Source organism: Pseudomonas sp. B21-056, from assembly GCF_026016325.1.
GTDB lineage: Bacteria > Pseudomonadota > Gammaproteobacteria > Pseudomonadales > Pseudomonadaceae > Aquipseudomonas.
Genome location: NZ_CP087203.1, coordinates 978,181 through 1,033,977, shown reverse-complemented (window position 1 = coordinate 1,033,977; position 55,797 = coordinate 978,181). Strand labels below are relative to the sequence as shown.

Genomic DNA, 55,797 nt, shown 5'->3' with positions numbered 1-55,797 from the left:
CTTGATGCTGAGTGTCGATTGGATGGGCGCTACGCTCACGGCTCTGACCTCGGGCTTATAGTTATAGGTATATGCACAAGAGAATCAGTCTAGTCAGCTCTTAGTGGGACAGTAGTTGCCTTGGCAGCCAGCTTAATGGCCGAGCGGGTCATCCAGCGCGGGACCCGCCGTACCATCAACCACGCAACGCGTCGATCAACTCGCCTAGCCAGGGTTCGGCATCGGTTTCCGGGGTGACGCTTTCGCTGGCATCCAGGCGCAACATGGGCAACACCTCGCGCACGCCCAGCTCGGCAAACAACTCGCGCATCTGCTCGCCACCGCCGCAGAAGGTATCGCCATAACTGGCATCCCCCAGGCCGATCACCGCACCGGGCAGGCCGCGAAAGGACGCCGGCAGTTGATCGCGGATGGTCGAATACAGCGGCATCAGGTTGTCCGGCAGTTCCCCCATGCCTGTGGTGGATGTCACGGTCAACAAGGCCTGCGGGCCGAATGCCTGGATATCGGCCAGGGTTGCTCGCGGATTGTGCAAGGTTTCAAAGCCCGCATCACCGAGCAGCTTGGCGGCGTGCCGGGCGACTTCTTCAGCGGTGCCGTACACCGAGCCGGAAAGGATGGCGACTTTCATCGATCTGGTCCTGAATCTGAATAAAAGAGTGCGTGATAGTAACAGGCTGGCCGCAAGGCTACGCCTGACTCTCAATCAGCACTAATGGCCAGTGGACAGCTCGTCAGGTTCTTCTAAAATGCTGTATTTAATGGGGTTTCAAAAGGACGTGATCCGTGATCAACGCGCAACTGATGCAACTGGTGATAAATGCCTCCAATGACGGAATCGTCATCGCTGAAAAGGAAGGCGACGAAGACAATATCCTGATCTACGTGAACCCCGCATTCGAGCGGCTGACCGGTTATAACCGCGACGAAATCCTTTACCAGGATTGCCGCTTCCTGCAATCGGGCGATCGCGACCAGCCTTCCCTGGAGCAGATTCGCAAGACGCTGAAGCAGGGCGGTGCCTGCCGGGAAGTGCTTCGCAACTACCGCAAGGACGGCACACCGTTCTGGAATGAGCTGTCACTGTCCACGGTAAAAAACCAGGCGGATGGCCATACCTATTTCGTGGGCGTGCAGAAGGATGTGACCGCCCAGGTCAAGGCGCAACAGCGCGTCATCCAGCTGGAAAAGGAATTGGCCGAAGCCCGTGCCACGATTGCCCGCCTCGATGCGACGAACGGCGCAAACAAACCAGCGAATTAGTGGTCAGTCACTACAATCACCAGTGAAAACGCACAATCATTTCGAGCACACCATGCAGCGTGACGCCCTCCTGACCCAGGATGAGCTGGACTTCATCCGGACCATGCAACACATCCCGCAACTGAATGAGCGGGACGTGACCTCCAGCCTGCTGGTCAATGGTGGCTCGCAGATCCGTGATCTGCTGACGCGCCTGGCGGCAAATGAGCAGGTTACGCTGCAAGCCAACTTCGAAAACCAGCAGATGACCTTCCCGCTGCACCTTGTGGAAGATGAATTCCATGCGATGCACCTGCGCCTGGGTGTGCCGAGTATCTACGAGGACGGCCCCAAGGTACGCCCATGGCGCCTGAGCCTCGAAGAGCCGGTGGCACTGGAAAATGCCAAGGGCCAGCCAGGGCCTTTATGGGTCCATGAAGTGTCTTGCAAGGGTGTGCTGCTGGAAAACCGCAACCGTACCAAACCACCGAAGCAATTTATCCTGTGGTTCAGCCCGTCAGGCTACGAGAGGATTTCGTTGCGCGGCACCTTCGAACGGGAAACCGACCAAGGCTTGTATGCCTACCATTTGAACCAGAACGACCAGGACGAGACCGAGCGCTTGCGTCAGTACATCCTCCAGCAGCATCGCCTGTCCCACCCGGCCATGCATCTCTAGTGGCCTGTACGGTTAATTTGAGTGCACGAATTGGCCACATAGGCCACTACTAGTCATCAGCCTAGGTGTCCAGGTTACCTGCCAGCATCTGACGCAAGCGCTGACGCATCACTGTTCCGTCATTTCCCAGGCAGCCGATCGACGATCCCGCCAGGCTTTCCTGCATCAGGTCGGACACATCACCGGCCAGCATCAACGGGCAATCCAGGCTCATCGCCAATCTGTTCAGGCGCTTGGGCAACTCGGCGACCGGCGCATGGTTGGACACCAGCACCAATGCCAGAGGTTGAGTCTTCTGGCACACCAGGGTCAGCTCGTCGAATGGCTGGCCGACGGTCATCAACCTGATACCCACTTCCGCCTTCGATACATACAGCGCCGTCACCAGCAATTCCAACTCACGGCACTGGCCGGCAATGGCGCTGACCAGGACACGCCGCGACCGGTCCTCGCGTTTGAGCAAGAGTCGTTGTGAGACACGCGAGCGCAGGAATCCGTCGAAAAACAGCCATTCGCTGGTCTGTCCGAATTCCTGTTGACGTTGCAGCAGTTGGCGCCAGAGCGGCATCAGGATGCGCTGAAACACGATCGGCACCGCATAGCTGGAAAAAATCTGCCCATAGACGCGATCCAGCTCTACATCGTCAAAGTTGGCGACCGCGACCGCGACCTGGCGCTGCCATTGCGCATAATCGACTCTCACCAGATCCGATGAAATGAACATGGAAACCGGTTTCAATGACTCGGTCTTGCTCAGGATCTTGCTGATTTTACTGACAGCGACACCGCGTTCGATCCAGGCAAGGATGCTGCGGACCTTTTCGATATCGCCCAGGGAATACAGGCGATGACCGCTTTCGGTACGGGTAGGCTGGATCAGCCCGTAGCGACGCTCCCATGCGCGCAGGGTCACGGGATTCACCCCGGTAAGTCGCGAAACTTCGCGGATGGGAAACAGGTCTTCGCGTTCCAGGCCCCTTGATGCCTGGAAAACGAACTTATCGTCGGTGATCACGTTCATATTTTTTCAGACAGGTCAGACTGGCAAATTGGATCCCAGTTTACTCCCTCTTAGTCGTCTGATGACAAGAGCAAACTGATCCGATGTGCGAATTTGTTGTTTTTTGTAACAAGAAATATTCACAGACATGCCTGTCAGAGGGGCAACGGCCCAGCCCATTGGTTCAACCACTACAAATAGGTACATCCCCACGGTCACTGATATAGTTTCGCCTCTGCCGTGAACCGAGCCACTCCATGCCCAGTATCGACGCTCCTATCCTGCTCACCGGCGCAGCCCAGCGTGTCGGCCTGCATTGTGCCCGGCGATTGCTGGAAGAGGGTCATCCGGTGATCGTCACTTATCGCACCGAGCGTCCAGGTGTACAGACGCTCCGGGATCTGGGGGCGACCGCGCTGTTTGCCGATTTTTCCAACGAAGCCGGGATCCTGGCCTTTATCGAACAGCTCAAGCAGCACACCGACCGGTTGCGGGCCATCGTGCACAACGCCTCGGCGTGGCTGGTCGAAACACCGGGCGATGAATCGGCGGCCTTCAATGCCATGTTCGGCGTGCACATGCTGGCACCGTATCTGATCAACCTGCATTGCGCCGAACTGCTGCAGCGCTCAGCCCCTGCGGATATCGTGCATATCAGCGACGATGTAACCCGCAAGGGCAGCAGCAAGCACATCGCCTATTGCGCCACCAAGGCCGGACTGGACAGCCTGACCCTGTCGTTCGCGGCGAAGTTCGCACCGACCATCAAGGTCAACGGCATCGCGCCGGCCCTGCTACTGTTCAAAGCCGAAGACGACGCGACTTATCGCGCCAAGACCCTGGCCAAGTCGGCGTTAGGCATCGAACCCGGTAGCGAAGTCATCTACCAGAGCCTGCGGTATCTGCTGGACAACCCCTATGTCACCGGCACGACCCTGACCGTCAACGGCGGACGGCACGTCAAATAGCCTTGTTTCGAGGATCCACCATGGCGCTATCCCTGCCTCAGAATTACCGCGAGATCCTCATCGGCCTGGGTGAGGATCCGGAGCGCGAAGGTCTGCTGGACACCCCGGCCCGCGCTGCCAAGGCCATGCAGTACCTTTGCCACGGCTATGAGCAGAGCGTCGAGCAGATCGTCAACGGCGCCCTGTTCGACTCGGACAGCGACGAGATGGTGATCGTCGCCGACATCGAGCTCTACTCCCTGTGCGAACATCACTTGCTGCCCTTCATCGGCAAGGCCCATGTGGCTTATATTCCTACCGGCAAGGTCCTGGGACTGTCGAAGATCGCCCGGCTGGTGGACATGTTCGCCCGCCGCCTGCAGATCCAGGAAAGCCTCACCCGGCAGGTCGCCGAAGCGGTGCAACAGGTCACCCAGGCCGCCGGTGTCGCGGTGGTCATCGAGGCCCAGCACATGTGCATGATGATGCGCGGTGTCGAAAAACAGAACTCGACCATGAACACCTCGGTGATGCTCGGCGCTTTTCGCGAATCCAGCACCACCCGCCAGGAGTTCCTGCAATTGATTCGACGGAGCAAGTAAATGCCACAACTTCAGCCAGCCATGGCGCGTATCCGGGTCAAGGACCTGCGCCTGCGCACTTTCATCGGGATCAACGAGGATGAAATCCTCAACAAGCAGGATGTCCTGATCAACCTGACCATCCTCTACCCGGCACAGGAAGCGGTACGTGACAACGACATCGATCACGCGCTGAACTACCGCACCATCACCAAGGCGATCATCGCTCACGTGGAAGGCAATCGCTTCGCTCTGCTCGAACGCTTGACCCAGGAGTTGCTGGACCTGGTCATGACCAACGAGTCGGTGCAGTACGCCGAAGTCGAAGTCGACAAACCCCACGCCTTGCGGTTTGCCGAGTCGGTGTCGATTACTTTGGCGGCAAGCCGGGCGACTTCGTAGCCGCTACAAGCCTCACGCTGTAAGCTTCAAGCCTGACCCGCAATCCAACTTGCAGCTTGAAGCTCGCCCCTTGAAGCTGCTCGCAGAGACCACCATGAACGACCAACAACGCCTAGAACTCGAAGCCGCCGCTTTCCGGCGGCTGGTTGCCCACCTGGACAGCCGCAAGGATGTGCAGAACATCGACCTGATGAACCTCGCCGGCTTCTGCCGCAACTGCCTGTCCAAGTGGTACAAGGCGGCTGCCGATGAACGCCAGATCGACGTCAGCCTCGATGACGCCCGTGAAACGGTCTACGGCATGCCGTACGCCGAATGGAAAGCCCAATACCAGCAAGAAGCCAGCGCCGAACAACAAGCGGCGTTCGCCAAAGGAAAACCCGATGCCTGATCTGAACACCCTGCGCGACCGCCTCCAGAGCGGCGAACACGCTTTCGCCGATACCCTGGCCTTCATTGCCGATGGCTACGACTATCAGCCCCAGCCTTTCACCAACGGCAACGTGGAAAACGCTGCCGGGCAAAACGAAGGCTCCTGTAAGACCCTCGGCCTGGCGTTGCTCGAAGGCTTGAGCGACGAAGAAGCGCTGCTGGCGTTCGGCGAGCATTACCGCTCGGTGCTGAATACCCCCGACGGCAACGACCACGGCAATATCCGCGCTTTGATGGCTCATGGGCTGGCGGGTGTGAAGTTCGCGGTGCAGCCACTCAAACGCCGCTGATTCAAATTTCTTCGCACACAGCTTTTGTGGCGAGGGGATTTATCCCCGCTGGACTGCGAAGCAGGCCCAGAACTGCCGACTCAGGTGTGTCAGATTGATTGCGGTTGGCGCCAGGGGCTGCTTCGCAGCCCAACGGGGATAAATCCCCTCGCCACAGGTGCTTCGTTTCCCTTGGCATTGGTGCACATCCCGACTTTTAAGATTGACCCGGCAACTTTATTTCGTTTGCCGCACCCCTTCGCTCGCAGCTTGAATAGCGCACGCCTTCTTCCCTTGCGAGCCGTCCTTCATGAGCGAAACCATCAGCCAGTCGATTTCCATCGTGCACCCCGTCAGCCTCAGCCATGGCAGGAACGCCGAGGTCTGGGACACCGAGGGCAAGCGCTACATCGATTTCGTCGGCGGCATCGGCGTGTTGAACCTCGGCCACTGCCATCCGCGTGTCGTCGAGGCCATTCGCGAACAGGCCACCCGGCTGACCCATTACGCCTTCAACGCAGCCCCCCATGCACCTTACATCGAATTGATGGAGCGTCTGACAGCGTTTGTCCCGGTGGACTACCCCATCAGCGGCATGCTCACCAACAGCGGCGCGGAGGCGGCGGAAAACGCCTTGAAGATCGTGCGCGGGGCCACGGGCCGCACCGCCGTCATCGCCTTCGACGGCGGCTTCCACGGCCGAACCCTGGCCACGCTCAATCTCAACGGCAAGGTCGCCCCCTACAAACAGAAAATCGGCGTGCTGCCCGGGCCGGTCTATCACCTGCCCTACCCCAGCCAGGACAACGGCGTCACCTGCGCCGAAGCGCTCAAGGCCATGGAGCGGCTGTTCAGCGTCGAGATCGACGTGAACGACGTGGCCTGCTTCATCGTCGAACCGGTGCAGGGCGAAGCCGGTTTCCTGGCCTTGGACGTTGCCTTCGCCCAGGCCCTGCGGCAGTTCTGCAATGACAAGGGCATCGTGCTGATCGTCGATGAAATCCAGTCAGGCTTCGGGCGTACCGGCCAACGCTTTGCGTTCTCGCGACTGGGTATCGAGCCCGACCTGATCCTGCTGGGCAAGAGCATCGCCGGCGGCGTTCCGCTGGGGGCGGTGGTGGGGCGCAAGTCGTTGCTGGACAACCTGCCCAAGGGTGGATTGGGCGGCACCTATTCCGGCAATCCCATCGCCTGCGCCGCCGCACTGGCAACCCTGGAGGAAATGACCGACGCGCACCTGCAAGCCTGGGGCACGCAACAGGAAGAGGCGATTGTCAGCCGCTACGCATCATGGCGCCGCCGTGGACTGACACCGTTCCTGGGCCGCCTGACGGGCGTCGGTGCAATGCGCGGCATCGAACTGGCCCACGCCGACGGTACTCCGGCCTCGGCGCAGTTGACCCAGTTGCTGGCCCTGGCACGGGAAGCGGGTCTGCTGTTGATGCCCAGCGGCAAGTCGCGCCACATCATCCGCTTGCTGGCACCGTTGACGACCGAACCGGCGGTGTTGGAGGAAGGCCTGGATATTCTCGAGGCGTGCCTGGCGAAGCTGGGCTGAAGACAAATCGCAGATTTTCAGGACCACACAAAACACTGTGGGAGCGAGCCTGCTCGCGATAGCGGTGGGTCAGTCAGCATGATATTGACTGATCCACCGCTATCGCGAGCAAGCTCGCTCCCACAGGAGTTTCGCTTGCCCTCAGGCTGAAATCAGAACGAAGCGTTCTGCAAACCGTCCAGGTAACGCTCGGTGTCCAGGGCCGCCATGCAACCGGCGCCGGCCGAGGTGATGGCCTGGCGGTAGACGTGGTCGGCCACGTCACCGGCGGCGAAGATGCCTTCGACGCTGGTGGCGGTGGCGTTGCCGTCACGGCCGCCCTTGACTACCAGGTAGCCATCCTTCAATTCCAGCTGGCCTTCGAACAACGAGGTGTTCGGAGTGTGACCGATGGCGATGAACACGCCGTCGACCTTGATCTCGTCAAAGCTGCCGTCGTTGTTCTTCAGACGGGCACCGGTCACGCCCATGTTGTCGCCCAGCACTTCGTCCAGGGTCGCGTTGAGCTTGAGGATGATCTTGCCTTCGGCCACGCGGGCGTTGAGCTTGTCGATCAGGATTTTCTCGGCGCGGAAGGTTTCGCGACGGTGGATCAGGGTGACCGTGCTGGCGATGTTGGCCAGGTACAGGGCTTCCTCAACAGCGGTATTGCCGCCACCGACCACGGCCACCGGCTTGTTGCGGTAGAAGAAACCGTCGCAGGTGGCACAAGCGGAAACGCCCTTGCCCATGAAGGCCTCTTCCGACGGCAGGCCCAGGTAACGGGCGCTGGCACCGGTGGCGATGATCAGGGCGTCACAGGTGTAGGTCGCGCTGTCGCCAGTCAGGGTGTAAGGCTTGGCGGCGAAATCCACGGCATTGATATGGTCGAAAACGATTTCGGTCTCGAAGCGCTCGGCGTGTTCTTTCATGCGCTCCATCAAGGCCGGGCCGGTCAGGCCGTGGACATCGCCCGGCCAGTTGTCGACTTCGGTGGTGGTGGTCAGTTGACCGCCGGCCTGCATGCCGGTGATCAGCAGCGGCTTGAGGTTGGCGCGGGCCGCATAGACTGCGGCGCTGTAACCGGCTGGGCCGGAACCGAGAATAATCACTCGCGAATGACGGACTTCAGACATGACCTGCTCCTGTTGACCAGCCCTTGCGGGCCGGAACGCCGGGTGAGCGGCGGGAATAAAAAAGGACCGTTGACGCACTTGGGGAAGGCTTTGGTTCGACGGCCCTGTAAAAGAATGGGTGCAGCGTATCGAGGGAGCGAAGATTAAGGAAATACGGTTTAACAATCCAGCTCATAGGTGAGTTCTATACCGGGTCGACCCTTCGATAGAGCACCGTGTTCAATAAACCTTGTTATACGCCGTGTAGACGCTTTCCCGCGCCGGACAAAGCCGGTAAGGTCGGCGCGTTCATCTTCGCTCGGAGCTTCCCATGCCCGCCCCCGTCCTGTCCGGCCCGCAATACCTGCGAGAAGGCCTCAAGCTGGTCTTGAGTCCGGGCCTGCGCTTGTTCGTCCTGTTGCCGCTGGCAATCAACCTCGTGTTGTTCATCGGCCTGATCTACCTGGCCGGCCATCAATTCAGCCTGTGGGTCGACACGTTGATGCCGTCGCTGCCGGACTGGCTGGGTTTCCTCAGCTATGTCCTCTGGCCGCTGTTCGTGGTGCTGGTGGTGCTGATGGTGTTCTTTACCTTCACCATGCTCGCCAACATCATCGCCGCACCGTTCAACGGTTTTCTTGCAGAGAAAGTCGAAGTGGTGGTCCGTGGCACCGATGACTTCCCAGCCTTCAGCTGGGGCGAACTGGTCGCCATGATCCCGCGCACCCTGGCCCGGGAAGCACGCAAGCTCGGCTACTTCCTGCCCCGCGCCCTGGGACTGTTCGTACTGTCGTTCATTCCCGTGGTCAATCTGGTGGCCGCGCCGCTGTGGCTGCTGTTCGGCGTGTGGATGATGGCGATCCAATACATCGACTACCCGGCGGACAACCACAAGCTGGGCTGGAACGAGATGCTCGCCTGGCTGCGGCAGAAGCGCTGGCAGAGCCTGGGCTTTGGCGGCAGCGTGTACCTGGCGCTGCTGATCCCCGTGGTCAACATCCTGATGATGCCGGCGGCGGTGGCCGGGGCGACGCTGTTCTGGGTGCGCGAGCAGGGTGCCGAGACGGCTTTGGCCCGCCAGGGCTGAACCGGTCACAAATCCATCATCCAGGCGTAACACTGGCGAAATGGCCCCGGTCGACACTGGGGTCATGAGCACACATCTGCATATCACCCTCATCACTGAAACCTTCCCGCCGGAAATCAATGGCGTGGCCAATACCCTGGGCCGCCTGCACGACGGCCTGCGTGCCCGGGGGCACAGGGTGGAGCTGGTGCGTCCGCAACAGGCCGCAGATCAACGCCAGGCCAGTGACGAGTTGCTGCTGTGCCGGGGCTGGCCGTTGCCGGGGTATCCGGGGTTGCAATGGGGCCAGGTGTCGATGCACAAGCTGCTGCGGCGCTGGAAACGCCAGCGGCCCGACGTGCTGTACATCGCCACCGAAGGGCCGCTGGGTTTATCGGCGCTGCGGGCGGCGCGGCGCCTGGGAATCTCGGTGGTCAGTGGCTTCCACACCAATTTCCAGCAATACACCCGACAGTACGGACTCGGGTTGCTGAGCCGCGCACTTACCCATTACCTGCGCTGGTTTCACAACCGTTCCAACCTGACCCTGGTGCCCAGTCTCAGCCAGCAATTGGAATTGGAACGACGGCACTTCGAGCGCGTCATGCTGTTGTCCCGCGGGGTGGACAGCCAGTTGTTCCATCCGGTCAAGCGCTCGGTCACCCTGCGGGAAACCTGGGGCCTGGGCGACGACGATATTGCCGTGATCCACGTCGGACGCCTGGCGCCGGAGAAGAACCTGGGATTGCTCAAGCGTTGTTTCGACACGCTAAGCAGTGCACTCCCGGAGCGGCGGATGAAGCTGGTGGTGATCGGCGACGGCCCGCAACGCTCCGCCCTGGAACAGACGCTGCCCGACGCAATCTTTTGTGGTACCCAGCGTGGCGAGGCACTGGCCAGTCACTATGCCAGCGGGGATGTGTTCGTCTTTCCGAGCCTGACCGAAACCTTCGGCAATGTCGTGCTGGAGGCCCTGGCGTCGGGCTTGGGCGTGGTGGCCTACGACCAGGCTGCCGCGGCACAGCACATCCGCCATGGCTACAACGGCGTGCTGGCGATGCCGGGGGATGAAGAGGCGTTCTGCGATTCGGCCCGCTGGCTGCTGGAGGAGCCCGAGGCGTTACGTTGCGTGCGGCTCAATGCCCGCCAGCATGCCAGTCGCCAGGGTTGGGCGTCAGTGATCGAGCAGTTCGAGGCGCAGTTGCGGGGGGCTTGTGTGGGTGAGCAGGTGATGCCGGCTGCGTCGACCATACGTTGAGTTTTTCGGCGATATGCAGATCGCTATCGCGAACAGGCTCGCTCCCACAGGGGATCTCGGTCGAGCGCGGTATTGGCGTTCGCAGAGGATCGAATGTGGGAGCGAGCCTGCTCGCGATGGCGTCGGTACAGGCGACTTAAACCAGCGTCATCAACGCCTCGCGGCTGAACGGCAGAATCTCCTGCTCCCGACCTTCACGCACTTTCTGCGCCCAGTCCGGATCCACCAGCAGCGCACGCCCTACCGCCACCAGGTCGAATTCATCATTGTTCAGGCGCTCCAGGAGCTTCTCCAGGCTGGCCGGCTGCGCGACCTTGTCGGTATTGACCATGAACTGCAGGAACTCGCCATCCAGGCCGACGCTGCCGACGGTAATGGTCGGCTTGCCGGTCAGCTTGCGGGTCCAGCCGGCTAGGTTCAGCTCGGAGCCGTCGAACTCCGGCTCCCAGAAGCGACGTGTCGAGCAGTGGAAAATATCCACGCCAGCCTCGGACAGTGGCTTGAGGAATTCGCCCAGGGCTTCAGGGGTCTGCACCAGGCGCGCGGTGTAATCCTGCTGTTTCCACTGGGAGAACCGGAAGATGATCGGGAATCCTTCGCCCACGGCTGCACGCACGGCGCGGATCAACTCGATGGCGAAGCGCGAACGGTTGGCCAGGCTGCCACCGTAGCCGTCGGTGCGCTGGTTGCTGCCTTCCCAGAAGAACTGGTCAATCAGATAGCCATGGGCGCCATGGATTTCGACGCCGTCCATGCCAATGTCTTTGGCATCTTTTGCCGCCTGGGCAAAGGCTGCGATGACTTCATCGATGTCTGCCTGGGTCATGCCATGGACCACCACCTGGCCGTCCTTGAGTTTTTCGGTCGGACCATAGCCCGGCACGCTGGCATCCGGCTCGGTCCCGGCGCGGCGCACGCTGCCCACATGCCACAACTGCGGAACGATCTTGCCACCTTCGGCGTGCACCGCATCGACCACCTGCTTCCAGCCGGCCAACGCGGCATCACCGTAGAAGTGCGGCACGTTCGGATACCCGTTGGAAGCCTTGTGCCCGACCGTCGTGCCTTCGGTGACGATCAGGCCAACCCCGGCCGCTGCGCGACGACGGTAATATTCGATGACCTTGGCATTCGGCACACCGCCCGGCGAAAAGGAACGGGTCATCGGCGCCATCACCACCCGGGTCGACAGCTCGAACGCGCCGAGTTGGAAGGGTTTGAACAGGGCTTTTACAGGCATGGGGCACTCCACGGACAGGGTCGCAGGTCGGATATGACGAGGATAATATGTGCCGTGGGCGGGGCTGGGTAGCACTATTGATTGGAGTGATTAAGGATCAAAAGGGAACGGGGCTCATCCAGCTGAGAAGTTGGCTAAACCTGTGGCGAGGGGATTTATCCCCGCTGGGTTGCGAAGCAGCCCTAGAATCTGACACCTCGGAATGTCTGTCTGATCAGGTTGCTTGCTCTTGGGGTTGCTGTGCAACCCAGCGGGGATAAATCCCCTCGCCACAATGGGAAGGCTCAGCCCAGCGCTTTCTCAATCGCCTGGATCACGGCCGGATCATCCGGCGCTGTCCGCGGCGAGAAACGCGCCAGCACCCGGCCGTCCTTGCCGAGCAGGAATTTCTCGAAGTTCCAGGTGATGTCCCCAGGGAACTCGGCCCCCTCGCCCGCCAGCAGGCGGTAGAGCTGATGGCGGTCATGGCCGTTTACTTCCAGCTTGCTGGACAGCGGAAACGTTACGCCATAGTTGTTGCTGCAGAACGCCTGGATGTCCTGCTCGGTGCCCGGCTCTTGCCCGGCAAACTGATTGCAAGGCAGGCCCAGGATGCTGAAGCCCCTGGACTTGTACTGCTGATAGAGATTTTCCAGCGCAGCGTACTGAGGCGTCAGGCCACATTTGGAGGCGACGTTGACCACCAGCACGACTTGCCCCTTGAACGGCGCCAGAGGAAGCTCCTGACCATCCAGGGCTTTCAGTTTAAGGTCGTGAAAAGCACTCATGACGAACTCCAGGTTTGCGGATCTTCGAAACAGCCGTGACCAAAAAAGGCGCCCATGGCGCCTTTCCGGTTCACTTCAGCGTAGCGCAGAAAATCAGTGGTGATGACCACCTTCACCATGGACGTGACCATGGGCAACTTCTTCCTGGCTGGCGTCGCGGATGTCGACAATCTTGACCTGGAAGTTAAGGCGCTGGCCGGCCAACGGGTGGTTGCCGTCGACGGTGACGTCATCGCCGTCCAGGTCGCGGATGGTGACGATCTGCATCTGGCCATCCGGCGCCGACGCGTGGAACTGCATGCCCACTTCCAGCTCGTCCACGCCTTCGAACATGCTGCGGCTCAGGGTGCTGACCAGTTCGGCAGAGTACTCGCCGTAGGCGTCTTCCGGTTCAACGGTCACGTTCAGCTCGTCACCGGTGGTTTTGCCTTCCAGGGCTTTTTCCAGGCCCTGGATGATGTTGCCTGCGCCATGCAGGTAGACCAGCGGAGCGCCGCCGGCAGAGCTGTCGATGACCTCACCAGCGTCGTTGGTCAGGGTATAGTCGATGGAGACAGCCTTATTGGCGGCGATCAGCATGGGGCGAGACCTTTTGCATAAGAATGAAGAACGGACAAGTCTAAACAAGGATTTGCCCGAAAGCGAACGGAACCCTGACAAACGGGCTTGCGCGCCCAGACCGACGGTCACCGGTTTCCACCAGGATGAGGACGGCCACTGGGTGGCCGAGCTGTCCTGTGGGCATACCCAGCACCTGCGCCACCAGCCCCCCTGGCAATCCCGGGCGTGGGTGCTGGATCCCACGCAACGTATTGAAAAAATAGGCCAGCCCTTTGATTGCGGCTGGTGTGCTCAGGCGCCGGTTAGCGATAATCTTGGTGACTGAATTGACGGTAGACGGCTATACATGGGCCTCGCCTTTGCCATGCTCCCTTAGAGAATCCGCATGCAAACTTTTTTTATCGCGCCCACCGATTTTGGTGTGGGCCTGACCTCCATCAGCCTCGGGCTGGTGCGCACCCTTGAACGGGCCGGGCTGAAGGTCGGTTTTTTCAAACCCATCGCCCAGCCGCATCCCGGCGACACCGGCCCGGAACGTTCCACCGAACTGGTGGCTCGCACCCACGGCCTCAAGCCACCACAGCCGCTGGGCCTGGCTCATGTCGAGCGCATGCTCGGCGACGGCCAGCTCGATGAGTTGCTGGAAGAAATCATCACCCTTTACCAGCAGGCGGCCATCGGCAAGGACGTCCTGGTAGTCGAAGGCATGGTCCCGACCCGCAACGCCAGTTACGCCGCACGGGTCAACTTGCACCTGGCCAAGAGCCTGGATGCCGAGGTGATCCTGGTGTCGGCGCCGGAAAACGAAGTGCTGACCGAACTTTCCGGGCGTGTGGAGTTGCAGGCGCAACTGTTCGGCGGGCCGAAAGATCCGAAGGTTCTCGGCGTGATCCTGAACAAGGTCCGCACTGACGAAAGCATGGAGGCGTTTTCGGCCCGGCTCAAGGAGCACTCGCCCTTGCTGCGCAGCGGTGACTTCCGCCTGCTGGGCTGCATTCCATTCCGTCCCGAACTCAACGCCCCGCGCACCCGCGACGTGGCCGACCTGATGGGCGCCCAGGTGCTCAACGCCGGTGATTACGAAAGCCGGCGCATGAGCAACATCATCATTTGCGCCCGCACCATGCGCAACACCGTGGAACTGCTCAAGCCCGGCGTGCTGGTGGTGACCCCCGGCGATCGCGACGACATCATCCTCGCGGTGAGCCTGGCCGCCATCAACGGCGTGCCGCTGGCCGGCCTGCTGCTGACCAGCGATACCCTGCCCGACCCACGCATCATGGAGCTGTGCCGAGGCGCCCTGCAGGCGGGCCTGCCGGTGCTGTCGGTGAGCACGGGCTCCTATGACACCGCCAACCTGCTCAACGGCCTGAACAAGGAAATCCCGATCGACGACCGCGAACGCGCGGAGATCATCACCGATTTCGTCGCCAGCCACCTCGACGCCCAGTGGCTGCACCAGCGCTGCGGCACGCCGCGGGAGATGCGCCTGTCGCCGGCGGTGTTCCGCTATCAGTTGATCCAGCGCGCCCAAGCCGCCAACAAGCGCGTTGTGTTGCCGGAAGGCAGCGAACCGCTGACCGTCCAGGCCGCCGCCATTTGCCAGGCCCGTGGCATCGCCCGCTGCGTGTTGCTGGCCAAACCGGCCGACGTCGAAGCAGTGGCCCGCGCCCAGGGCATCGAACTGCCGCCGGGGTTGGAGATTCTCGACCCGGATTCGATCCGCGAGCGTTACGTCGAGCCGATGGTGCGGCTGCGCAAAAGCAAAAGCCTGAACGCGCCGATGGCCGAGCAGCAACTGGAAGACACCGTGGTGATCGGCACCATGATGCTGGCGCTGGATGAAGTGGATGGGCTGGTCTCCGGCGTCATCCACTCCACCGCCAACACCATCCGCCCGGCCTTGCAATTGATCAAGACCGCTCCGGGCTGCTCCCTGGTGTCCTCGGTGTTCTTCATGCTGTTCCCCGAAGAAGTGCTGGTCTACGGCGACTGCGTGATGAACCCGCACCCCAGCGCTGCGGAGCTGGCGGAGATCGCCCTGCAAAGCGCCGACTCGGCCGCTGCGTTCGGCATTACGCCACGGGTGGCGATGCTCAGCTATTCCAGCGGCGAATCGGCCAGTGGCGAAGACGTGGAGAAAGTCCGCGAAGCCACCCTGTTGGCCCACGAGGCGCAGCATGGCTTGCTGATCGACGGCCCGCTGCAGTACGACGCCGCCGCCAACGAAACCGTGGCGCGACAACTGGCGCCCAACAGTCAGGTGGCCGGTCGGGCGACGGTGTTCATCTTCCCGGACCTGAACACCGGTAACACCACCCACAAGGCCGTCCAGCGCAGTGCCGATTGCGTCAGCCTCGGGCCGATGCTCCAGGGCCTGCGCAAACCGGTGAACGACTTGCCTCGCGGCGCCCAGGTCGATGACATCGTGTACACCATCGCCCTTACTGCGATCCAAGCCGCCAACCGACCCATGGACATTTAAATGCTGGATTTCCTGCCTGCCCCGCTGCGAGGCGTCATCGCCTCGCTGCTGTTGGCGCTCAATACTGTTGTCTGCTGCACGCCACTGTTCATCGTGGCGATCTTCAAGCTCTTGCTGCCCTTCCCCGCCGCCCAGCGCTTCACCGACTGGCTGATGAGCCATATCCATGAAGCCTGGATCAGCAACAACAAGGCCTGGATGAACCTGCTGCGCCGCACCCGCTGGCACCTCAGCGGCCTGGAGGGCCTGGACTACCAGCACTCGTACCTGATCACCAGCAACCACCAGAGCTGGGTCGACATCATGGTGTTGCAGTACGTGCTGAACCGGCGCATCCGTCCGCTGAAGTTCTTTCTCAAGCAGGAACTGATCTGGGTGCCGGTGATCGGCCTGGCCTGGTGGGCGCTGGGGTTCCCGTTCATGAAGCGCTACTCCAAGGCCTATCTGGAGAAACACCCGGAAAAGAAAGGCAAGGACCTGGAAACCACCCGCAAGACCTGCGCGAAGTTTCGCAACAATCCGGTGGGCATTTTCAATTTCGCCGAAGGCACGCGCTTCACCGAAGGCAAACATGCCCAGCAGCAGTCACCGTTTCGCTACCTGCTCAAGCCCAAGGCCGGCGGCATCGCGTTCGTGCTGGATGCCATGGGCGAGCAACTGGAATCGATCATCAACGTGACCATCCACTATCCAGGCGGTCGTCCGGGGTATTGGGATTTGCTCTGCGGCAAGGTTGCAGAAGTGGTGGTGCATTTCCAGGAGCTGCCGATCCCGCCGCAGTTCGTCGGCAAGAACTACGACCAGGACGGCGCCTATCGCCTGGAGTTCCAGGGCTGGATCAACCAGTTGTGGCAGGACAAGGATGCGCTGCTGGAGCAGATGCACCGCGAGTATCCAACGCGCCGCTGATCCCTTGTGGGAGCGAGCCTGCTCCGGGCGGCGATCCGACGATGGCGGTGCATTAGCTTGCAAAGATGGAGACTGACCCACCGCCATCGCGAGCAGGCTCGCTCCCACAGTTGGATTCAGGCAATGAAAAAGCCCGCCGATGATCACTCATCGGCGGGCTTTTCATTTGCCGCAAGCGCTTAGATCGCGCCGCGACTGCGCAGCAGATCCAGCACCTGCTTGACGCTCTCTTCCAGTGTCAGCGACTGGGTGTCGATCACCAGGTCGGCATCCAGCGGCACGTCATACGGGAAGGATTCGCCCGGGATGTTGTCGCCGGCGGCGGCGTACAACCCTTGCGGATCACGTTGGGCGCACACCGTCGGCGAGGCCTGGACGTAGACCGTCAGCAGGCGCTCCTTGCCGATCAGGTCCTTGGCCTGCAAACGCCCTTCGGCGCTCGGCGCAACGAATGCCGCCAGGGTCAACAGACCGGCTTCGTTGAACTGACGGGCAACGTGCGCCGCACGGCGCCAATTCTCGGTGCGCCCGGCACGGTCCTGTGGCAGCCCCTTGTTCAGGTCATGGCGCAGGTTCTGCCCGTCGAGCACGAAGACCGCACGGCCCATGTCGAACAGCTTGCGCTCCACGGCGTAGGCCAATGTGCTCTTGCCAGCGCCCGAGAGGCCGCTGAACAGGACGGTGGCCGGCTGCTGGCCGAAGCGCTGGGTGCGTTCTTCCACCGACACATGGGCGAGCTTGCCGTGGTGCGTGCTGCTGCCGTGGGCCAGCGGCTGGGCGACGATCATGCCGGCGCCGACGGTGCCGTTGGTCAGGCGATCGATAACGATGAACGCGCCGGTGGTGCGGTTGCTCTCGTAACCGTCCAGGGCGATCGGCGCATCCAGGGCAATCTTCACCTTGCCGATTTCGTTGAGCTGCAACGCACTGGCCGGGCCCTCTTCGAGGGTGTTCACGTCGACCCGGTTGACGATGCTGGCAATCGAACCCGGTACGTAGCTGGTCGCACGTTTGATGTCGTATTTCTTGCCCGGCAGCATCGGCTCTTCGGCCATCCACACCAGCATCGCTTCGAAGCTGTCGGTGACCGGCGGCACGTTGTCGGCATGCACCAACAGGTCGCCCCGGGAGATGTCGATCTCGTCTTCCATGGTCAGCGTCACGGCCTGGCCTGGCCCGGCCTGTTCCAGCTCACCTTCGAAGGTGACGATGGATTTGACGCGGCTGCTCTTGCCCGACGGCAGCACCACCACTTCGTCGCCCTTGTGCACGATGCCGCTGGCGAGGGTGCCGGCGAAACCGCGGAAGTTCAGGTTCGGACGGTTGACGTACTGCACCGGGAAGCGCAGGTCGGTGAAGTTGCGATCGCCCGCCACTTCCACGGTCTCGAGGATTTCCATCAGCGACTGGCCGGTGTACCACGGCGAGCGCTCGGACTTGTTCACCACGTTGTCGCCCTTGAGGGCGGACATCGGCACGAAGTGCATGCTCGAAGGCTTCATCTTCAAGCCCTCGGCGAACTTCAGGTAGTCGGCCTTGATCGACTCGAACACGCCCTGGTCGAAGTCCTTGAGGTCCATCTTGTTGATGGCCACGACGATGTGCTTGATGCCCAGCAACGAGGCAATGAAGCTGTGGCGACGGGTCTGGGTCTGCACGCCGTAGCGGGCGTCCACCAGGATGATCGCCAGGTCACAGGTGGAAGCACCGGTGGCCATGTTGCGGGTGTACTGCTCATGGCCGGGGGTGTCGGCGATGATGAACTTGCGCTTGGCGGTGGAGAAATAGCGGTACGCGACATCGATGGTGATGCCCTGCTCGCGCTCGGCCTGCAGGCCGTCGACCAGCAACGCCAGGTCGATGTCGTCACCGGTGGTGCCGACTTTCTTCGAATCGCGGGTGATGGCTTCCAGGTGATCTTCGTAGATCATCTTGGAGTCGTGCAGCAGGCGCCCGATCAGGGTGCTCTTGCCGTCGTCGACGTTACCGCAGGTCAAAAAGCGCAACAGCTCCTTGCGCTCGTGCTGGCCCAGGTAGGCGAGGATGTCCTCGCTGATCAAATCAGATTGATGCGACATGCTTAGACCCTAATTAGAAATAACCCTGACGTTTTTTGTCTTCCATGGAGCCGGCGCCATCGTGGTCGATGACCCGGCCCTGGCGCTCGGAAGTTCGCGTCAGGAGCATTTCCTGAATGATGTCCGTCAGGCTCTCGGCCTCGGACTCCACCGCGCCCGTCAACGGGTAGCAGCCAAGGGTACGGAAACGCACTTTCTTCTTGACGATGCGGGCCTTCTCTTCCTCGGACAGGTGCTCGAGGATGCGCTCGTCGTCGATCATGATCAGCGTGCCGTTCTTCTCGATCACTTCACGCTCGGCGGCGAAGTACAGCGGCACGATCGGGATGCCTTCGAGGTAGATGTACTGCCAGATGTCCAGTTCGGTCCAGTTCGACAACGGGAATACCCGGATCGACTCGCCCTTGTTGACCTTGCCGTTGTAGACGTTCCACAGCTCCGGGCGCTGGTTCTTCGGGTCCCAGCGGTGCTTGCTGTCACGGAACGAATACACGCGCTCCTTGGCGCGGGACTTCTCTTCATCGCGACGGGCACCGCCGAACGCAGCATCGAAACCATGCTTGTCCAGGGCCTGCTTCAGGCCTTCGGTCTTCATGATGTCGGTGTGCTTGGCACTGCCGTGGGTGAAGGGGTTGATGCCTTGCGCCACACCGTCCGGGTTCACGTGAGTGATCAGGTCCAGGCCCATTTCCTCGACCATGCGATCGCGGAACTTGTACATTTCCTGGAATTTCCAGCGGGTGTCGACGTGCATCACCGGAAACGGCAGCTTGCCGGGGAAGAACGCCTTGCGTGCCAGGTGCAGCATCACGGCGGAGTCTTTACCGATGGAGTACAGCATCACCGGGTTGTCGAACTCGGCGGCCACCTCGCGGATGATGTGGATGCTTTCCGCCTCCAGCTGTTTCAGATGCGTCAGTTTGTCGACCATGGCTACTCACGAAAACTTTCTTATGAACGGCCAGCGGGCCGTGTTCGAGCGAAGAATCCTAGCACAGCGACCTCTTCTAATCAGGGCGCCAACTAGATCGAAACAGCATATGGATATGCCTGGTGGTTCGGCCATCGCAATACCCCTTGTGGGAGCGAGCCTGCTCGCGATGGCGGTGTATCAGCTAGCAAAGTGAAGACTGGCCCACCGCTATCGCGAGCAGGCTCGCTCCCACAGGAACTCCAAGCCACTCAAATCGGATTCGGGCAATCGATGAAGATGTGTTCCAGGGCAAACCGTCGCGCCAGGTAATCGCCCAGCGCCTGTACGCCATAGCGTTCGGTCGCATGATGGCCGGCGGCGATGAAGCTGATGCCGTTTTCCCGGGCACTGTGGAAAGTCTGCTCCGACGCTTCGCCGCTAAGGTACAGGTCAACCCCGGCCGCCACCGCCTGATCGATATAGCCCTGGCCACCGCCGGTGCACCAGCCGACCCGGCGGATCATCTGCTGGCCTTCGATCAGCAACGGCTCGCGGCCCATGACTTCCTGGACCTTGCGGGCGAAATCCCGAGGGGTCATCGGTTCGGACAAGGAGCCGACCAGGCCGACGATCTTGGGGTTTTCCGGGTCCAACGGCCCTTCGACGGTGATGTCCAGTTGCCGGGCCAATTGCACGTTATTGCCGACCTCAGGGTGCAGGTCCAGCGGCAGATGGTAGGCCAGCAGGCTGATGTCGTGCTTGAGCAGGGTTTTCAGGCGACGCTGCTTCATCCCGGTGATGCATGGGTTCTCGCCCTTCCAGAAATAACCGTGGTGCACCAGCACCAGGTCGGCATCGGCTTCCACGGCGGCGTCGAGTAACGCCTGGCTGGCGGTCACGCCGCTGACGATGCGCATCACCTGGGGTGCGCCTTCGACTTGCAGGCCATTTGGGCAGTAATCGGCAATCCGGCTGCTTGTCAGGTAACGGTCCGCTTCTTCAACCAGGGTGCTCAGGGCTACGGCCATGAAAAGACTCCTAAATATCCCGTTCCGAGGCGCGCGCGGCCTCGTATAATGCGCGACATTATGGGCGGTCTCATTCCGCCTGCAACTTTTGTGGGACGTGATAGATGCTCAAGGCGCTGCGTTTTTCCGGCTGGCCGCTGTTGGCCGGCGTGCTTGTCGCACTACTGATTATCCAGCGTTACCCGGAATGGGTTGGCCTGCCGAGCCTTGATGTCAATCTGCAGCAGGCACCGCAGAGCAAGGCATTGCTGCAGGGGCCCGTCTCCTATGCCGACGCCGTGACCATCGCCGCCCCGGCCGTGGTCAACCTGTACACCACCAAAGTCATCAACAAACCCAGTCATCCGCTGTTCGAAGACCCGCAGTTCCGACGCTTCTTCGGCGACAACTCGCCCAAGCAGAAACGCATGGAATCGAGCCTGGGTTCGGGCGTGATCATGAGCCCGGAAGGCTATCTGCTGACCAACAACCACGTCACCAGCGGTGCCGACCAGATCGTGGTAGCCCTCAAGGATGGCCGCGAAACCCTGGCCCGGGTGATCGGCAGCGACCCGGAAACCGATCTCGCGGTATTGAAGATCGACCTCAAGAATCTGCCAGCGATCACCATCGGCCGCTCCGACAGCATCCGCATCGGTGACGTCGCCCTCGCCATCGGCAACCCCTTCGGCGTCGGCCAGACCGTGACCATGGGCATCATCAGTGCCACCGGGCGCAACCAGTTGGGTTTGAACAACTACGAAGACTTCATCCAGACCGACGCCGCGATCAACCCCGGCAACTCCGGCGGCGCGCTGGTGGATGCCAACGGCAACCTCACCGGGATCAACACGGCGATCTTCTCCAAGTCCGGCGGCAGCCAGGGCATCGGCTTCGCCATTCCGGTGAAACTGGCGATGGAAGTGATGAAGTCCATCATCGAGCATGGCCAGGTGATTCGTGGCTGGCTGGGCATTGAAGTGCAGCCGCTGACCCAGGAACTGGCAGAGTCCTTCGGTTTGTCCGGCCGGCCTGGCATCGTGGTGGCGGGGATTTTCCGCGATGGCCCGGCCCAGAAGGCCGGCCTGCAACTGGGTGATGTGATCCTGAGCATCGACGGTGAACCGGCCGGCGATGGTCGCCGCTCGATGAACCAGGTCGCGCGGATCAAGCCCACCGACAAAGTCACCATCCAGGTGATGCGCAACGGCAAGGAGCTCAAGCTCACCGCCGAAATCGGCCTGCGCCCACCGCCCGCGCCGGTGGCGGTCAAAGAAGAGCAATAACCGCCACAAAAGCCTGACTGTCTGAAAATTTAATGAGAAGCCACAGATAGCATAAATTCTCATTAGTAGTGTTATATTGTTTCAATTATAAAAATTGGAACAACATAACATGTCATCCCTAAAACGGATTTCCCTCGCCAGCCTGGCCTTGGGCCTGCTGGGCGATCCGGCCTTTGCCGAAGAACCCCAGCCCCTGGAACTGGACGCCATCAGCGTCACGTCCGACTACGAGTCCCCCACCGGACCGGTGAAGGGCTATCGTGCGACCCGCTCCGCCAGCGCGACCAAAACCGACACAGCCCTGCGGGACATACCCCAATCGATCAGCGTAATCCCGGCTGACGTTCTCAAGGACCTGGGCAGCACCAGCGTCGAACGCGCACTGGAATTTGCCGGCGGCGTATCGAAACAGAACAACTTCGGCGGCCTGACGCTCTACGAATACAGCGTGCGCGGCTTCACGACGTCGGAGTTCTACAAGGACGGTTTCAGCGCCAACCGTGGCTACCCGAGTACGCCGGACGCCGCCAACATCGAACGCATCGAGGTATTGAAGGGGCCGGCGGCCAGCCTCTATGGGCGAGGCGACCCAGGCGGCACGGTCAATATCGTCACCAAGAAACCCCAGCCCGAAGCCTTTACCACCCTGCAGACCAGCGCCGGCAGCTGGGACCGCTACCGCACCGCGCTGGACGTCAATACACCCCTGGATGCCGAAGGCACGCTGTTGTCGAGGGTGAACCTGGCGGTGGAGGACAACCACAGTTTTCGCGATCACGTCGACAGCCAGCGGGTATTCGTGGCGCCCTCCATCAGTTGGCAACTGAGCCCCGACACGCGCCTGCTGGTGGAGAGCGAAATCGTACGCCACAGCTCGACGTTCGACCGTGGCATCGTCGCGCCGAACAATCGCTGGGGCGGCGTGTCCCGCTCGACCTTCCTGGGTGAGCCCAACGACGGTGACATCGACAACCACAACAACATGCTCCAGGCCGCCCTCGAGCATCAGCTCAACGACACTTGGCAACTGCGCCTGGCCAGCCATTACAAGCAAGGCGAACTCTGGGGTTTCGCTTCCGAAGCGCGTCCGCTGAATGCCGACGGCCACACCGTCAACCGCCGCTACCGCGAACGCGACAACGACTGGCATGACAGCATCACCCAGTTGGAACTGCGCGGTCTGTTCGACTGGGGCCCATGGCAACACGAACTGCTGGTCGGCAGCGAATACGAGGATTACCGCAAGAACGAACGCGTCACCACTATCACCGGCGGCAGCTATCCCATCGACATCTACCAACCGATCTACGGTCAGCCCAAACCCGACGGGCTGCGTATCGGCACGGATTTCTTCGAGCACGTGCAAAGCCGAGCGCTGAACCTCCAGGACCAGATCATCTTCACCGACAAGCTTCGCGGCATGCTTGGCGTGCGCTACGAACATTTCGAGCAGAGTATCGATGATCACACTACGCAACTCACCAGCCGCCAACGCCACGATGCCCTGACGCAACGGGCCGGCCTGCTGTACCAACTGACGCCTGAAGTCGGGCTGTTCGCCAACGCGTCCACCTCGTTCAAGCCCAACAACGGCCTGGATGCCGGCGGCAAGACCTTCGACCCGGAGGAAGGCGTCGGCTATGAAGTCGGGATCAAGAACGAGCTGTTCGACGATCGCCTGAGCACCACCCTGGCGGCGTTCCATATCGAGAAGGAAAACGTCCTGGCGCTGGACCCAGCCACCAACACCAGCCGCGCCATGGGCAAGGCCCGTAGCCAGGGGATCGATCTGCAGGTCAGCGGACAGTTGACCGACGCCATCCGCGTGATCGGCGCCTTCGCCTACATCGACGCCAAGGTGACCGAGGGTGACACGACCATCCCCACGGGCAGCCGGATCCTCGGCGTGGCCAAGCACAGCGGCAGCCTGCTGGGCGTCTATGAGTTCCAGGACGGACATTTGCGCGGCTCGGATGTCGGCGCGGCGTTCACTTACGTAGGGGACCGTTCGGGCGAAGCCGGCAAGGATTTCGAGCTGCCGGCTTACCACACCGTGGATCTGCTGGCTCATTACAAGGCCAGCGAGAACGTCACCGTGGGCCTGAACCTGAACAACGTCTTCGATGAAAAATACTACGAGCGCTCTTACAGCAGTTACTGGGTCAATCCCGGCGAGCCGCGCAACTTCACTGTCAGTCTCACCCTCGATCTATAAGAAGGAAAATCGGCATGAAATACCCCAAGACACTCGCCCTTCTCGGCCTGCTCCTGGCGACACAAGCCTCGGCCCACGGTTTGTGGACCGAACAACGGCGCGGCAACATTGAGGTGATCTACGGCCATGGCGCCGAAGACAATGCATTCAAGGCACAGAAAATCAGTGGGGCCTGGGCCTATGACCTGGGCGGCAAGATGATTCCCGTCACGGTGCAGCGCTTGCCCGACCACGCGCGTCTGCAACCGCTCAAGCCAGCGGCCGTGCTGGCGGTGGCGCTGGATAATGGCATGTGGTCCCAGACCGCCGACAAGAAGTGGATCAACGAAGGCCGCAGTAAAGTGCCCGGCGCGATCGAATCGACCCACACCTTCAAGTACAGCCTGGCGATCTACGAGCCCGGAGCGAAGCTGCCAAAGCTGGACCCGATCAAGTTCCTGATCCTGCCGGAGATCGACCCGCTGACCGTAGGTCCCGGCCAGTCACTGCCGGTACGGGTGCTGCTGGATGGCAAGCCCGCGGCCGGTGTAAAACTGGTGGGCGACTACCGCAGCGCACCGAACACCGTATCCACTGAAACCGACGCCGACGGCCGGGCCCAGGTACTGGTACGCAATGAAGGCTTGAACGTCATCGCCGCACAGATGGAAATACCGCTCAAGGACGACAAGGACGTGGCGACCCGTGGTGTGTTTACCTCGCTGACATTCCTGGGCGAGCCGCATCACGAATGAAGCCTTGATACACACCCTGTGGGAGCGAGCCTGCTCGCGATAGCGGTGGGTCAGCAACATAGACGTTAGCTGACAGTACGCCAGCGCGAGCAGGCTCCCACAGGGGATTTGCAGCGCACTCAAATCCTTTGAACACACGAAAACACTGTGGGAGCGGGCTTGCTCCCACAGGGCCGACTTAGGGCTTTAGAGTTCGCCGAGGGCGTCGATCAGCGCCTGGTTCTGCTCCGGTGTGCCAATGCTGATCCGCAGGAACTGGGCAATCCGCTCCTGTTTGAAGTGCCGCACGATCACGCCCTGTTCCCGCAGTTTCGCCGCCAGCCCCGCCGCATCATGCCGGGGGTGACGGGCGAAGATGAAGTTGGCCGCCGAAGGCAATACCTCAAAACCCTTGGCCTCCAGTTGCGCCACCACCCACTCGCGGTGCTCGATGACCAACCGGCAGGTCTGCTGGAAATACTCGCGGTCGTCGAACGCCGCCGCGCCCCCGACATTTGCCAGGCGATCCAGCGGGTAGGAGTTGAAGCTGTTCTTGATCCGCTCCAGTGCTTCGATCAGGTCCGGATGGCCCACCGCCAAGCCCACTCGCAACCCCGCCAACGAGCGGGACTTGGACAGGGTCTGGGTGACCAGCAGGTTCGGATAACGGTCCACCAGACTGATGGCCGTCTCGCCGCCGAAGTCGATATAGGCCTCATCGACCACCACCACCGACTCCGGGTTGGCCTTGAGAATCTGCTCCACCGCGTCCAGTGCCAGCAGGCAGCCGGTCGGGGCGTTCGGGTTGGGGAAAATGATCCCGCCGTTCGGCTTGGCATAGTCCGCCGGATCGATCCGGAACTGTTCGTCCAGGGGCACCGCATCGAACGGGATGCCATACAGCCCGCAGTACACCGGATAGAAGCTGTAGCTGATGTCCGGGAACAGGATCGGCTGGTCGTGTTGCAGCAGGCCGTGAAAGATGTGCGCCAGCACTTCGTCCGAACCGTTGCCGAGGAACACCTGGTTCCCCCGCACGCCGTAATACCGGGCCACGGCGTTCTTCAGTAGATCGCTGTTGGGGTCCGGGTACAAACGCAGATTGTCGTTCAGTTCGGTCTGCATCGCCGCGAGGGCCTTGGGCGACGGGCCGTAGGGGTTCTCGTTGGTGTTGAGCTTGACCAGCCGGGTCAGCTTCGGCTGTTCGCCCGGCACATAGGGCACCAGGTTCTTGACGAACGGGCTCCAGAATTTACTCATTTCAGTTTCCCTGCCCTTCAATGGAGGACTCATCAAGAATGCGGTACTCGGCGCTACGGGCGTGGGCACTCAGCGATTCGCCACGGGCCAGCACCGAAGCGGTCTTGCCCAGTTCGGACGCACCCTGCTCGGAGCAGAAGATGATCGACGAACGTTTCTGGAAGTCATACACCCCCAACGGCGACGAGAACCGCGCGGTGCCGGAAGTCGGCAATACGTGGTTGGGACCGGCGCAGTAGTCGCCCAGGGCCTCGCTGGTGTGGCGGCCCATGAAAATCGCACCGGCATGACGGATCTGCGGCAACCAGGCCTGCGGATCGGCGACCGACAATTCCAGGTGCTCCGGCGCGATGCGGTTGGCGACCTCGATCGCCTGTTCCATGTCAGCGACCTTGATCAGCGCACCACGGCCATTGATCGAAGTGTTGATGATTTCGGCGCGATCCATGGTTGGCAACAGCTTGTCGATGCTGGCGGCGACCTTGTCGAGGAATTCGGCATCCGGGCTGACCAGGATTGCCTGGGCGTCTTCGTCGTGCTCGGCTTGGGAAAACAGGTCCATGGCAATCCAGTCCGGATCGGTCTGGCCGTCACACACCACGAGGATCTCCGAAGGGCCGGCGATCATGTCGATACCGACCTGGCCGAACACGTGACGCTTGGCGGTGGCGACATAGATGTTGCCCGGCCCGACCACCTTGTCGACCCTCGGCACGCTTTCGGTGCCATAGGCCAACGCAGCCACGGCCTGGGCGCCACCAATGGTGAACACCCGATCCACGCCGGCGATGCAGGCGGCAGCCAGCACCAGCTCGTTGATTTCACCCCGCGGGGTCGGCACGACCATGACCACTTCGGCAACGCCGGCAACCTTGGCCGGAATCGCGTTCATCAACACCGAGGATGGATAGGACGCCTTGCCACCCGGCACGTACAGGCCGGCACGGTCCAGTGGCGTGACCTTCTGGCCCAGCACCGTGCCGTCGGCTTCGGTGTAGCTCCAGGAGTCCTGTTTCTGTTTTTCGTGATAGCTGCGCACCCGGGAGGCGGCTTTTTCCAGGGCTTCGCGCTGGGGCATGGTGATCCGAGTCAGGGCCAGCTCCAGGCGCTCGCGCGGCAGGATCAGGTCGGCCATGGACGCCGCTTGCAGGCCGTCGAATTTCTGGGTGAATTCCACCAGGGCTGCATCGCCACGCTCGCGCACGGCCTTGATGATATCCAGCACCCGCTGATTGACCGAGTCGTCAGACACACTTTCCCAGCTCAGCAGATGATCCAGATGATGTGCGAAATCCGGATCGGCAGCGTTGAGTCGGCGAATCGAAGTGGGAGCGGTCATAGCGAGGGCCTCATTAATGGCAAATGCTCAGGCGCCCTAAGCTACCAGTCCATTCGCGTGGGCACCTGAGAAAATTGGCTATGACACGGATAGACGGGCGCGACCGCAGTCGCGCAGGTGTATCAGCCGCGGTGTCGCGATTCCACTGCGTTGCGCAGGGTATCGATCAAAGCCTGGATGCGGGCGTGCTGCATTTTCATCGACGCCTTGTTGACGATCAGCCGGGAGCTGATGTCCGCGATGAAATCCTGGGGTTCCAGGCCGTTGGCCCGCAGGGTATTGCCGGTGTCGACGACATCGATGATCTTGTCCGCCAGGCCGATCAGCGGCGCCAGCTCCATCGAACCGTACAACTTGATGATATCGACCTGACGGCCCTGCTCGGCGTAGTAACGCTTGGCAACGTTGACGAACTTGGTCGCCACCCGCAGGCGCCCCTTGGGCTCAAGCGCGCCGACCTTGCCGGCGGTCATCAGCTTGCACCGGGCGATCCGCAGGTCCAGAGGCTCGTACAAACCCTGGCCGCCATATTCCATCAGCACGTCCTTACCGGCAACACCGAGGTCGGCGGCGCCATGTTCAACGTAAGTCGGCACATCGGTGGCACGCACGATCAGCAAGCGCACATCGGCCTGGGTCGTGGGGATGATCAGCTTGCGGCTCTTGTCCGGATTCTCGGTCGGCACGATGCCCGCTTCAGCCAGAAGCGGCAGGGTGTCGTCAAGGATGCGGCCCTTGGACAGTGCGATGGTCAACATGGGAAACGTCAGTCCTTATCAAGGTACACATGCCCGGTCGCAAGCGGCGCCGGACACACATCGAGAACGCGACATCCTCGATCTGTAACGAAATCAACGGGCGCATCCCTGCGCCCATGCAGCAACAACTAGCCTGGTACGCGGCGGATCTTCGCGCCGAGCATCTGCAGCTTCTCTTCGATGCATTCGTAGCCACGGTCGATGTGGTAGATACGGTCGATCAGCGTGTCGCCTTCGGCAATCAGGGCCGAGATCACCAGGCTGGCCGAGGCCCGCAGGTCGGTGGCCATCACTGGTGCGCCCTTGAGCTTCTCGGTGCCGGTGACGATGGCGGTGTTGCCTTCGACCTGGATCTTGGCGCCCATGCGGTGCAATTCGTAGACGTGCATGAAACGGTTTTCGAAGATCGTCTCGATCACCGCGCCGGTGCCTTCGGCAATGGCGTTGAGGGAGATGAACTGCGCCTGCATGTCCGTCGGGAACGCCGGGTATGGCGCGGTCCGCACGTTGACAGCCTTGGGCCGCTTGCCGTGCATGTTGACTTCGATCCAGTCTTCGCCGCAGGTGACTTCAGCACCGGCTTCCTTGAGTTTCTCCAGGACGGCTTCAAGGATGGTCGGATCGGTGTCCTTGACCTTGACGCGACCACCGGTGACGGCAGCAGCGACCAGGTAGGTACCGGTTTCGATCCGGTCCGGCATCACTTTGTAAGTGGCCGAATGCAGGCGCTCGACGCCATCGATGGTGATGGTGTCGGTACCGGCACCACTGATCTTGGCGCCCATGGCGATCAGGAAGTTCGCCAGATCCACCACTTCAGGCTCGCGGGCAGCGTTTTGCAGCACACTGCGGCCCTTGGCCAGTGCAGCGGCCATCATGATGTTCTCGGTACCGGTCACGCTGACGGTGTCGAAGAAGAAATGAGCGCCGCGCAGGCCACCTTCAGGCGCCTTGGCCTTGATGTAGCCGCCTTCGACGTCGATGATCGCACCCATGGCTTCCAGGCCACGGATGTGCAGGTCCACCGGACGCGAGCCAATGGCGCAACCGCCAGGCAAGGCGACTTCGGCTTCACCGAAACGGGCAACCATCGGGCCCAGCACCAGGATCGACGCACGCATGGTTTTCACCAGTTCATACGGAGCGACCAGGGTCTTGATGGTGCGCGGATCGATCTCGACGCTGAGTTTCTCGTCGATCACCGGCTCGATGCCCATGCGACCGAACAGCTCGATCATTGTGGTGATGTCATGCAGGTGCGGCAGGTTGGCCACGGTCACCGGGCCATCGCACAGCAAGGTCGCGGCCAGGATCGGCAGGGCCGAGTTCTTCGCCCCGGAAATACGGATCTCGCCATCAAGACGAACGCCGCCGGTAATAATCAGTTTATCCATAAGAATCTCGACGCCCTTGGGCTCAGGTGCGCTCGGCCCAGGCCGCGCTGCTGAAAAATTTCATCGTGACCGCGTGGATGCTGCCATCGGCAATCCATGGGTTCAAATGGGCATAGATGCTCTGCTGACGCTTCACTGGGCTCAACGCCACCAGTTCATCGCTGATCACGTTCAGCTGGAAGTTGCAGCCTTCGCCTTCAACTTCCACCTTCGTACCAGGCAGCTTTCCTTCAAGGAAGCTCTTCACTTCTACAGCCTGCATGCTCAACCTCAATCGGCGCCCTGTGCGCACGGGTCGCACATCATACAAAAAAGCCCCGCGCCTGCGAACCCCGCGAAGCAGGACTCTGACGGGGGGGCTGTGGGTCAGGAATGCACCAACAACTCGGTCAGTTCGCTGACCTGGGCTATTTCGCGCATGTCTTCGGGCATTCCACGGATGCTCCACGCCTTGCCGGCCGCCTTGGCGTCCCGCATGAAGCACAGCAGCAGCGACAGTCCGACACTGCTGGACTTCTGCACCGCCGAACAGTCGATGACCAGCTCGGCCGCACTGACGGACCTGATCAGCGCCTGACCCTGCTTGCGCAGGGCCGGGCCGGTGCGATAGTCCAGCACGCCGCTGAGCAACAACTCGCCGGCCTCGCCCAGACGAACGGCCGACTCACTCGCCGACGCACTCATTGTTCCTGCTTCTCCTTGGCTTGCTCGGTCACTTCCTTGGCCTTGGCGACTTCGCCGGCCCAGCCATCGATGGTCTTGTCCAGGTCATTGCCATTGCGCTGCATCGCATCGGCGAACTGGTCGCGGAACAACTTGCCGATGTTGATGCCGTTGATGATCACGTTGCGCACTTTCCACTCGCCGTTCAACTGCTCGAGTGTGTAGGAGACGGGATAGATCGCGCCGTTGTTACCCTTGACCTGCATGTCGACGCTGGTACGGGTACCGCTTTCATCCTTGGCCGGCCCAACGGTGATGCCCTGGTTGTTGTATTCGAGCAGGGCGTTGCCGTAGAACTGCATCAGGCTGCGCTTGAAGTTTTCCTGGAAGCGGGTCATCTGCGCTGGGGTTGCCTTGCGCGAGTACTTGACCGTCATGATGCTGCGGGAGATGCCATCGGCGTCCACCACCGGACCGACAATGCCGTTCAGCGCGTCATAGAACGCGCTTGGGTCCTGCTTGTATTTCTCCTTGTTGGCGGCAAGGTCTGCCAGCAACCGGGTCGTGGTGTCCTGGATGATGTCGTGCGCCGAAGGCGCTGCCAGGGCATTGGTCATCAGCGGCAGGGCTGCCAGCAGGACCAACAGGCTGCGTCGCAAGATAGAGATCATCGAAAGGCTCCTTATTTGGCGTCTTTGCTAACGGTATTGAGCAGGAATTTCCCGATCAGGTCCTCGAGCACCAGCGACGACTGCGTGTCGTGGATGGTCCCACCGTCCTTGAGCAGGGTTTCTTCCCCGCCCACGCTGATACCGATGTATTTCTCGCCCAGCAGCCCGGCGGTAAGGATAGATGCAGTGGAATCGGTCGGCAGGTTATCCACGCGCTTTTCCAGCTGCAGCGTCACCCGGCCGGTGAAGCTGTCGCGATCCAGATCGATTGCCGTGACCTTGCCGATGGTGACACCGGCCATGGTCACCTTGGCTCTGACCGTCAAACCGGCGATATTGTCAAAGTAAGCGTAAAGTTTATAAGTATCGGTGTTCGCGGTCGGCGCCAAGCCACTGACCCGCAAGGCCAGCAGCAACAAAGCCAGGATACCAGCCAGCAGGAAAAGGCCGACACCGATTTCCAGGGTGCGGTTTTGCATCAGAAATCTCCAAACATCAAGGCGGTCAGAATAAAGTCAAGGCCCAGGACCGCCAGCGAGGCGTACACCACGGTCTTGGTAGTGGCACGGCTGATCCCCTCAGACGTGGGCTCGCAGTCATAGCCTTGAAACACGGCGATCCAGGTCACCACGAAAGCGAATACGGCGCTCTTGATGACACCGTTGAGCACATCATCGAGAAAGTCGACGCTGTTCTGCATGTTGGACCAGTAGGAGCCTTCATAGACCCCCAGCCAGTCGACAGCCACCCATGAGCCACCCCAGATGCCGACGACGCTGAAGATGATCGCCAGCACCGGCAGGGAAATGAAGCCGGCCCACAGGCGCGGGGCAATGATGTACTTGAGCGGATCGACGCCGATCATCTCCAGGCTGGACAACTGCTCGGTAGACTTCATGTTACCGATTTCGGCCGTCAGCGCCGAACCGGCACGGCCGGCGAACAGCAATGCGGTCACCACCGGACCGAGCTCACGCAACAGCGTCAGCGAGACCATCTGCCCGACCGCCTGCTCCGAACCGTAGCTGGACAGGATGTTGAAGCCCTGCAACGCCAGCACCATGCCGATGAAAATCCCGGACACGACGATGATCACAAGGGACATCACCCCCACCGAATGCAGTTGCTTGACCAGCAGGCCAAAACCGCCGCCCGTGGCGTTGCGCCCCAGCAAGGCATGGGCCAGGAACAATGTGGAACGGCCCAGCACCGCCAGCACGTCGATGCCGGAACGGCCGAACAGGCGAATTCTTTCTATCAATGATTTCTTGCGCATCAGCGCTTCCCCAGCAGATCGGTACGGTAATCCGTGGCCGGAAAATGGAACGCCACCGGACCGTCCGGATCGCCCTTCATGAATTGGCGAATGCGCGGGTTGTCCGAAGCCTTCAACTCCTGGGGCGTACCCTGCCCCAATACCTGGCCATCGCCGACCACATAGATGTAGTCCGCGATGCTGGCGGTTTCGGCCAGGTCATGGGATACCACGATGCTGGTGATGCCCAGGGCATCGTTGAGCAGCCGGATCAGGCGCACCAGCACCCCCATGGCGATCGGGTCCTGCCCAACGAAGGGCTCGTCATACATGAGGATTTTCGGATCGAGGGCAATCGCCCGCGCCAGGGCGACCCGACGCTTCATGCCACCGGACAGCTCGTCCGGCATCAGATCGAGGGCGCCACGCAGCCCGACCGCCTGCAACTTGAGCAGGACGATGTCGCGGATCATCTCATCCGGCAAGTCGGTATGGACCCGTAGCGGGAATGCCACGTTCTCGAATACATCGAGATCGGTGAACAGCGCGCCGCTCTGGAACAGCACGCCCATATGCTTGCGCGCATCGAACAGGTCGCTGCGCGACAGCTTGGGAAGATTCTGGCCATTGACCCAGACTTCACCGGCACTCGGCCGCAACTGCGCGCCCATCAGGCGCAGCAGCGTGGTCTTTCCGCACCCGGAAGGCCCCATGATGCCGGTCACCTTGCCGCGCGGGATACAAATATCGATGTCATTGAAAATGCTGCGCGTCCCTCGCTTGAAGGACAACCCCTTCAGCTCGACCGCGTAGGCGTTGTCGGCACTCATCTAAACTCCTTGCGATGCAGCCTCACATCCGAATGCCCTGCCCAGCCGATAGCGTCGGTACCACCGGGCATCCGAACCGGCGGCGAACTATATCACTGCAACGGCCAAGCGCCCAAGGGCCACCCCCAACCCGTTAAGCCTGGCTTAAGGTAAATGAGTGCATTTATCCAGAACCTGGTGAGGTGTTTGCACAACGCATGACGAACTAACGTGAGGGAATTGTTCATTGCCGCTATAATCGCCGCCTTTTCATCGGGCTATACGATTTCTGACATGAGCCAATCCAGCGATCTGATTCAATCGGCACAACGTACCATCCGCCTCGAGCTCGAAGCCGTGCAAGGCTTGCTGCCCCATATCGACGCTGATTTCGTACGCGCCTGCGAGATGATTCTGGCCAGCAAAGGCCGCGTCGTGGTGGTCGGCATGGGCAAATCCGGGCACATCGGCAACAAGATCGCCGCGACCCTGGCCAGCACCGGCACCACGGCATTTTTCGTCCACCCGGCCGAAGCCAGCCACGGTGACATGGGCATGATTACCCAGGACGACATTATCCTGGCCCTGTCCAACTCCGGCTCCACCAACGAAATCATTACCCTGCTGCCGTTGATCAAGCGCCTGGGTATCCAGTTGATCAGCGTCACCGGCAACCCCGACTCGCCGCTGGCCAAGGCCGCCGAAGTGAACCTCAATGTTCACGTCGAGCACGAAGCCTGCCCGCTGAACCTGGCACCAACCTCTTCCACCACTGCGGCCCTGGTCATGGGCGACGCCCTGGCCGTGGCCCTGCTGGAAGCCAGGGGGTTCACCGCGGAGGATTTCGCCTTCTCCCACCCTGGTGGCGCCCTGGGCCGACGCCTGCTACTGAAGGTCGAGAACGTGATGCACGCCGGGGACGAGTTGCCGCAGGTGCAACGCGGCACGCTGCTCAAGGATGCACTCATGGAGATGACCCGCAAAGGCCTGGGCATGACGGTGGTCCTCGAGGCCGACGGCAAGCTCGCCGGGATCTTCACCGACGGCGACTTGCGTCGTACCTTGGACCGGACCATCGATGTACACAGTGCCACCATCGAGCAGGTCATGACGCCCCACGGCAAGACCGCCCGCGCCGAAATGCTCGCCGCCGAGGCCCTGAAAATCATGGAAGACCACAAGATCAGCGCCCTGGTGGTGGTCGATGCCGAAGACCGCCCGGTGGGCGCCCTGAACATGCACGACTTGCTGCGTGCGGGAGTCATGTAAATGAACGCAGACCTGCTGCAACGCGGTAAAACCATCAAGCTGGCCGTGTTCGACGTGGACGGCGTGCTGACCGACGGGCGCCTGTACTTCCTCGAGGATGGTAGCGAGTTCAAGACCTTCAATACCCTCGACGGCCAGGGCATCAAGATGCTGATGGCCGCCGGCGTGCAGACCGCTATCATCAGCGGCCGCAAAACCCCGGTGGTCGAACGGCGTGCGAAGAACCTTGGCATTCCCCACCTTTATCAAGGGCGCGAGGATAAACTGGTGGTCCTGGACGAACTCCTGGGCCAACTCAACCTGAGCTATGAACAGGTCGCCTACCTGGGTGACGACCTGCCGGACCTGCCGGTGATCCGCCGGGTTGGCCTGGGCATGGCAGTGGCCAACGCGGCCGGCTTCGTACGCGAGCACGCCCACGGCGTCACCACGGCGCGAGGCGGCGAAGGCGCGGCCCGTGAGTTCTGCGAATTGATCCTGCGCGCCCAGGGCCGCCTCGAAGCGGCCAACGCCGCGTACCTGTGAGCCATTTATGCTGAGCAAGAAGATTCGCACCATCCTGCTGTTCGCGTGCATCGCGGCGATTTTCGCGGCGGTGGGCTACTGGAACATCAGCCCCGAACGTTTTCTCGACCGCCCCGCCGCACAGGTCCAGGAAAACGACATCGACTGGTATGCGACCAACACACATACACTGCAATACCTGCCCGATGGCAAAGTGCAGTACGAAATGACGTCCGACAAGGTCGATCACGTCAAGGCCACCGACATTACGCTGGTCGCCAATCCGGACCTGAACATGTTCCGCGGCACGGAGTTCCCGTGGCATGTGCAGAGCAAGCGTGCTGAAGTCAAACCCGGCGGCACCGAAGTTGAACTGATCGACTCGGTACGCGTGGCACGCACCGATGAGAAGAACCGCACGACCATCATCACCAGCACTCGCATGACCGTGTTCCCGCAGCAACAATATGCGCAGACCGAGCAACCCGTTAGAATCGACGGCGCCGGTGGTGTATCGACCGGCACGGGCATGAAGGCGTATTTGAAGGAAAGCAGGATACACCTGCTATCGAACGTAAGAGGACAGTATGAAGCTCGCTAAAACCCTCCCTATTTTGCTCAGTCTGGGCGCAGCACTGGGAAGCGCGAGCGCCTGGTCCCTCCCCAACGACCGCGACCAGCCTATCCGCATCCAGGCTGACGATGCCCAATTGGACGACAAGAACGGTGTCGCCACCTATAAGGGCGATGTGATCATCACCCAGGGTTCGATGAAGGTCACCGGCAACACCGTGACCATCACCCGCACCCCGAACGGCGACATCGACGTGGTGACCTCGGTGGGCAACCTGGCCTATTTCGAGCAGTTGCAAACCGCCGGCGACACCAAGCCCGTACAGGGTTACGGCGTGACCATCCAGTATCACGCCTCCCAGGACCGCGTCGTGCTGATCGATCGCGCCAAGGTCATCGACAAGGACAACAACGTCACCCAGGGCGAAAAAATCGTCTACGACACGAACAAGAAACTCGCCAGCGCCGGTCGCGCCACCGGCAACAAGGTGACCGAGCAGCGCCCACGGATCGACATGGTCATCCAGCCGAAAAAGAAAACCGAGCAAAAGGCCCAGTAATGGCAACTCTGAAAGCCCAGCACCTGGCCAAGAGCTACAAGAGCCGTCAAGTCGTGCGCGATGTCAGCCTGTCGATCGACAGCGGGCAGATCGTCGGCCTGCTCGGCCCCAACGGCGCGGGCAAGACCACCTGCTTCTACATGATCGTCGGCCTGGTCCAGGCCGATCAGGGCCGCGTCCTGATCGACGACCTGGACGTCAGCCACCAGCCGATGCATGGCCGGGCAAAGGCCGGTATCGGCTATTTGCCGCAAGAGGCGTCGATCTTCCGCAAACTGTCGGTTGCCGACAACATCATGGCGATCCTCGAGACCCGCAAGGAACTCGACAAGGCCGGTCGTCGCCAGGAGCTGGAAAGCCTGCTGCAGGAATTCCACATCAGCCACATCCGCGACAACCTCGGCATGAGCCTGTCCGGTGGCGAACGACGCCGGGTGGAAATCGCCCGAGCCCTGGCCACTGCCCCGAAATTCATCCTCCTCGACGAACCGTTCGCCGGTGTGGATCCGATTTCGGTGGGTGACATCAAGCAGATCATTCACCATCTCAAGGCCAAGGGGATCGGTGTGCTGATCACCGACCACAACGTGCGCGAGACGCTGGACATCTGCGAAACCGCCTACATCGTCAATGACGGCCAATTGATCGCCGAGGGTGACTCCGCCACCATCCTGGCCAACGAACTGGTCAAGGAAGTGTATCTGGGCCACGAGTTCCGCCTGTAAGCGCGAAGTGTCTGGCAAATTGTCCCGGCGCCGCTAATTTAACTAAGGCAGCGCCCTGGGGCGCTCTCAGTGAATCCCCGTCATCGGGAAACTAATTGAGAACTTCCCCTAGGCAAACACTTAAGTTTCAGGCATATAATTTGCTTAAGGTTTGGCGCTCCGGCGCCCTTGTAGTGGATGGCGCATGTGCGCCGGCGAATAAGGTGTTAAGCCCCTGCCATGAAACCATCGCTAGTCTTGAGAATGGGCCAGCAGCTGACGATGACACCGCAGCTGCAACAGGCCATCCGCCTGCTCCAATTGTCGACCCTGGACCTGCAACAGGAAATCCAGGAGGCCCTGGAATCCAATCCGATGCTCGAACGCCAGGAAGAAGGCGACGACTTCGACAATACCGATCCGCTGGCCGACAACGTCGAGCACAAACCCAATACCGAGATCCAGGAACCGTCTTACCAGGAGGAAGCCGCCCCGACGGTGGATAACCTCGAGGATGGCGAATGGAACGAACGCATCCCCAACGATCTGCCCGTGGACACAGCCTGGGAAGACGTCTACCAGACCAGCGCCAGCAGCCTGCCCAGCGGCGATGATGACGAGTGGGACTTCACCACCCGCACCTCTGCCGGCGAAAGCCTGCAAAGCCACCTGCTGTGGCAGTTGAACCTGGCGCCGATGTCCGACACCGATCGCCTGATCGCCGTGACCCTGATCGACTGCATCAACAACCAGGGCTACCTGGACGAGACCCTCGAAGAAATCCTCGAGGCCTTCGATCCCGAGCTGGACATCGAGCTGGACGAGATCGAAGCCGTCCTGCACCGTATCCAGCAGTTCGAGCCGGCCGGCATCGGCGCCCGCAACCTGGGTGAGTGCCTGCTGCTGCAACTGCGCCAGCTGCCCGCCAAGACGCCGTGGCTGGCCGAGGCCAAGCGACTGGTCACCGACTATATCGACCTGCTGGGCGGCCGCGACTATAGCCAGCTGATGCGGCGCATGAAGCTCAAGGAAGATGAGCTGCGCCAGGTGATCGAACTGGTCCAGAGCCTCAACCCACGCCCGGGCTCGCAGATCGAGGCCACCGAGCCCGAATACGTGGTGCCCGATGTGATCGTGCGCAAGCACAACGATCGCTGGCTGGTGGAACTGAACCAGGAATCGGTGCCCAAGCTGCGGGTCAACGCCCAGTACGCAGGTTTTGTAAGGCGCGCCGATACCAGCGCCGACAACACCTTCATGCGTAACCAGTTGCAGGAAGCGCGCTGGTTCATCAAGAGCCTGCAAAGCCGCAACGAAACGCTGATGAAGGTCGCCACCCAGATCGTGGAACATCAACGCGGCTTCCTGGACTACGGCGACGAAGCGATGAAGCCGTTGGTCCTGCACGACATTGCCGAGGCAGTGGGCATGCACGAGTCGACAATCTCCCGGGTGACCACGCAGAAATTCATGCATACCCCACGGGGTATCTACGAATTGAAATATTTTTTCTCCAGTCACGTCAGCACCTCCGAGGGCGGAGAATGCTCATCCACGGCCATCCGCGCGATCATCAAGAAACTGGTGGCTGCGGAAAATCAGAAAAAGCCGTTGAGTGACAGCAAGATCGCTGGTTTACTGGAGGCACAAGGCATTCAGGTGGCCCGCCGTACCGTCGCCAAATACCGTGAATCCCTAGGGATTGCACCTTCGAGCGAACGCAAGCGGTTGATGTAACAGGCCACGCCACAGCGTTCCAGTGGCAGGCATTTCTGCCTGCCGCTTTATGCACTGGCAACGAAGGAGAAGCTGTATGCAAGTCAACATCAGTGGACACCAACTGGAAGTGACCGAACCCCTGCGTACGTACATCGGCGAAAAACTCGACCGATTGGAAAGGCATTTCGACAAGATCACCAACGTGCAGGTCACGATGAACGTCGAGAAGCTGCTGCAGAAAATCGAAGCCACGTTGCATATTCCCGGTGGAGAGGTGGTTGCCAACGCGGAGCACACAGACATGTATGCCGCGATTGACCTGCTGACCGACAAGCTGGATCGCCAACTCAAAAAGCATAAGGAAAAGACCCAGAGCCTGCTCCAAGGCGCAACCGGTCGTTAACCCCCCCAATCCATGATCCGACTAGAATCCATCCTGACCCCCGGCCGTTCCCAGGTGAACGCGCCGGGAGGCAGCAAGAAGAAAGCCCTCGAACAAATCGCCAACCTGATCCACCGGGAAGTACCGGATCTGGAAATGCAGGACGTTTTCGAGGCCCTCGTTGCCCGTGAAAAACTCGGTTCCACCGGTTTTGGCAACGGCATCGCCATTCCCCATTGCCGCCTCAAGGGTTGTGCCACGCCGATCAGCGCGCTGCTGCACCTTGAAGCCCCCATAGATTTCGACGCCATCGATGGCGCACCGGTCGACCTGCTGTTCGTCCTGCTGGTCCCGGAAGCGGCAACCGACAAGCACCTTGAACTGCTCCGCCAGATCGCCAGCATGCTGGACCGCAAGGAAGTGCGCGACAGGCTGCGCGGCGCATCGAGCAACGAAGCCTTGTATCAGGTTGTCCTGGACGAGCAGAACGGTCATTAATCATGCGCCTGATCATCGTCAGCGGCCGCTCCGGCTCCGGTAAAAGCACGGCCCTCAATGTGCTTGAGGACAGCGGCTACTATTGCATCGACAACCTGCCGGCCGGCCTGCTGCCGGAGTTGGCCGAGCGGGCGCTGATCCACACCGAGCTGGCGCAACCGCTGGTGGCGGTTTCCGTCGACGCGCGCAACCTGCCAAGCCACCTGTCGCGCTTTCCCGAACTGCTCGAGGAAGTGCGCAACCGGCATATCCAGTGCGACGTGCTGTATCTGGATGCCGATGATGAAACCCTGCTCAAGCGCTTTTCCGAGACCCGGCGGCGCCACCCCCTGAGCAACGCCAACCGCTCGCTGGCCGAAGCCATCGAAGACGAAAGCCAGCTGTTGGGGCCGATCGCCGACCTGGCGGACCTCAAGGTCAACACCACGAACCTGAACCTGTATCAGCTGCGTGACACCATCAAGTTGCGTTTGCTGAACCAGCCGGAACCGGGCACCGCGTTCCTGGTGGAGTCGTTCGGCTTCAAGCGTGGCATGCCGGTAGACGCCGACCTGGTGTTCGATGTGCGCTGCCTGCCCAACCCTTATTGGAAACCGGAACTGCGCGAGCAGTCCGGGCTGGATCAACCGGTGATCGACTACCTGGCGGCCCAGCCGGATGTCGAGGAAATGTTCCAGGACATCTCCGGCTACCTGCTTAAATGGCTGCCCCGCTTTGCCGCAAGCAACCGCGCCTATGTCACGATCGCCATCGGTTGTACCGGTGGTCATCACCGCTCCGTCTACCTGACCGAGCGCCTGGGCCAGCTCCTGCAACAATCCCTGAAGAACGTCCAGGTTCGCCACCGCGACCTCAGCTAAAGGATCCACATCGCGATGCCTGCTCGGGAAATTGAAATCATCAACAAGCTGGGCTTGCATGCCCGCGCGTCAGCCAAGTTCGTCGGGGTGGCAGGCCAGTTCAAGGACACCACCATCCGGGTCGGTCGTACGCCGGAGGCCACGGTCGATGGCAAGAGCATCATGGCAATGATGATGCTCGCAGCGGGCAAGGGCACCAAGATCTACCTGGAAACCCAAGGCGAGCAGGAGCAGGAGGCGATGGATGCGCTGGTGACCCTGATCAACAACTACTTCGACGAAGGTGGCTGACACCGCAAGACTGTTGTGGCGAGGGGATTTATCCCCGCTGGGCTGCGAAGCAGCCCTGCGGGGATAAATCCCCTCGCCACAGGATGCTTTTACACATTAAAAAGGCGCGTCATCCAATGGATGCCGCGCCTTTTTTATCGCAATGAAAGTCAGCTACCCGCCACCGTCATCCGCTCGATCAGCACCGAACCGGTGCGGATGTTGCTGCGCAGTTCCAGATCATTGCCCACGGCCACGATCTGCTTGAACATATCGCGCATGTTGCCGGCAATGGTCACTTCCTGGACCGGGAACTGGATCTCGCCATTCTCGACCCAGAAACCTGCCGCGCCACGGGAATAGTCCCCGGTGACCATGTTCAGGCCATGGCCCATCAACTCGGTCACCAGCAAGCCTCGCCCCATCCGCCGCAGCAAGGCCGCCTGGTCCTCTTCGCCGTGGGTTACGAACAGGTTGTGCACACCACCGGCATTGGCGGTGCTCGGCATGCCGAGTTTGCGGCCCGAATACGTGCCGAGGATGTAGGACACCAGCTCCCCCTTCTCCACGAACGGCTTGGCATAGGTGGCCAGGCCATCGCCGTCGAACGCCGAACTGCCCATGGCCTGCATCAGGTGCGGGCGTTCGTCGATAGTCATCCATTCCGGGAACAGTTTCTGGCCCAGCGCACCTTCGAGGAACGAGGATTTGCGATACAGGTTGCCGCCGGAAACCGCCGACAGGAAGCTGCCGAACAATCCACCGGCCAGCTCGGCGGCAAACAGCACCGGCACTTCACAGGTCGGTACCGGTCGCGCGCCCAGGCGGCTGGCCGCCCGTTGCGCGGCCTTCTGGCCGATCGACAACGGATCTGCCAACAGACTGCCCTGGCGGTTCACGTCGTACCAGTAATCGCGCTGCATCTGGCCGTTGGCTTCGGCGATCATTACGCAACTGAGGCTGTGACGGGTCGACGCATAACCGCCGATGAAACCGTGGCTGTTACCGTACACCCGGCAGCCCTGATGGGTATTGAGCGTCGTGCCGTCGGCGTTCTTGATCCGCGGGTCGGTATCGAACGCCGCCGCTTCACAGCGCAACGCCTGCTCGATGGCCTGCTCGGGGGTGATGTCCCAGGCGTGGAACAGGTCGAAGTCCCGCGACTCCTTGCACATCAGGGCGGCATCGGCCAGGCCCGAGGCTTCGTCCTCGGAGGTGTGCTGGGCGATCGCCAGCGCTGCGGCGACGGTTTCGCGAATGGCATCCGGGCCGCTGGCCGACGTACTGGCCGAGCCCTTGCGCTGGCCGACGTACAAGGTGATACCGAAACCCTGGTCGCGATTGAATTCGACAGTTTCCACTTCACGCTGGCGTACCGACGTCGACAGGCCCTGTTCCAGGGACACCGCCACCTCACAGGCGCTGGCGCCCTGTCGCTTGGCTTCGGCAAGGATCTGCTCGACCTGCTCCTGCAGTGCCGGCAATGCCTGCGGGCCGACGCTCTGAACTGCACTCATGGCTTTCTCCACTCAAATTCTGCTTTCGGTAAGGCCTTCGAGCGACCGGGCCGGACAAGCGGCCCCCGACTGGTTATCATGGCGGCGTTTCTTTGCGGACTGCCCCCATGGTTGATTCTTACGACGACTCCCTCTACGAGGGTGAAAAAAGCAAATCCCAGGTCAAACGCGAGCTGCATGCTCTGGTTGACCTCGGCGAGCGCCTGACAACACTCAAGCCGGACTTGCTGGCCAAACTGCCCTTGACCGACGCCTTGCGCCGGGCCCTGGCCGATGCGCCCAAGCACACCGCGAATATCGCGCGTAAACGGCACCTGCAGTTCATCGGCAAACTGATGCGCGATCAGGACACTGACGCCATCCTGGTTCTGCTCGATCAACTCGATGCCTCCACCCGGCAGTACAACGAACGCTTCCATAACCTGGAACGCTGGCGCGATCGCCTGATCGCAGGCGACGACGGCACCCTGGAAAAGTTCGTCATCGACTACCCGGAGGCCGATCGCCAGCAACTGCGCTCCCTGATCCGTCAGGCCCAGCACGAAGTGGCGCAGAACAAGCCGCCGGCTTCGAGCCGTAAAATCTTCAAGTACATCCGTGAACTGGACGAGACTCAACGCGGCCTGCGCTGAGTAACGCACTTGTAGGAGCTGTCGAGTGCAACGAGGCTGCGATCTTTCCCCAGACAATTGAATCCAGGGCGAAAGATCAAAAGATCGAAGCCTTCGGCAGCTCCTACGCGCCCGTGCCACCCACGGTAATCGCATCAATCTTCAGGGTCGGCTGACCGACACCCACCGGCACCGACTGCCCGTCCTTGCCGCATGTCCCTACGCCGCTGTCCAGGGCCAGGTCGTTACCGACCATCGACACCTTGCTCATCGCCTCCGGTCCGTTACCGATCAGCGTCGCGCCTTTGACCGGCGCGGTGATCTTGCCGTCCTCGATCAGGTAGGCCTCGCTGGTGGAGAACACGAACTTGCCGCTGGTGATGTCCACCTGGCCGCCGCCGAGGTTGGCGCAGTAGATGCCCTTTTTCACCGAGGCGATGATCTCCGCCGGATCACTCTGGCCACCGAGCATGTAGGTGTTGGTCATGCGCGGCATCGGCAGGTGCGCATACGACTCACGGCGGCCGTTGCCGGTACGGGCCACACCCATCAGCCGGGCGTTGAGCTTGTCCTGCATGTAGCCCTTGAGGACGCCGTTCTCGATCAGCGTGGTGCACTCGGTCGGGGTGCCTTCGTCGTCGACGCTCAGCGAGCCGCGCCGCCCGGCCAAGGTGCCGTCGTCGACAATGGTGCAGAGTTTCGAAGCAACCATTTCGCCCATGCGCCCGCTGTAGGCTGAGCTGCCCTTGCGGTTGAAATCGCCTTCCAGGCCATGCCCTACTGCTTCGTGCAGCAGGACGCCGGACCAGCCGGACCCCAACACCACCGGCAACGTACCGGCCGGCGCCGGAATCGCTTCGAGGTTGACCAGCGCCTGACGCAAAGCCTCTCGGGCGTAGCCCATCGCGCGGTCTTCGTTGAGGAAATAGCGGTAGTCGGTACGCCCGCCGCCACCATGCCCACCCCGCTCGCGGCGACCGTTCTGCTCGACGATCACGCTGACATTGAAGCGCACCAGCGGCCGTACATCCGCCGCCAGGCCGCCGTCGGTGGACGCCACCAGGATGCGCTCCCAGACACCGGCCATGCTCACCGACACCTGCTGGATACGCGGATCGAGGGCACGGGTAGCGACGTCGATGCGCTTGAGCAGTTCGACCTTTTCGGCGCGGCTCATGACTTCCAACGGATTATCCGGCGCATACAACTGCGCAACGTCCTGGCTACTGAACGCCTGGACCGTGCCGTTCTGCCCGGCCCGGGAAATCGAACGCGCCGCACGGGCCGCGGCCCCCAAGGCTTCGAGGGTAATGGCATTGCTGTAGGCAAAGCCGGTTTTTTCGCCGGACTGGGCACGCACGCCTACGCCCTGGTCCAGGTTGAAACTGCCTTCCTTGACGATGCCGTCTTCCAGCGACCAGGACTCGGAGATCTGGCCCTGGAAATACAGGTCGGCCGCATCGATACCCGGGCCGGCCAGGTCGCCCAGCACGCCTTGCAGGCTTTCGAGGGTCACGCCGCCGGGGGCTAGAAGGTGTTCACTGACTGAGGACAACAACCCGCTCATATGTTTTACGCCTTGAATTCGTCGTCTTGGACAGGCCGCTGTCGAGCGCCCTGCGAGAAAAAGCGCCGATGGCTGGCCACCGGCATGCGCGCCCGGATGGACGCCTGTTCGCTGCTGTCGCGCTCGGCCAACAACACGGCTTCGCCTTGATCCTGTTGCGCCAGCACCCGCCCCCAGGGGTCGACAATCGCCGCGTGGCCAAAGGTTTCCCGAGGCCCCGGATGCACGCCACCCTGGGCGGCCGCCAGCACATAGCACTGGGTTTCGATGGCCCGGGCGCGGATCAGCACCTCCCAATGAGCCGCACCGGTCACGGCGGTAAACGCCGAGGGGGCCGTGATCAATTCCGCGCCGGCCGCCCGCAGCTCGCTGTAAAGCTCCGGGAAACGCAAGTCGTAGCAGACCGTCAGGCCAATCCTTCCCACCGGCGTATCGGCGACCACCACATTGCCGCCATAAGCATAGTCATCAGACTCACGGTAGCGCCCACGATTGTCAGCCACATCCACGTCGAACAGATGCAGCTTGTCGTACCGCGCCACGATCTGGCCCTGATCGTCCACCAGCAACGAACAGGCATGAGCCTTGGCCTCGGGCCGGTCCACCGGCGGCAAAGGCAACGTGCCGGCCACAATCCATAACCTGAGGTCACGGGCGACCTGTTTCAACCAGGGCAGGATCGGTCCCTGACCAAAGGCTTCGGCGCGACCGATGTCGGCCACGTCCCGCCGCCCCATCGCCGCGAAGTTTTCCGGCAGCACCGCCAACCGCGCACCGCCAGCGGCGGCCTGTTCCAGCAGTACACGGGCACGTGCCAGGTTGGCGAGCACATCGCTTTGGCTGACCATTTGAATCACTGCGACTGGCATGGTGCTTCCCTCCTGTCTCATCTCGTTCCCACGCTCCGCGTGCGCATCAAGTGACGCTCCGCGTCACAGGGGCGCAGAGCGCCCCAGGCGGCATTCCCACGCAGAGCGTGGGAACGATCGACGTCAGAACGGCTTGTCGAAAGTGATCTTCGGCTCTTTCCACGGTCCCTTGACGTCATATCTTACGCTGGCAAAACGCGCCACGCGGTCGCCGATCAGTTTGTCGATCAGAAACAGCGCGCCGCCCACCGCCGGCGCGCCGACAATCAGCGCGGCAATCGGCAGGTTGTTGGTCACCGGCAATGTTACCTGCAACTTGGCATCGACCCGGTCGGCCACCATATCCAGCGTTCCGTTGAGTTCCAGATTGCTCGAAGGCCCCGTCAGGGTAATGGGTTCACGGGTCACGTAGACACCGTTGCTCGCCACCAGCAGCCCCTTGACCCGATCGTAGCTCAGGCCCTTGCCGAAAAGGTCGGAGAAGTCCAGGCGCAGCCGCCGGCCGATAGAGTTGAAGTTCAGCAGGCCGAACACCCGCAACGCCTGGGCGCTACCCTCGACCTCGATGAACTGGCCCTTGTTCAACGACGCGTCGAGGCTGCCGGAAAAGCGCTTGGTCGCGACCCACGCCGGCGAGCCAGGCCAATTGCCATCGACGTCCATGTGGAAGTCCTGGCTGGTCACGCTCGGGGCGAATCCCCAGCCCTTGAGCACATCGGCCAGATTCTTGCCGCCGATGCGGCCCTTGTACCAACTGCGGGTGGAACCGGGTACGCCTTCCCAGCCGCCACTGCCCTGCAACACCATGCCCTTGAGGCCCATGTCCAGATTGTTCAACGCGATGCCTTTGCTGGTCGGACGCACCTTCAACGACCAGGCGCCGATCAGATCCGGGCCTTGGAACAACTGGTCGATTGCGATATCCATGGCCGGGATCCGGGTGGGATCCACCGATGCCAACGGGTCCGGCGCGTTTTCGTCGGCCTGTACCGTCGGGTCAGCGGCCGGCAGGCGAACGTAATCAAGCTTGATCCCGATCGGGGCGGTCTTCGCATCCGGCAGGCTGGCGTTGCCCTTGGCCTGCTGGCTGTCGAGTCGCAAGGCCCAGGCATCCGGCTTACGGTCGAGCTGCACCGATGCCTGTTCCAGGGTCGTCCCCATCGCCGTGAGTTTGCCCACCTTGAGATCAGCGCTGCTGAGCAATTGCCTGGCGCTGCCGCTCGGGTCCTGTCCGGCATACTTGTTCATCAGGTCCTGCCACGGCCCGACATCCAGCTCCGAAAGCGCCCCGCGCAGTCGCAGCCCTTTGACTCCAGGCAAGACAGGATCGCCGCTCCCCAGCAACAGCTCGCCGCGACCGTCGGCCATCTTCCCGCCCGGCGCTGCGTAAGTGAAGCTGGCGAGGTCACCATAATTGACCCAGTAACGCCGCTCCGGCCCTTGCAGCGTCATGCGAAACAGCGTGTCGCGCCCGGTATCGGCCGTCATGCCGAAGGGCGCCGGCAGGTCCACCGCCACGCCCTTGAGGTTGGAGCTGACCGACAACTGGCTGTCGGCTCCGTCGAGAATCACCTGCAACTGGTACGGAACGACCCCGGACACGGGCAACGGCTGGGTGACGTTCAGCCAGTCGGTGAGTTTCTTGACTTCCAGCCGCCCGGACGCAACCACTCGGGTATTGAGCGCACCGGCACGGCCATCGGCAAAAATCTGTGCCGTCAACGGTCGCTCGAACGCCCGGGCCGCGATGTTCTTGCCGCTCAAGCCCTTACTGCTGTCGAAGCGGAAATCACCCTTGAGCTGGGTCAGCTCCAGCACCGGTTCGCTGAGCTTGAGTCGGGCGTTGTCGGTGCGGAAGTCCACCAGGATCTTCGGTTGGTCGCCCTTGGCCAACGGGATATCGAGCTTCACATTGCCTTGCAGGCCGCCTTCGCCTTCCCAGCCGGCGAACGTCTCGGCCGTGCCGATCGGCGCCGTCTGGAGGATTTTCAGCCCGTCCCCCAAGCCTCCGGCGAATCCGCCATCCAGCAACAGATGGGAGTGCTGGCCACTCGGGACATGGGGAATGTTCACCGCTACGTCTTTGACCTGGGTGTCGAGCAATTGCCCCTGGCTGGCGAAGATGCGCACGCCACTGTCTTCGACGAAGACATCGCCACTGACCTTGCCGACCGAAGGCCAGCCCGGCTGGAAGGCCAGCTCGGCGTCATGCACCTTGAAGAACAGGCTGATGCTGCGGGCCGTGTCCTCGGCGCCGTGGTTCAGCGAACCCTGGTACTGGAAAAAACCTTCATCCACGGCGCCCTTGACGATAGCCGTGCGCAACCACTCATCCAGGGCCGGGCTCAGCACCGCCGGCAGGTACTTGGCGGTGTAGCGCCCATCGCCATCCACCAGGCCGACCCGCAGGTCCATGTAGTCTTCCTGGCTGTGGTCGAAATGCAGGCGGATCAGGAAATCGCCGGCAATCCGGCCCTCCTCCCCCAGCACCTTCAGGTAGGGTGCGATCAGGGTGAAGCCTTGCTGGTCGAGCTTCCAGGTCAGCCGCGCATTGGCTTGCAGGTATTGCCAGGGCTTGGCGAAGATCGGGTCCAGGTGCAGGGAAAAATCCTTGCTGTCCATGCGCAGCTCGCCGCCGCCGAGGTCGCCGCTGAGGCTGCCAGAGACGTTACGCGCCGCCGGAGCGCCGTGATAAGCATTAAAGCCCACCGTGTCCAGGTTGGTGGCAAAGCTGACCTTGCGATCACCGGCATTCTGCGGTCGATAGTCCATCCACACATTGCGCAGGGCGCCAGTGAACTTGAGGCGGTCGATGGCCGTCGCGGCCCCCTCGGGCAACGGCGCCAAAGCATTGAGCAAGGGCGTAAGCGGGGTCAGGTCGAGGCGATCGGCCTGCAGGTGCCAGAGTTCTTCAGCCTTCTCGGTGGCCGCGCTCTGCTGCAGTTGCAGGCGCGACTCCCAGCGGGTTTCCCCCAGGCTCATCGCCAGGGAATCGAACGTCGCGGTGAAGCCCTCGCTGCCGCGCTGGAAATACCCGTTGAGTGCCAGGTTGCGGATCTGTACCGGCTTGCGCTCGGCATAGGCGCCGGTGATGTCCGGCGCATTCAGGCGCACGGCGGCGCTTTGCAGTGTGCCGTCCCCCCAACTCAGCCAGAACTCGCCGCCGGCCTTGGCCTGGGAGAAATTCCATTGCCGGGTCAGACGCTTCGGCAGCCATTTCGACCAATCGCTCTGCGGCAGGCTCAGGTAGGCATCGACCTGACCGTTCTTCCAGTCGGCGGCGCGGATGCGGGTCCGCAGGTTGATTGCCACCGGTTGCCCGTCGGGCAGGGTCAGGCGCGCATCCAGGCGTTGGCGACTGACGCCGGTCCTGAGGCTCAGGCCGACATAGGTCAGGGTCAGCGGCGCTTGATCCAGGGGCTGCAAGGTCACCTGGCTGTCGAGGATCGAGAGCTTCGAGACCACCTGCATGCGATCGAACAATTGCTGCGGGTCGAACGGCTGATCCTCCTTGACCGGCAGCCCTTCCAGGGCCCATTTGCCGTCGGCGCCTTCCTTGAGGCTGATTTTCAGGCCACCGAGCTCCAGGTGGGCGATGCGCACCTGACCGGCCAGCAGGCTGTCCCAGATGTCCGGCACGGCACGCACCTCATCCAGGTGCATGGCATTGGCCCCTTCGCCGATCATCACGTCGCTTGCCTGCAGAACCGGCGCCAGGCCGCTCCACTTGCCCTCCAGGCTGCCGATGTGCAACGGCATGCCCAGCGCTTCGGTGGCCCGGTTCTCGATCTCGGCGCGGTATTCGGCCACCAGCGGCGCCAGTTCCCGCCCGAGGCTGACATACAACGCCAGCAGCACCAGCAGCAGCGCGCACAGGCCCAGCCCCCAGCGGGTCAGCGCGGCCAGAATGCGGGTCAAACGCTCCATGTCAGTGGACTCCCCAGGCAAAGGTATTCAAATCGGCGGGACCACCGCGTCAGGAGCCACTTCAGAGCAGCACAACGTCGTATTGTTCCTGGGAGTACATGGTTTCTACCTGGAAGCGGATCGTGCGCCCGATAAAGGCCTCCAGCTCCGCGACATTACCCGACTCCTCATCGAGCAGGCGGTCCACCACTTTCTGGTTCGCCAACACTCTATAGCCGGTGGCCTGGTAGGCGCGCGCTTCCCGGAGAATTTCCCTGAAGATTTCGTAACACACGGTTTCCGGGGTCTTCAGCTTGCCCCGGCCCTGGCAGGCGCTGCACGGCTCGCACAGCACTTGCTCGAGGCTCTCGCGGGTGCGCTTGCGGGTCATCTGCACCAGGCCCAACTCGGTGATGCCGATGATGTTGGTCTTGGCGTGGTCGCGCTCAAGTTGCTTTTCCAGGGTCCTCAGCACCTGGCGCTGGTGCTCTTCGTCTTCCATGTCGATGAAGTCGATGATGATGATCCCGCCCAGGTTGCGCAGGCGCAGTTGGCGGGCGATGGCGGTGGCCGCTTCCAGGTTGGTCTTGAAGATGGTTTCTTCGAGGTTGCGATGGCCGACGAACGCCCCGGTGTTGACGTCGATGGTGCTCATGGCCTCGGCGGGATCGACCACCAGGTAGCCGCCGGACTTGAGCGGCACCTTGCGCTCCAGGGCTTTCTGGATTTCGTCTTCGACCCCGTACAGGTCGAAAATCGGCCGCTCACCGGGATAATGCTCGAGACGGTCGGCAATTTCCGGCATCAACTCGGCCACGAACTGGGTGGTCTTCTGGAAGGTTTCCCGGGAGTCGATACGGATTTTCTCGATCTTGGGGCTGACCAGGTCCCGTAGCGTGCGCAGCGCCAGGCCCAGGTCTTCGTAGATCACGCTGGGCGTGGCGATGGTCTTGATCTGCGCGGCGATCTGGTCCCAGAGCCTTCGCAGGTAACGGATGTCCATGAGAATCTCATCGGCCCCGGCGCCTTCGGCAGCGGTACGCAGGATGAAACCGCCGGCCTCCTTGATGCCTTCTTTCTCCACGCAATCGCTGACCACCTGTTTGAGGCGCTCGCGCTCGGCCTCGTCCTCGATCTTCAGGGAAATACCGACATGGGCGGTGCGTGGCATGTACACCAGATAGCGTGACGGAATGGACAGTTGGGTGGTCAGGCGTGCGCCCTTGGAACCGATGGGGTCCTTGGTCACCTGCACCACCAGGCTCTGGCCTTCGTGGACCAACGCGCCGATGCTTTCCACGGCGGGTCCTTCGCGCATGGAAATTTCCGAAGCATGGATGAACGCCGCCCGGTCCAGGCCGATATCGACGAACGCCGCCTGCATGCCCGGCAGTACCCGCACCACCTTGCCCTTGTAGATGTTGCCGACGATGCCACGCTTTTGCGTGCGCTCGACATGAACCTCTTGCAGCACACCGTTTTCAACCACCGCCACGCGCGATTCCATCGGCGTGATGTTGATCAGGATCTCTTCACTCATGGCAGGGTCTCGTTCAGACATTTTCACGATAATGGCTGCATCTGGTCAGACGGCGTTCAACGCGCGTTCAAGGTTTGCCAACAGGGTATGCCGAAATGGCCCAACAGTACTGCGGTTTCACACAATGGCAGGCCGACCACGGCCGAATAACTGCCTTCGAGCCCGGCGACGAACACCGCCCCCAGGCCCTGGATGCCATAGCCACCGGCCTTGTCCCGGGGTTCGCCGCTGGCCCAGTAGGCCAGCGCTTCCTGCTCGGTGATGGGGCGAAAACGCACCCGGCTGCTAACCACGCGGGACTCGCAGCGTTCGCCGTCCAGCAGGGCAATGGCAGTCAGCACTTCATGGTCGCGACCGGACAGGCTCATGAGCATCGCCTGGGAGTCGGCCTGGTCCAGGGGTTTGCCGAGGATCCGTCCCTCCAGCACCACCGCCGTGTCAGCACCCAGCACGCAACCCTCCTCACCGGTCAGGGTACGCCGTCCGGCCTCGGCCTTGCCGCGCGCCAGGCGTTCGACATAGGCCGATGGGGTTTCGTGGTCCAGGGGAGTTTCATCGATGTCCGCACGGATGGCGGTAAACGGTACGCCGATCTGCGTGAGCAGCTCACGCCGGCGTGGCGAGCCTGAGGCGAGGTAAAGCGGTTTCATCAATGCATCTCCCGCTTGAGCCCCAGCCAATCAGTTGATTTTGAAACGCAGGCGCAGGCCACGCAAACCGAAGCTGACCCAGGGCCAGAGCAAGGCGCTGACCAGGGCCGGCAGCACCAGTGCCAGGGTCGGCTGGCGATTGCCGGTCAGCGCGCTGAGCCACAGCTGTACCAGTTGCGCCAGACCGAAGATCACCAGGATCACCAGGCATTGTTGCCACATCGGGAACATCCGCAGGCGCTGTTGCAGCGACAGCACCAGGAAAGTGATCAAGGTCAGGATCAGCGCGTTCTGCCCCAGCAACGTCCCATAGAGCACGTCCTCGGCCAGCCCCAGACACCAGGCGGTGACCATGCCCACCTTGTGCGGCAGCGCCAACGCCCAGAAAGCCAGCAGCAAGGCCAGCCACAACGGACGCAGGATTTCCATGAATTGCGGCAGCGGCGAAACGCTGAGCAACAGGCCGATGGCGAAGGTCAACCAGACCATCCAGCCGTTACCGGATCGGGTACTGCTCATTCTTCTCGTGCTCCCCTGGTGGCTGGCGCAACGGCAGGTGGCTTGGCCGCAGGTCGCGCCGGTTGGGCCGGTTGGGCCGCTGGTGCATGAGTGGCCGGTGCATGAGCGGCCGACCTGGCCGGTGCCGGAGCTGGCGTTGCAGGCGCAGCCGACCTGGCAGGCGTCGTGGCCGGGGCAGCAGCCGGCGTGGTTGCCGGGGCCGGCGTCGCCGGTGTCGACACGGATGGAGTCGGCGTAGCGCCCGACGCTGGTGCGGCAGTGCCGGGGGCAGCCGCTTCGCGGCCTTGTCGGTCCTGGGCTTCCTGGGCCACGGCAGCGTCGTTGGCACGCTCTTCAGGTGTGCGGTTGTCGCTGAACACCAACAACAGGTATCGGCTGCGGTTCAGCGCGGCGGTCGGTACCGCACGGACAATCGCGAATGGCTGGCCGGAGTCATGGATCACTTCCTTGACCGTCGCCACCGGGTAACCCGCCGGGAAGCGCTGGCCGAGGCCGGAGCTGACCAGCAGGTCGCCTTCCTTGATATCGGCGGTGTCGGCCACGTGCCGCAATTCCAGGCGCTCCGGGTTGCCGGTACCACTGGCAATCGCCCGCAAGCCGTTGCGGTTGACCTGCACAGGGATGCTATGGGTGGTGTCGGTCAGCAACAGCACCCGAGACGTGTAGGGCATCAACTCCACCACCTGGCCCATCAGGCCACGGGCGTCGAGCACCGGCTGGCCGAGGACCACACCGTCGCGCTCACCCTTGTTGATGACGATCCGGTGGGTGAAAGGGTTGGGGTCCATGCCGATCAGCTCGGCCACTTCGACCTTTTCGTTGACCAGCGCAGAGGAATTGAGCAACTCACGCAACCGCACGTTCTGCTCGGTGAGGGCCGCCAGCTTCTGCAGGCGCCCCTGCAACAGCAGGTTCTCGGTCTTGAGTTTTTCGTTTTCAGCGACCAGCTCGGTCCGGCTGCCAAACTGGCTGGCCACACCTTGCCACAGCCGTTGCGGCAGGTCGGTGATCCAATAGGATTCCATCAACACCAGCGACATCTGGCTGCGCACTGGCTTGAGCAGTGTGAAGCGGGCATCGACCACCATCAGCGCAACCGATAGCACGGCCAGCACCAGCAGGCGCACACCCAACGAGGGGCCTTTGGCAAAAAGCGGTTTAATAAGCCGCTCCTCCCAGGCAAATGTTCTCTTTATTCATACGGCATCAAACCGGCCTGGATACGAATGACAGAAGATAAACGCCAACGGGCAGCACTGCAAAGTGCTGCCCGGAAGCGAACAACATAGACCATCCGGCGAGACTTATTCGCTGGAGAGCAGGTCCATGGTGTGCTTGTCCATCATTTCCAGCGCACGACCACCGCCGCGGGCAACGCAGGTCAACGGGTCTTCGGCAACGATCACCGGCAGGCCGGTTTCCTGGGCCAGCAACTTGTCGAGGTCACGCAACAATGCGCCACCACCGGTCAGCACCAGGCCGCGCTCGGCGATGTCGGAAGCCAGTTCCGGCGGCGACTGCTCCAGGGCGCTTTTCACCGCCTGGACGATAGTCGCCAGGGACTCCTGCAGAGCCTCCAGGACTTCGTTGGAATTCAGCGTGAATGCGCGAGGAACACCTTCGGCCAGGTTACGGCCACGCACGTCGACTTCACGCACTTCACCGCCCGGGTAGGCCGTGCCGATTTCCTGCTTGATGCGCTCGGCGGTGGACTCGCCGATCAGGCTGCCGTAGTTGCGGCGCACGTAGGTGATGATCGCTTCGTCGAAACGGTCGCCGCCCACACGTACGGATTCGGCGTAGACCACACCGTTGAGGGAGATCAGCGCGATCTCGGTAGTGCCGCCGCCGATGTCGACCACCATCGAGCCACGGGCTTCTTCCACCGGCAGGCCGGCACCGATGGCAGCGGCCATCGGCTCTTCGATCAGGAACACCTCGCGAGCACCGGCACCCAGGGCCGATTCACGGATGGCACGACGCTCCACCTGGGTGGACTTGCAGGGCACGCAGATCAGCACGCGAGGGCTGGGCTGCAGGAAACTGTTTTCGTGAACCTTGTTGATGAAGTACTGCAGCATCTTTTCGCAGACGCTGAAATCGGCGATCACGCCGTCCTTCATCGGACGAATGGCGGCGATGTTGCCCGGTGTACGGCCCAGCATGCGCTTGGCTTCGGTACCAACAGCCACGACACTTTTCTGGTTACCGTGGGTGCGGATGGCCACGACCGAGGGTTCATTCAGGACGATACCGCGCTCGCGCACGTAAATAAGGGTGTTGGCAGTGCCCAGGTCAATGGAAAGATCGCTGGAAAACATGCCACGCAGTTTCTTGAACATGGGAAAGGGACCCTAGGCAACGCGTGGGTAAAAAAGTGCGGCAAACTCTAACAACGACAGGGATTTTGGGCAAGGCGCCAATATGTTAAATTGGCCGCTTTTCTGTGCACCAAACCCTACAATCGCGGCCAATGCCCTGTTTCGCGAATACGTTCCTTTTTTGACGAGTGGCTATTGTCGTCAGGCAAGGCGCCGCGACGAGTCATAGCCCGCTATGGCGAGAAGCGGCAACGCAGCATGACGGCAATAGACGCCGTCAAAAAAGGAACAGTATTTGTGATACAGGGCACTGGACCGTAGAAATGCGGTAGTGTTCCGACAATCTAACACACGGACAGATTGCGTCCGTTCTGTTTTCCACTGGAGAATCCCATGGCGCTTGAACGCTCCGACGTGGAAAAAATCGCTCATCTGGCCTGCCTGGGCCTCAATGAAGCCGATCTTCCACACATCACTTCTGCCCTGAACAGCATTCTGGGGCTGGTCGACGAGATGCAGGCGGTCAATACCGACGGTATCGAACCGCTGGCCCACCCACTGGAAGCCAGCCAGCGCCTGCGCGCCGACGTCGTGACCGAACCCGATAACCGCGAGGCCTACCAGTCCATCGCGCCAGCGGTCGAAAACGGCCTGTACCTGGTTCCGAAAGTCATCGACTAAAGGGAAAGAGCCTCTCATGCATCACATGACACTGGCCGAGATCGCCCGCGGACTCGCCGATAAAAAGTTTTCCTCCGAAGAGCTGACCAAGGCCCTGCTGGCGCGCATCGCCCAGCTCGACCCGCAGCTCAACAGCTTCATCAGCGTCACCGAAGAACTGGCCCTGAGCCAGGCCAAGGCCGCCGACGCCCGCCGTGCCAACGGTGAAAGCGGCGCCCTGCTCGGCGCGCCGATCGCCCACAAGGACCTGTTCTGCACCCAGGGCGTACGCACCAGCTGCGGCTCGAAGATGCTCGACAACTTCAAGGCCCCGTACGACGCCACCGTGGTCGCCAAGCTGGCCGCCGCCGGCACCGTGACCCTGGGCAAGACCAACATGGACGAATTCGCCATGGGCTCGGCCAACGAGTCGAGCCACTACGGCGCGGTGAAAAACCCCTGGAACCTGGAACACGTACCGGGCGGTTCGTCCGGCGGTTCCGCCGCCGCCGTGGCCGCCCGCCTGTTGCCGGCCGCCACTGCCACCGACACCGGCGGCTCGATTCGCCAGCCGGCGGCGTTCACCAACCTCACCGGTCTCAAGCCCACCTACGGCCGCGTGTCGCGCTGGGGCATGATTGCCTACGCGTCGAGCCTCGACCAGGGCGGCCCACTGGCGCGCACCGCCGAAGACTGCGCGATCCTGCTGCAAGGCATGGCCGGCTTCGACCCGAACGACTCCACCAGCATCGATGAACCGGTGCCGGACTACAGCGCCGGCCTCAACGGCTCCCTGCAAGGCCTGCGCATCGGCGTGCCGAAGGAGTACTTCGGCGCCGGCCTCGACCCGCGCATCGCCGAACTGATCCAGAACAGCGTCAAGGAGCTGGAAAAGCTCGGCGCGGTGGTCAAGGAAATCAGCCTGCCGAACATGCAGCACGCGATTCCTGCCTATTATGTGATCGCCCCGGCGGAAGCCTCCTCGAACCTGTCGCGTTTCGACGGCGTGCGCTTCGGCTATCGCTGCGAGAACCCGGAAAACCTGATCGACCTGTACAAGCGCTCCCGTGGCGAAGGCTTCGGTGCCGAAGTGCAGCGGCGGATCATGGTCGGTACCTACGCCTTGTCCGCAGGCTACTACGACGCCTACTACCTCAAGGCGCAGAAAATCCGCCGCCTGGTGAAGAACGACTTCATGGCCGCCTTCAACGAGGTCGACATCATCCTCGGCCCGACCACGCCGAACCCGGCCTGGAAACTCGGCGCCAAGAACAGCGACCCGGTCGCTGCCTACCTGGAAGACGTCTACACCATCACCGCCAACCTCGCCGGTTTGCCGGGCCTGTCCATGCCGGCCGGTTTCGTCGATGGCCTGCCGGTGGGCGTGCAACTGCTCGCGCCGTATTTCCAGGAAGGCCGCCTGCTCAACGTGGCTCACCAGTATCAG

General features: G+C 61.7%; 58 protein-coding genes (2 of these 58 cut by a window edge). 29 read left to right on the top strand and 29 right to left on the bottom strand.

Annotated features, from left to right (window positions below; genetic code table 11):
• Both LOY67_RS04425 and LOY67_RS04420 read right to left on the bottom strand, forming a co-directional pair.
• On the bottom strand, positions 1–39 hold the 5' portion of the coding sequence (locus LOY67_RS04425; protein ID WP_265066107.1) for a class II aldolase/adducin family protein. The gene continues 744 nt to the left of window position 1, outside the view; the window shows 39 of its 783 coding nt (coding positions 1–39); it begins with the start codon at positions 37–39; its stop codon lies beyond the left edge, outside the window.
• A gap of 136 nt (positions 40–175) precedes the next feature.
• Positions 176–631: a flavodoxin gene (locus LOY67_RS04420; protein WP_265066106.1), complete on the bottom strand. Its 456-nt coding sequence runs from the start codon at positions 629–631 to the stop codon at positions 176–178.
• A gap of 155 nt (positions 632–786) precedes the next feature.
• Between LOY67_RS04420 and LOY67_RS04415 the strand changes: the two genes are divergently transcribed.
• Positions 787–1,263, top strand: coding sequence for a PAS domain-containing protein (locus tag LOY67_RS04415; protein WP_265066105.1), 477 nt, complete (start codon positions 787–789; stop codon positions 1,261–1,263).
• 52 nt (positions 1,264–1,315) lie between these two features.
• Positions 1,316–1,921, top strand: coding sequence for a hypothetical protein (locus LOY67_RS04410; protein WP_265066104.1), 606 nt, complete (start codon positions 1,316–1,318; stop codon positions 1,919–1,921).
• 61 nt (positions 1,922–1,982) lie between these two features.
• On the opposite strand, the gene LOY67_RS04405 is transcribed toward LOY67_RS04410, so the two are convergent.
• Positions 1,983–2,942: a MerR family transcriptional regulator gene (locus tag LOY67_RS04405; protein WP_265066103.1), complete on the bottom strand. Its 960-nt coding sequence runs from the start codon at positions 2,940–2,942 to the stop codon at positions 1,983–1,985.
• Between the two features lie 236 nt (positions 2,943–3,178).
• Between LOY67_RS04405 and folM the strand changes: the two genes are divergently transcribed.
• The 6 genes from folM (at position 3,179) to LOY67_RS04375 (ending at position 7,110) form a co-directional block, all read left to right on the top strand.
• The gene (gene folM / locus LOY67_RS04400; protein ID WP_265066102.1) at positions 3,179–3,889 is read left to right on the top strand and encodes a dihydromonapterin reductase; all 711 of its coding nucleotides are present in this window, start codon (positions 3,179–3,181) and stop codon (positions 3,887–3,889) included.
• A gap of 20 nt (positions 3,890–3,909) precedes the next feature.
• Positions 3,910–4,470: a GTP cyclohydrolase I FolE gene (gene folE / locus LOY67_RS04395; protein ID WP_265066101.1), complete on the top strand. Its 561-nt coding sequence runs from the start codon at positions 3,910–3,912 to the stop codon at positions 4,468–4,470.
• The gene (folX, locus tag LOY67_RS04390) at positions 4,471–4,851 is read left to right on the top strand and encodes a dihydroneopterin triphosphate 2'-epimerase (RefSeq protein WP_265066100.1); all 381 of its coding nucleotides are present in this window, start codon (positions 4,471–4,473) and stop codon (positions 4,849–4,851) included.
• A 94-nt stretch (positions 4,852–4,945) separates the two neighbouring features.
• Complete coding sequence (locus LOY67_RS04385; RefSeq protein ID WP_265066099.1) at positions 4,946–5,242, top strand: DUF1244 domain-containing protein; 297 nt, start codon at positions 4,946–4,948, stop codon at positions 5,240–5,242.
• Positions 5,235–5,573, top strand: coding sequence for a HopJ type III effector protein (locus tag LOY67_RS04380; RefSeq protein ID WP_265066098.1), 339 nt, complete (start codon positions 5,235–5,237; stop codon positions 5,571–5,573). The genes LOY67_RS04385 and LOY67_RS04380 overlap by 8 nt, the downstream gene beginning before the upstream one ends.
• A gap of 289 nt (positions 5,574–5,862) precedes the next feature.
• Positions 5,863–7,110, top strand: coding sequence for an aspartate aminotransferase family protein (locus tag LOY67_RS04375; RefSeq protein WP_265066097.1), 1,248 nt, complete (start codon positions 5,863–5,865; stop codon positions 7,108–7,110).
• Between the two features lie 152 nt (positions 7,111–7,262).
• On the opposite strand, the gene trxB is transcribed toward LOY67_RS04375, so the two are convergent.
• On the bottom strand, positions 7,263–8,225 hold the full coding sequence (gene trxB / locus LOY67_RS04370) for a thioredoxin-disulfide reductase (protein WP_003205459.1): 963 nt from the start codon (positions 8,223–8,225) through the stop codon (positions 7,263–7,265).
• Between the two features lie 310 nt (positions 8,226–8,535).
• Between trxB and cysZ the strand changes: the two genes are divergently transcribed.
• Positions 8,536–9,291, top strand: coding sequence for a sulfate transporter CysZ (gene cysZ, locus LOY67_RS04365; protein WP_265066096.1), 756 nt, complete (start codon positions 8,536–8,538; stop codon positions 9,289–9,291).
• A gap of 40 nt (positions 9,292–9,331) precedes the next feature.
• Positions 9,332–10,528 (top strand): glycosyltransferase family 4 protein, encoded by a 1,197-nt coding sequence (locus LOY67_RS04360; RefSeq protein WP_265066095.1) that lies wholly within the window; start codon positions 9,332–9,334, stop codon positions 10,526–10,528.
• A gap of 136 nt (positions 10,529–10,664) precedes the next feature.
• Here LOY67_RS04360 and LOY67_RS04355 read toward each other — a convergent pair whose 3' ends face one another.
• The 3 genes from LOY67_RS04355 to LOY67_RS04345 all read right to left on the bottom strand — a co-directional run bounded on the left by LOY67_RS04355 (position 10,665) and on the right by LOY67_RS04345 (position 13,114).
• Positions 10,665–11,768, bottom strand: coding sequence for an NADH:flavin oxidoreductase (locus LOY67_RS04355; protein ID WP_265066094.1), 1,104 nt, complete (start codon positions 11,766–11,768; stop codon positions 10,665–10,667).
• A 284-nt stretch (positions 11,769–12,052) separates the two neighbouring features.
• Positions 12,053–12,535, bottom strand: coding sequence for a glutathione peroxidase (locus tag LOY67_RS04350; RefSeq protein ID WP_265066093.1), 483 nt, complete (start codon positions 12,533–12,535; stop codon positions 12,053–12,055).
• Between the two features lie 93 nt (positions 12,536–12,628).
• Positions 12,629–13,114 carry an FKBP-type peptidyl-prolyl cis-trans isomerase gene (locus tag LOY67_RS04345; RefSeq protein ID WP_265066092.1) on the bottom strand — a complete coding sequence of 162 codons (486 nt, stop codon included), beginning with the start codon at positions 13,112–13,114 and terminating at the stop codon, positions 12,629–12,631.
• Here LOY67_RS04345 and LOY67_RS04340 point away from each other — a divergent pair.
• The 3 genes from LOY67_RS04340 to LOY67_RS04330 are packed head-to-tail and all read left to right on the top strand — an operon-like array spanning position 13,083 to position 16,490.
• Entirely contained in the window at positions 13,083–13,421 is a 339-nt protein-coding gene (locus LOY67_RS04340; protein WP_265066091.1) for a DUF3565 domain-containing protein, read from the top strand. The genes LOY67_RS04345 and LOY67_RS04340 overlap by 32 nt on opposite strands.
• Positions 13,422–13,481: 60 nt before the next feature.
• Entirely contained in the window at positions 13,482–15,581 is a 2,100-nt protein-coding gene (gene pta, locus LOY67_RS04335; RefSeq protein ID WP_265066090.1) for a phosphate acetyltransferase, read from the top strand.
• Entirely contained in the window at positions 15,582–16,490 is a 909-nt protein-coding gene (locus LOY67_RS04330; protein WP_265066089.1) for an acyltransferase, read from the top strand.
• A 179-nt stretch (positions 16,491–16,669) separates the two neighbouring features.
• Here the strand turns inward: LOY67_RS04330 and cysN are convergent, their stop codons facing one another.
• From cysN to LOY67_RS04315, 3 genes are all read right to left on the bottom strand, one after another.
• Entirely contained in the window at positions 16,670–18,568 is a 1,899-nt protein-coding gene (gene cysN, locus LOY67_RS04325; protein WP_265066088.1) for a sulfate adenylyltransferase subunit CysN, read from the bottom strand.
• A 13-nt stretch (positions 18,569–18,581) separates the two neighbouring features.
• Positions 18,582–19,499: a sulfate adenylyltransferase subunit CysD gene (cysD, locus tag LOY67_RS04320; protein WP_024777503.1), complete on the bottom strand. Its 918-nt coding sequence runs from the start codon at positions 19,497–19,499 to the stop codon at positions 18,582–18,584.
• A 251-nt stretch (positions 19,500–19,750) separates the two neighbouring features.
• Complete coding sequence (locus LOY67_RS04315; RefSeq protein ID WP_265066087.1) at positions 19,751–20,509, bottom strand: Nif3-like dinuclear metal center hexameric protein; 759 nt, start codon at positions 20,507–20,509, stop codon at positions 19,751–19,753.
• A 104-nt stretch (positions 20,510–20,613) separates the two neighbouring features.
• Here LOY67_RS04315 and algW point away from each other — a divergent pair, with 104 nt between their 5' ends.
• From algW to LOY67_RS04300, 3 genes are all read left to right on the top strand, one after another.
• Positions 20,614–21,774, top strand: coding sequence for a Do family serine endopeptidase AlgW (gene algW / locus LOY67_RS04310; RefSeq protein WP_024777501.1), 1,161 nt, complete (start codon positions 20,614–20,616; stop codon positions 21,772–21,774).
• 109 nt (positions 21,775–21,883) lie between these two features.
• Positions 21,884–23,989 (top strand): TonB-dependent siderophore receptor, encoded by a 2,106-nt coding sequence (locus tag LOY67_RS04305; RefSeq protein WP_265066086.1) that lies wholly within the window; start codon positions 21,884–21,886, stop codon positions 23,987–23,989.
• 14 nt (positions 23,990–24,003) lie between these two features.
• Entirely contained in the window at positions 24,004–24,723 is a 720-nt protein-coding gene (locus LOY67_RS04300) for a DUF4198 domain-containing protein (RefSeq protein WP_265066085.1), read from the top strand.
• Positions 24,724–24,909: 186 nt separating this feature from the next.
• Here LOY67_RS04300 and hisC read toward each other — a convergent pair whose 3' ends face one another.
• The 10 genes from hisC to LOY67_RS04250 form a co-directional block, all read right to left on the bottom strand.
• On the bottom strand, positions 24,910–25,962 hold the full coding sequence (gene hisC / locus LOY67_RS04295; RefSeq protein ID WP_265066084.1) for a histidinol-phosphate transaminase: 1,053 nt from the start codon (positions 25,960–25,962) through the stop codon (positions 24,910–24,912).
• 1 nt (position 25,963) lies between these two features.
• The gene (gene hisD / locus LOY67_RS04290) at positions 25,964–27,301 is read right to left on the bottom strand and encodes a histidinol dehydrogenase (RefSeq protein ID WP_265066083.1); all 1,338 of its coding nucleotides are present in this window, start codon (positions 27,299–27,301) and stop codon (positions 25,964–25,966) included.
• 122 nt (positions 27,302–27,423) lie between these two features.
• The gene (hisG, locus tag LOY67_RS04285) at positions 27,424–28,059 is read right to left on the bottom strand and encodes an ATP phosphoribosyltransferase (RefSeq protein ID WP_265066082.1); all 636 of its coding nucleotides are present in this window, start codon (positions 28,057–28,059) and stop codon (positions 27,424–27,426) included.
• A gap of 128 nt (positions 28,060–28,187) precedes the next feature.
• Positions 28,188–29,453, bottom strand: coding sequence for a UDP-N-acetylglucosamine 1-carboxyvinyltransferase (gene murA, locus LOY67_RS04280; protein ID WP_265066081.1), 1,266 nt, complete (start codon positions 29,451–29,453; stop codon positions 28,188–28,190).
• Positions 29,454–29,475: 22 nt separating this feature from the next.
• Positions 29,476–29,715 carry a BolA family protein gene (locus LOY67_RS04275; RefSeq protein WP_041020861.1) on the bottom strand — a complete coding sequence of 80 codons (240 nt, stop codon included), beginning with the start codon at positions 29,713–29,715 and terminating at the stop codon, positions 29,476–29,478.
• A 104-nt stretch (positions 29,716–29,819) separates the two neighbouring features.
• A complete protein-coding gene (locus LOY67_RS04270) occupies positions 29,820–30,137 on the bottom strand; it encodes a lipid asymmetry maintenance protein MlaB (protein ID WP_265066080.1) in 318 nt (105 codons plus the stop codon).
• A complete protein-coding gene (locus tag LOY67_RS04265; protein WP_265066079.1) occupies positions 30,134–30,787 on the bottom strand; it encodes a phospholipid-binding protein MlaC in 654 nt (217 codons plus the stop codon). The genes LOY67_RS04270 and LOY67_RS04265 overlap by 4 nt, the downstream gene beginning before the upstream one ends.
• A gap of 11 nt (positions 30,788–30,798) precedes the next feature.
• On the bottom strand, positions 30,799–31,266 hold the full coding sequence (gene mlaD / locus LOY67_RS04260; RefSeq protein ID WP_041020863.1) for an outer membrane lipid asymmetry maintenance protein MlaD: 468 nt from the start codon (positions 31,264–31,266) through the stop codon (positions 30,799–30,801).
• Complete coding sequence (mlaE, locus tag LOY67_RS04255; protein ID WP_047699547.1) at positions 31,266–32,063, bottom strand: lipid asymmetry maintenance ABC transporter permease subunit MlaE; 798 nt, start codon at positions 32,061–32,063, stop codon at positions 31,266–31,268. The genes mlaD and mlaE overlap by 1 nt, the downstream gene beginning before the upstream one ends.
• Positions 32,063–32,872, bottom strand: coding sequence for an ATP-binding cassette domain-containing protein (locus LOY67_RS04250; protein WP_265066078.1), 810 nt, complete (start codon positions 32,870–32,872; stop codon positions 32,063–32,065). The genes mlaE and LOY67_RS04250 overlap by 1 nt, the downstream gene beginning before the upstream one ends.
• Before the next feature lie 273 nt (positions 32,873–33,145).
• Between LOY67_RS04250 and LOY67_RS04245 the strand changes: the two genes are divergently transcribed.
• The 10 genes from LOY67_RS04245 to LOY67_RS04200 all read left to right on the top strand — a co-directional run bounded on the left by LOY67_RS04245 (position 33,146) and on the right by LOY67_RS04200 (position 40,211).
• Positions 33,146–34,120 (top strand): KpsF/GutQ family sugar-phosphate isomerase, encoded by a 975-nt coding sequence (locus LOY67_RS04245; protein WP_265066077.1) that lies wholly within the window; start codon positions 33,146–33,148, stop codon positions 34,118–34,120.
• Positions 34,121–34,645: a KdsC family phosphatase gene (locus tag LOY67_RS04240; protein WP_041020867.1), complete on the top strand. Its 525-nt coding sequence runs from the start codon at positions 34,121–34,123 to the stop codon at positions 34,643–34,645.
• Positions 34,646–34,652: 7 nt separating this feature from the next.
• On the top strand, positions 34,653–35,225 hold the full coding sequence (lptC, locus tag LOY67_RS04235) for an LPS export ABC transporter periplasmic protein LptC (RefSeq protein WP_265066076.1): 573 nt from the start codon (positions 34,653–34,655) through the stop codon (positions 35,223–35,225).
• Positions 35,212–35,757: a lipopolysaccharide transport periplasmic protein LptA gene (gene lptA / locus LOY67_RS04230; RefSeq protein ID WP_265066075.1), complete on the top strand. Its 546-nt coding sequence runs from the start codon at positions 35,212–35,214 to the stop codon at positions 35,755–35,757. Before lptC ends, lptA begins: the two co-directional genes overlap by 14 nt.
• A complete protein-coding gene (gene lptB / locus LOY67_RS04225) occupies positions 35,757–36,482 on the top strand; it encodes an LPS export ABC transporter ATP-binding protein (protein ID WP_047228667.1) in 726 nt (241 codons plus the stop codon). Before lptA ends, lptB begins: the two co-directional genes overlap by 1 nt.
• A gap of 219 nt (positions 36,483–36,701) precedes the next feature.
• Positions 36,702–38,198: an RNA polymerase factor sigma-54 gene (locus tag LOY67_RS04220; protein WP_265066074.1), complete on the top strand. Its 1,497-nt coding sequence runs from the start codon at positions 36,702–36,704 to the stop codon at positions 38,196–38,198.
• A gap of 76 nt (positions 38,199–38,274) precedes the next feature.
• The gene (hpf, locus tag LOY67_RS04215) at positions 38,275–38,583 is read left to right on the top strand and encodes a ribosome hibernation-promoting factor, HPF/YfiA family (protein ID WP_003178005.1); all 309 of its coding nucleotides are present in this window, start codon (positions 38,275–38,277) and stop codon (positions 38,581–38,583) included.
• A gap of 12 nt (positions 38,584–38,595) precedes the next feature.
• On the top strand, positions 38,596–39,060 hold the full coding sequence (gene ptsN, locus LOY67_RS04210; RefSeq protein WP_265066073.1) for a PTS IIA-like nitrogen regulatory protein PtsN: 465 nt from the start codon (positions 38,596–38,598) through the stop codon (positions 39,058–39,060).
• Positions 39,061–39,062: 2 nt separating this feature from the next.
• Positions 39,063–39,920: an RNase adapter RapZ gene (rapZ, locus tag LOY67_RS04205; protein WP_175361746.1), complete on the top strand. Its 858-nt coding sequence runs from the start codon at positions 39,063–39,065 to the stop codon at positions 39,918–39,920.
• A 15-nt stretch (positions 39,921–39,935) separates the two neighbouring features.
• Positions 39,936–40,211, top strand: a complete 276-nt coding sequence (locus tag LOY67_RS04200; RefSeq protein WP_265066072.1) for an HPr family phosphocarrier protein — start codon at positions 39,936–39,938, stop codon at positions 40,209–40,211.
• A gap of 149 nt (positions 40,212–40,360) precedes the next feature.
• On the opposite strand, the gene pmbA is transcribed toward LOY67_RS04200, so the two are convergent.
• Positions 40,361–41,707, bottom strand: a complete 1,347-nt coding sequence (gene pmbA, locus LOY67_RS04195) for a metalloprotease PmbA (protein WP_265066071.1) — start codon at positions 41,705–41,707, stop codon at positions 40,361–40,363.
• Positions 41,708–41,814: 107 nt separating this feature from the next.
• Here pmbA and yjgA point away from each other — a divergent pair, with 107 nt between their 5' ends.
• Positions 41,815–42,339, top strand: coding sequence for a ribosome biogenesis factor YjgA (yjgA, locus tag LOY67_RS04190; protein ID WP_003177995.1), 525 nt, complete (start codon positions 41,815–41,817; stop codon positions 42,337–42,339).
• Positions 42,340–42,442: 103 nt separating this feature from the next.
• Here the strand turns inward: yjgA and tldD are convergent, their stop codons facing one another.
• The 8 genes from tldD to mreB form a co-directional block, all read right to left on the bottom strand.
• A complete protein-coding gene (gene tldD, locus LOY67_RS04185; protein ID WP_265066070.1) occupies positions 42,443–43,885 on the bottom strand; it encodes a metalloprotease TldD in 1,443 nt (480 codons plus the stop codon).
• Between the two features lie 5 nt (positions 43,886–43,890).
• Positions 43,891–44,754 carry a carbon-nitrogen hydrolase family protein gene (locus tag LOY67_RS04180; RefSeq protein ID WP_265066069.1) on the bottom strand — a complete coding sequence of 288 codons (864 nt, stop codon included), beginning with the start codon at positions 44,752–44,754 and terminating at the stop codon, positions 43,891–43,893.
• 123 nt (positions 44,755–44,877) lie between these two features.
• Positions 44,878–48,681, bottom strand: coding sequence for a YhdP family protein (locus tag LOY67_RS04175; protein WP_265066068.1), 3,804 nt, complete (start codon positions 48,679–48,681; stop codon positions 44,878–44,880).
• A 61-nt stretch (positions 48,682–48,742) separates the two neighbouring features.
• Positions 48,743–50,200, bottom strand: a complete 1,458-nt coding sequence (gene rng / locus LOY67_RS04170; protein ID WP_041024433.1) for a ribonuclease G — start codon at positions 50,198–50,200, stop codon at positions 48,743–48,745.
• Positions 50,201–50,256: 56 nt separating this feature from the next.
• Complete coding sequence (locus LOY67_RS04165) at positions 50,257–50,850, bottom strand: Maf family protein (protein ID WP_265066067.1); 594 nt, start codon at positions 50,848–50,850, stop codon at positions 50,257–50,259.
• A 30-nt stretch (positions 50,851–50,880) separates the two neighbouring features.
• Positions 50,881–51,369, bottom strand: coding sequence for a rod shape-determining protein MreD (mreD, locus tag LOY67_RS04160; protein WP_265066066.1), 489 nt, complete (start codon positions 51,367–51,369; stop codon positions 50,881–50,883).
• Positions 51,366–52,484 carry a rod shape-determining protein MreC gene (gene mreC, locus LOY67_RS04155; protein ID WP_413776197.1) on the bottom strand — a complete coding sequence of 373 codons (1,119 nt, stop codon included), beginning with the start codon at positions 52,482–52,484 and terminating at the stop codon, positions 51,366–51,368. Before mreC ends, mreD begins: the two co-directional genes overlap by 4 nt.
• 189 nt (positions 52,485–52,673) lie before the next feature.
• Positions 52,674–53,711 carry a rod shape-determining protein MreB gene (gene mreB, locus LOY67_RS04150; protein ID WP_002555108.1) on the bottom strand — a complete coding sequence of 346 codons (1,038 nt, stop codon included), beginning with the start codon at positions 53,709–53,711 and terminating at the stop codon, positions 52,674–52,676.
• 372 nt (positions 53,712–54,083) lie between these two features.
• On the opposite strand from mreB, the gene gatC reads away from it, so the two are divergent.
• Entirely contained in the window at positions 54,084–54,371 is a 288-nt protein-coding gene (gatC, locus tag LOY67_RS04145; RefSeq protein WP_024777473.1) for an Asp-tRNA(Asn)/Glu-tRNA(Gln) amidotransferase subunit GatC, read from the top strand.
• Between the two features lie 16 nt (positions 54,372–54,387).
• A protein-coding gene (gatA, locus tag LOY67_RS04140) for an Asp-tRNA(Asn)/Glu-tRNA(Gln) amidotransferase subunit GatA (RefSeq protein ID WP_265066065.1) crosses the window boundary here: on the top strand, positions 54,388–55,797 show its 5' portion. Its footprint extends 42 nt past the window's final position; only the first 1,410 of its 1,452 coding nucleotides appear in the window; the start codon lies at positions 54,388–54,390; the stop codon falls past the right edge of the window.

Excerpts from the sequence above, each read along its gene's own strand:
- LOY67_RS04420 (WP_265066106.1), bottom strand. The coding sequence starts at position 631 with ATGAAAGTCGCCATCCTTTCCGGCTCGGTGTACGGCACCGCTGAAGAA.
- LOY67_RS04410 (WP_265066104.1), top strand. The coding sequence starts at position 1,316 with ATGCAGCGTGACGCCCTCCTGACCCAGGATGAGCTGGACTTCATCCGG.
- LOY67_RS04405 (WP_265066103.1), bottom strand. The coding sequence starts at position 2,942 with ATGAACGTGATCACCGACGATAAGTTCGTTTTCCAGGCATCAAGGGGC.
- folM (WP_265066102.1), top strand. The coding sequence starts at position 3,179 with ATGCCCAGTATCGACGCTCCTATCCTGCTCACCGGCGCAGCCCAGCGT.
- folE (WP_265066101.1), top strand. The coding sequence starts at position 3,910 with ATGGCGCTATCCCTGCCTCAGAATTACCGCGAGATCCTCATCGGCCTG.
- folX (WP_265066100.1), top strand. The coding sequence starts at position 4,471 with ATGCCACAACTTCAGCCAGCCATGGCGCGTATCCGGGTCAAGGACCTG.
- LOY67_RS04385 (WP_265066099.1), top strand. The coding sequence starts at position 4,946 with ATGAACGACCAACAACGCCTAGAACTCGAAGCCGCCGCTTTCCGGCGG.
- LOY67_RS04380 (WP_265066098.1), top strand. The coding sequence starts at position 5,235 with ATGCCTGATCTGAACACCCTGCGCGACCGCCTCCAGAGCGGCGAACAC.
- LOY67_RS04375 (WP_265066097.1), top strand. The coding sequence starts at position 5,863 with ATGAGCGAAACCATCAGCCAGTCGATTTCCATCGTGCACCCCGTCAGC.
- trxB (WP_003205459.1), bottom strand. The coding sequence starts at position 8,225 with ATGTCTGAAGTCCGTCATTCGCGAGTGATTATTCTCGGTTCCGGCCCA.
- cysZ (WP_265066096.1), top strand. The coding sequence starts at position 8,536 with ATGCCCGCCCCCGTCCTGTCCGGCCCGCAATACCTGCGAGAAGGCCTC.
- LOY67_RS04360 (WP_265066095.1), top strand. The coding sequence starts at position 9,332 with ATGGCCCCGGTCGACACTGGGGTCATGAGCACACATCTGCATATCACC.
- LOY67_RS04355 (WP_265066094.1), bottom strand. The coding sequence starts at position 11,768 with ATGCCTGTAAAAGCCCTGTTCAAACCCTTCCAACTCGGCGCGTTCGAG.
- LOY67_RS04350 (WP_265066093.1), bottom strand. The coding sequence starts at position 12,535 with ATGAGTGCTTTTCACGACCTTAAACTGAAAGCCCTGGATGGTCAGGAG.
- LOY67_RS04340 (WP_265066091.1), top strand. The coding sequence starts at position 13,083 with ATGGAGACAGCCTTATTGGCGGCGATCAGCATGGGGCGAGACCTTTTG.
- LOY67_RS04345 (WP_265066092.1), bottom strand. The coding sequence starts at position 13,114 with ATGCTGATCGCCGCCAATAAGGCTGTCTCCATCGACTATACCCTGACC.
- pta (WP_265066090.1), top strand. The coding sequence starts at position 13,482 with ATGCAAACTTTTTTTATCGCGCCCACCGATTTTGGTGTGGGCCTGACC.
- LOY67_RS04330 (WP_265066089.1), top strand. The coding sequence starts at position 15,582 with ATGCTGGATTTCCTGCCTGCCCCGCTGCGAGGCGTCATCGCCTCGCTG.
- cysN (WP_265066088.1), bottom strand. The coding sequence starts at position 18,568 with ATGTCGCATCAATCTGATTTGATCAGCGAGGACATCCTCGCCTACCTG.
- cysD (WP_024777503.1), bottom strand. The coding sequence starts at position 19,499 with ATGGTCGACAAACTGACGCATCTGAAACAGCTGGAGGCGGAAAGCATC.
- LOY67_RS04315 (WP_265066087.1), bottom strand. The coding sequence starts at position 20,509 with ATGGCCGTAGCCCTGAGCACCCTGGTTGAAGAAGCGGACCGTTACCTG.
- algW (WP_024777501.1), top strand. The coding sequence starts at position 20,614 with ATGCTCAAGGCGCTGCGTTTTTCCGGCTGGCCGCTGTTGGCCGGCGTG.
- LOY67_RS04305 (WP_265066086.1), top strand. The coding sequence starts at position 21,884 with ATGTCATCCCTAAAACGGATTTCCCTCGCCAGCCTGGCCTTGGGCCTG.
- LOY67_RS04300 (WP_265066085.1), top strand. The coding sequence starts at position 24,004 with ATGAAATACCCCAAGACACTCGCCCTTCTCGGCCTGCTCCTGGCGACA.
- hisC (WP_265066084.1), bottom strand. The coding sequence starts at position 25,962 with ATGAGTAAATTCTGGAGCCCGTTCGTCAAGAACCTGGTGCCCTATGTG.
- hisD (WP_265066083.1), bottom strand. The coding sequence starts at position 27,301 with ATGACCGCTCCCACTTCGATTCGCCGACTCAACGCTGCCGATCCGGAT.
- hisG (WP_265066082.1), bottom strand. The coding sequence starts at position 28,059 with ATGTTGACCATCGCACTGTCCAAGGGCCGCATCCTTGACGACACCCTG.
- murA (WP_265066081.1), bottom strand. The coding sequence starts at position 29,453 with ATGGATAAACTGATTATTACCGGCGGCGTTCGTCTTGATGGCGAGATC.
- LOY67_RS04275 (WP_041020861.1), bottom strand. The coding sequence starts at position 29,715 with ATGCAGGCTGTAGAAGTGAAGAGCTTCCTTGAAGGAAAGCTGCCTGGT.
- LOY67_RS04270 (WP_265066080.1), bottom strand. The coding sequence starts at position 30,137 with ATGAGTGCGTCGGCGAGTGAGTCGGCCGTTCGTCTGGGCGAGGCCGGC.
- LOY67_RS04265 (WP_265066079.1), bottom strand. The coding sequence starts at position 30,787 with ATGATCTCTATCTTGCGACGCAGCCTGTTGGTCCTGCTGGCAGCCCTG.
- mlaD (WP_041020863.1), bottom strand. The coding sequence starts at position 31,266 with ATGCAAAACCGCACCCTGGAAATCGGTGTCGGCCTTTTCCTGCTGGCT.
- mlaE (WP_047699547.1), bottom strand. The coding sequence starts at position 32,063 with ATGCGCAAGAAATCATTGATAGAAAGAATTCGCCTGTTCGGCCGTTCC.
- LOY67_RS04250 (WP_265066078.1), bottom strand. The coding sequence starts at position 32,872 with ATGAGTGCCGACAACGCCTACGCGGTCGAGCTGAAGGGGTTGTCCTTC.
- LOY67_RS04245 (WP_265066077.1), top strand. The coding sequence starts at position 33,146 with ATGAGCCAATCCAGCGATCTGATTCAATCGGCACAACGTACCATCCGC.
- LOY67_RS04240 (WP_041020867.1), top strand. The coding sequence starts at position 34,121 with ATGAACGCAGACCTGCTGCAACGCGGTAAAACCATCAAGCTGGCCGTG.
- lptC (WP_265066076.1), top strand. The coding sequence starts at position 34,653 with ATGCTGAGCAAGAAGATTCGCACCATCCTGCTGTTCGCGTGCATCGCG.
- lptA (WP_265066075.1), top strand. The coding sequence starts at position 35,212 with ATGAAGCTCGCTAAAACCCTCCCTATTTTGCTCAGTCTGGGCGCAGCA.
- lptB (WP_047228667.1), top strand. The coding sequence starts at position 35,757 with ATGGCAACTCTGAAAGCCCAGCACCTGGCCAAGAGCTACAAGAGCCGT.
- LOY67_RS04220 (WP_265066074.1), top strand. The coding sequence starts at position 36,702 with ATGAAACCATCGCTAGTCTTGAGAATGGGCCAGCAGCTGACGATGACA.
- hpf (WP_003178005.1), top strand. The coding sequence starts at position 38,275 with ATGCAAGTCAACATCAGTGGACACCAACTGGAAGTGACCGAACCCCTG.
- ptsN (WP_265066073.1), top strand. The coding sequence starts at position 38,596 with ATGATCCGACTAGAATCCATCCTGACCCCCGGCCGTTCCCAGGTGAAC.
- rapZ (WP_175361746.1), top strand. The coding sequence starts at position 39,063 with ATGCGCCTGATCATCGTCAGCGGCCGCTCCGGCTCCGGTAAAAGCACG.
- LOY67_RS04200 (WP_265066072.1), top strand. The coding sequence starts at position 39,936 with ATGCCTGCTCGGGAAATTGAAATCATCAACAAGCTGGGCTTGCATGCC.
- pmbA (WP_265066071.1), bottom strand. The coding sequence starts at position 41,707 with ATGAGTGCAGTTCAGAGCGTCGGCCCGCAGGCATTGCCGGCACTGCAG.
- yjgA (WP_003177995.1), top strand. The coding sequence starts at position 41,815 with ATGGTTGATTCTTACGACGACTCCCTCTACGAGGGTGAAAAAAGCAAA.
- tldD (WP_265066070.1), bottom strand. The coding sequence starts at position 43,885 with ATGAGCGGGTTGTTGTCCTCAGTCAGTGAACACCTTCTAGCCCCCGGC.
- LOY67_RS04180 (WP_265066069.1), bottom strand. The coding sequence starts at position 44,754 with ATGCCAGTCGCAGTGATTCAAATGGTCAGCCAAAGCGATGTGCTCGCC.
- LOY67_RS04175 (WP_265066068.1), bottom strand. The coding sequence starts at position 48,681 with ATGGAGCGTTTGACCCGCATTCTGGCCGCGCTGACCCGCTGGGGGCTG.
- rng (WP_041024433.1), bottom strand. The coding sequence starts at position 50,200 with ATGAGTGAAGAGATCCTGATCAACATCACGCCGATGGAATCGCGCGTG.
- LOY67_RS04165 (WP_265066067.1), bottom strand. The coding sequence starts at position 50,850 with ATGAAACCGCTTTACCTCGCCTCAGGCTCGCCACGCCGGCGTGAGCTG.
- mreD (WP_265066066.1), bottom strand. The coding sequence starts at position 51,369 with ATGAGCAGTACCCGATCCGGTAACGGCTGGATGGTCTGGTTGACCTTC.
- mreB (WP_002555108.1), bottom strand. The coding sequence starts at position 53,711 with ATGTTCAAGAAACTGCGTGGCATGTTTTCCAGCGATCTTTCCATTGAC.
- gatC (WP_024777473.1), top strand. The coding sequence starts at position 54,084 with ATGGCGCTTGAACGCTCCGACGTGGAAAAAATCGCTCATCTGGCCTGC.